Here is a 54,113-nt window from a genome sequence, read left to right as displayed (position 1 = left end):
TGAGGAGGCCGGCCATGACGCTGCGATCCACCGCCAGGCGCTGGACCTACCTGGTGCATCGCTGGCTGGGCATCGGCGGATGCCTGCTGATGCTGCTGTGGTTCGTCAGCGGCATGGTGATGCTGTTCATTGGTTACCCGAAGCTGACGCCCGGCGAGCGGCTGGCGGCGTTGCCGGTGCTGGGTGAGGCCCGCGACCTGCAGGAGCTGTCGGTACTGCCTGCCGCCGTGCAGGCCGAGCCGGAGGCTGTGGCATTGACCACGCTACGCGGCGAGCCGGCGTATGTGGTGCGAAGTGGCAGCAATGTGGGCGCCTGGTCTGCCGTGACCGGCCAGGCGCTGCTGCCGGTGTCGGCACAGCGCGCCGAAGCATCCGCTGCACAGTTCGCCGGAGGCCCGGCCTTTGTGGGTGCGATGCGCGTGGAGGAGGACCGCTGGACGCATTCGCGCGCATTGGATGTGCATCGGCCGCTCTATCGCGTCGAGGTGGGCGGCGCGCAGCCGGGCGACCTGTACGTGTCCTCGCGTACCGGCGAAGTGGTGCTGGACGCCCCTCATGTGCAGCAGCGCTGGAACTATGTGGGCGCCTGGCTGCACTGGCTGTACTTCCTGCGCATGCAGTCGGTGGACCCTGTGTGGACGTGGGTGGTGATCGTGCTGTCCGCGCTGTGCACCGTGGCGGCGATCAGCGGCATCGTGGTGGGAGTGTGGCGCTGGCGTTTCCGTGGGCACTATCGTTCCGGTGCGAAGACGCCGTACGTCGAGCCGTGGATGCGCTGGCACCATCTGATCGGATTGTGTGCCGCGGCCTTCGTGTTCACCTGGATTTTCAGCGGCCTGATGTCGATGAATCCATTGGGCGTCTTCAGCAGCACGCATGAAGCGATTGATGTTGAGCACTATCGTGGCGGCGCGGTGGCGGTGGATGGCACGTTGGCTGAGCCGGCGAGGCTTATGGCTGTGGCCGATGCTGGGCGCTTCCGGCCGGTGGAGATCCAGTGGCGGCGCATCGGTGGTGAGCTGTTCGCGGTGTTGCTGGATGGGAAGGGCGGCACCCGCATCGTGTCCAGCACCCATGGGCGCCTGCAGGTTGCGCGGTTGCTGCCGGCCGCGTGGCTGCAGCAGAAGGTGCGGGCGCTGTCCGATGCGCCGATGCAGGATTTCGTGGTCCGACATGTACCGGATGCCTACTTCTATCCGCGTGCGCCCGAGGCCATGAATGGTGCGGCGGTACGCCGCTTCCCGGTGGCAGTGGTGGACTTTGGCGATGCGGAGGCGACGCGCGTCTATCTCGATCTGGCGACCGGCGATCCGTTGCTGACGATGGGGCATCGCGAGCGGGTGGGGCGCTGGTTGTTCTACTTCCTGCACAGCTGGGACCTGCCGGCGATGCTGCGCCAGGAAGGTGCCCGGCTGGCGGTGTTGCTGCTGCTGAGTGCTGCTGGCACCGCGTTGTGTGCCACGGCGACGGTGATCGGCTATCGGCGGTTGCGGATGAAGCTGCGGCGCAGGCGGCGTTGATGCCTTGGGCTACACCCGCAGCCAACGCGTGGACATCGCCACCAGCAACAAGGCCGTGGCAACGCCGATGAATGCGGCGATCAGGCCGAAATGGTTGGCGGCGAAGCCGATCAGCGCCGGTCCGGCAAGGATGCCGGCGAAGCCGAGCGTGGAAACGGCGGTGATCGCCAGCGCACCCGGCATGCGGGTCTGGTGGCCGGCCAGCGAGAACAGCGCCGGCGCGATGTTGGCGCAGCCAAGGCCGACCAGCACATAGCCCGCCAGCGACGCCTGCCATGGCGTGACCAGGGTCAGCACCAGCACGCCAGCGGCAGCAAGCAGAGCGCCGAGAACGATCGCGCGCTGGCGGCCCACGCGCACCACCAGTGCATCGCCGAACAGGCGGGCGATGGTCATGGTCAGGGTGAAGGTCACATAGCCGACGCCGGCGAGGCTGGCATCGACGCGACGCACATCGCTGAGGAACACCGCGCTCCAATCCAGCATCGCACCTTCGCCGAGGAACGCAACGAACGCCAGTACGCCGATGAACAGCACGATGCCGTGTGGCAGGGCCAGCATCGGTGTGTCGTGCGGCATGCGTTTGCTGTGCCAGTACGCCGCTGACAGCAGCAACGCCAGCAGCATGGCGCCGACGCCGATCAGCACCGATGCCAAGGGCGGCAGCTGTGCGGACAGCAGCACGGTCATGGTGGCCGCGCCGAGGAAACCACCGATGCTGAAGAAGGCATGGAAGCCGGACATCATCACGCGCCGTGCTTCGCGCTCGACGATGACGGCCTGTACGTTCATCGTGCAGTCCATCGCGCCCACGGCGGCACCGAACACAAACAGGACCAGCCCGAGTGTCCAGGCCGAACCGGCCAGCGCCAGGCCGGGCACGGTCAGGCAGATCAGCAGGCTGCTGGCCACCATCACCCGCCGGCAACCCAGGCGCGCGGCCAGCACGCCGGACAACGGCATTGCCAGCAGCGAACCGGCACCGAGGCAGAGCAGCACCAGCCCCAGCGTGGCGTCGTTGATCCCGGTGCGTGCCTTTGCGAACGGCACCAGGGTGGCCCACAGCGCGGTGGCGAAGCCGGGAATGAAGAACGCAGCGCGGGTCGCGTGCTGTTCGGCACGCGCGCGGTTGGCAACGGACATGAGCGGTACGGTCAGGGGGGAGTGGGGTGTACCGCGATGCCGGCGGCGCGGAAGCGTGCCGCCAATGCGGGCGGCGCGGTGGTGGTCAGCACCAGGTCGTCGATCTCGTCGAGGCTGGCGATCTGCCAGTTGCCGCGGGCACCGAGCTTTTCAGTCGTGGCGGCGACGATGACGCGGCTACTGCAGGCCACCATCGCGCGTTTCAGCGTGGCTTCTTCCGCATCCATTGCCCACACGCCGGTGTCGCCGTCCACCGCGCAGGGGCCGGGCAGGTACACGTCGGCACGCAGGCGCTGCACCTGGGCCAATGCCTCGGCGCCGACCGCACCGCCACCGCTGGCCAGGCGTCCGCCGATCAGCTGCACCGAGGTACCTTCGAGCATGCTGGCGGCGGTGGCGATCTGCGGGGCATTGGTGATCACCGTCAGGCCGAGGGCGGCCGGCAATTGCTGGGCGATCGCCAGGTTGGTTGAACCGGCATCGAGCAGTACGACCTGGCCGGGGTGCAGCAACGCGCAGACGCGGGCGGCCAGCTCGGCCTTGTCGCCGCGGTCGCGGGTCAGGCGCTCGCGCAGCGGGCGTTCCTTGGGCGGTGGCAGCACGGCGCCACCGTAAACGCGCTGGCACATGCCCTGTGCGGCCAGTTCGCGCAGATCGCGGCGGATCGAATCTTCGGACACGGCATAGCGGCGCGCCAGTTCGGCGGCGACTACGCGGCCCTGCTGGCGCAGTTCCTCGAGGATCTGCCGGGTGCGCTGGGCGGGGAGGGGGCTGGGATCGGAGCTCATGCTGCAAGTCTGCACGTTCGTGCATTAACGTGCAACAACGTGCATTCGGCATTGGGGGACGCAGGGCGGCTGGACTGCCGGTGAATCCGCCCGCGCCCACGTCTATGGATCGCCCTCGCGGCCCGGCATGATGGCGGGGCACCTGGCATGGAATCCCTGATGTCCCCCACCGTTCACCGCAAGCTGCGCATCGGCGCGGACCAGTACACCGGCCAGAAAGTGGTCGACCAGCAGTTCCATGAGTGCGATTTTTCCGGTGTCGACCTGACCGCCACCGAGTTCATCAACTGCAGCTTCTACGATGCCGACAGCCGCAGTGGCTGCCGCTTCAATGGCACCACATTGAAGGAGGCCAGCTTCCGCAGCTGCGACATCAGCATGTGCCACTTCAACTTCATCAAGGCGCTGGGCCTGGAGATCAGCGAGTGCCGCGCGCAGGGTGCGGATTTCAGCAACGCCAGCTTCATGAACCAGATCACCACGCGCAGTTGGTTCTGCAGCGCCTTCATCAAGAAGTCGAACCTGCGCTATGCCAATTTCTCGCGGGTCACGCTGGAGAAATGCGAACTGTGGGAGAACCGCTGGGACGGTGCGAACGTGAGTGGCGCAAGCTTCGCGGGCTCGGACCTGTCCGGTGGCCAGTTCGAGGGAATCGACTGGAACAGCGCCAACTTCACCGACTGCGACCTGACCAATTCCGATCTGGGCGAGCTGGACCTGCGCAGCACCAACCTGCGCGGCGCCACGCTGGACGTGCAGCAGGTGGCGCTGTTGATGCAGCGGATCGGCATCACCGTGGTGCCGTAGACATCACCCGGCGTACGCCACCCAGCCCTTGAAGCTGAAGCCCGCATAGAACAGCTCCACGCCATCGAAGCCGGCCTCCTGCATCAGCGCGACCTCCTGTTCGGGGGCCAGCAGCGGCAACCGCTCGGCAATGGCGTCGATCGCGCGCTGTGCATCGGCGTGGGCAACCCCCGAGGCTTCGGCGAACGCGGCGTAGCGCTGCAACCAGCGCAGCTTGCCGGCCGGATCCTGCGGCACGCTGTGGTGGGCCACCACCAGCGGTGCGCCGGGCTGCAGGCGCCTGTGCAGCTCGCGCAGCGTGTGCAGGCGCTGCGCGGCGTCGAGGAAGTGCAGGGTCAGCAGGCAGCTGGCACCATCGAAGCGCAGATCGGGTGCATCGTCGATGTAACCTTCCAGCAGCTGCACGCGCGGCATCAGCGGACCCAGTGTCTGCTCGGCCAGGGCCAGCATCGGCGCGGCCGGATCCACACCCAGCAGCTGCCAGCCCGGCTGCGCTTCGGCAAAGGCCTTCAGCTCAAGCCCGCCCCCGGCGCCGAGTACCAGAACGCGCCCCTGTGCGGGAACGTGTTCGGCCAGCAGCAGGCGGGTCATCTGCTGCAACGCGAGGAAACCGGGCACCTGGCGCAGCGGCGCTTCGGCATAGCGGGCCACCGCCTGTGGGTCGGAGAACGTGGACATGCGCGGATTCCTGCAGCAGGGGACATACCACTGTACCGTGGCATGCAAGTGCCTTTGCCGCGGGACACTCCTAGCTGCGTTGACCGGCTTGCATCCAGCTCAGCGCAATGCCCGCGCCAGCACTTGCCAGATCCGTGCGTCCTGGCACTGCGATACGTTGAAGCGCAGATAGTCGGCCGCGCGCTGCGACTGGCTGAACGCGTTGCCCGGTGCCAGCACGATGCCTTCGCGCAGGCACTGCCGGGCCAGCGCGGCGGAATCGCGACCATCGGGAAGTTGGCACCAGAGGAACAGGCCGGCTTCCGGTTGCAGCCACGGCGTGATGCCCAGCGTCTGCAGCTTCCGCAGTGTGTGCTGGCGTGCATCGGCCAGTCGCGAACGTATGGACTGCATGTGGCGGCGGTAACCGCTATCGGTCAGCGCGATGTGCATCAACTGCGCGGCCAGATGGCCGCCGCCAAAGCTGGTGGCCAGCTTCAGGTCGGTCAATGCCTCTATCCAGTCGTGGCGCGCAGCGATGTAGCCGCAGCGCGACGCTGCCGACAGCGTCTTGGAGAAACTGCCGACGTGGATCACCCGTGACAGTCCATCGAGCGCGGCCAGCCGCGGTGCCGGCTGCAGTTCGAAGTCGGCGAAGATGTCGTCCTCGACGATGATCAGCTCGCTGCGTTCGGCCAGGCCCAGCAGGCGGTGCGCGGTGTTGGCTGAAAGCACCGCGCCGGTCGGGTTGTGCAGTCCGGAATTGGTGAGGTACAGCCGCGGCGAATGCGCCTGCAGGGCTTGCGCGAACGCCTCCAGGTCCGGGCCGCTGTGCGTGTACGGCACGCCGATGGCCTGCACCTGGTGCGCCTTGAGCAGTGCGTGGTAATTGAAGTAGCTCGGGTCATCGACCAGCACGCAGTCACCGGGCTTGAGCAGGAAACGGCAGAGCAGATCGACCGCGTGCGTACCGGATTCGGTCAGCAGGATCTGCTCCATCGGTGCATCGATGCCAAGCGAGGCGCTGCGCCTTTGCAGCAGCTGGCGCAACGCGGGCAGCCCGAGCGGGCCGGCGTAGTCCACCAGTTGCATGGCATCGGCACGCGCCAGCCCGCGCAGGCCGCGGCGCACGCCATCGTGATACAGCCAGTCACTGGGCATCCAGCCGCACCCTGGCTTGAGATCGCCCGCGGGCGTTTCCAGCGATTGTCGTGATACCCACAGCGGATCCACCGCGCGATCCAGCCGCGGCTCCATTTCGGCCAGCGCCAGCGGTGCGGCCGGGCCACTGACGTAGAAGCCCGAGCCTGCGCGTGCACTGATCAGGCCCTCGGCCGCCAGGCGCTCGTAGGCCTCGACCACGGTGGAGACTGAAACTCCCATGGTCGCTGCCTGCGCACGTACCGAAGGCAGGCGGGAGCCGGGGCCATCCACCCGTGCACTGATGCGGGTGCGGACGGTCTGGATGACCGATTCGATGCGGGTGAGCGGGCGCGGCATGGTGGAACCGTAGTGGAAGTGTGGGCAGTACAGTTACTTGCGGCTGTACTGGATTGTAGCTGGGGTCGTTCCGCGCTGGATGCTTCCATACAGGTGCAGCCGGGCATCGTCCGGCACCTTCAGGAGTCCAGGCGTGGAACGGTCGGCGAGTGGTTGGATCAATGGCTTCATCGGTGTGGTGATCTTCGCCGGCTCATTACCGGCCACCCGCCTGGCGGTGCTGCAGCTGGATGCCGGGTTCGTCACCGCCGCACGCGCCACCATCGCCGCGGTGCTCGGCCTGGGCCTGTTGTTGATGCTGCGCCAACCGTGGCCGCGGCGCGGCGACCTGCCGGGGCTGGTGGTGGTCAGCCTCGGCGTTGTGGTCGGCTTCCCGCTGCTGACCGCGCTCGCGCTGCGCCATGCTTCGTCGGCACACACCATCGTGTTCCTCGGCCTGCTGCCGTTGAGTACAGCGGTGTTTGGCGTGCTGCGCGGTGGCGATCGGCCGCGCCCGGCGTTCTGGCTGTTCTCGTTGCTGGGCAGTGCCTGCGTGGTCGGCTATGCCGCGCGCAACGGCATCGAAGCCTCCTTGCAGGCCGACCTGCTGATGCTGGCGGCGATCGTGGTGTGCGGGCTGGGCTACGCGGAAGGTGGTCGGCTCGCCCGTCATCTGGGCGGCTGGCAGGTGATCAGCTGGGCATTGCTGCTGGCGTTGCCGGTGATGCTGCCGATGACGGTGCTGATGCGCCCGGCCTCGCTCTCGGCGGTCGGTGCCTCGGCGTGGTGGGCACTGGGCTACGTGGCAGTGTTCAGCATGCTGATCGGCTTCCTTTTCTGGTACCGCGGGCTGGCCCAGGGCGGCATCGCCGCTGTCGGCCAGCTGCAGCTGCTGCAGCCCTTCTTCGGCCTGGCCCTGGCCGCGCTGCTGCTGCACGAATCGGTCAGCCTCAGCATGGTGCTGGTGACTCTGGTCGCAGTGATCTGCGTCGCCGGCGCGCGCCGCTTCAGCCGCCAGGAAAAAGGGGACGGAGGGGGTTAAGTCGTTTCAGGCACAGCAGGACCAATTACGACTTAATCCCCTCCGTCCCCATTTCCGGGGTGCTGCGGAAAAGGTGCGCAACGGCGTAGTCGATGAACACCCGCAGGCGTGCACTGGGATGGCGCCCACCGGGCCACAGCAGCGAGAACTGCCCCTGGTGCGTGGGCAGTGTGGGCAGCACCTGTTGCAGGCGGCCATCGGCCAGCGCGTCGGCTGCGAGGAAGTCAGGCATCCAGGCCAGGCCCATGCATCCGATCGCAGCGGCCAGCACGGCCTCCATGTTGTTGCAGGTCATCGCCGTGGGAAGGCGCGCCCCGGCGTCGCCTTCGATGCCCGGCAGCTGCCACGGATGCAGCTTTCCGGTGGTGGGGTAACGGAAGCGCAGCGCGGTATGCATGCGCAGGTCGCCCACATCGCCGGGCGTTCCATGCATCTGCAGATAGCCCGGCGCCGCACAGAGGATGAAACGAAAACCACCCAGCCGCCGTGCGGTCAGGCTGGAATCGGCCAGTTCGCCACTGCGTATCACTGCATCCAGGCCTTCGCTGACCACATCGACGATGCGGTCGTTGAAGTCCAGTTCCAGCTGCACCTGCGGATAGCGTTGCTGGAAGCCGGGCAGCACCGGCAGCAGGAAGCGGTAGCCGATGGTGGGCAGGCCGATGCGCAGCAGTCCGCTGGGGGCGTGCTGTCGCTGCGCCAGGTCCGCCTGCGCTTCGGAAAGCTCATCCAGCGCACGCCGGCAGCGTTGCAGCAGCAGTTCGCCTTCGTCGGTGAGATGCACGCGGCGGGTGGTGCGCTGGAACAGGCGCGTGCCGAGTTCCTGTTCAAGCCGGGCGATGCGCTTGCCGACGGCCGAGGCTGACAGGCCGAGTACGCGGGCGGCACCGACGATGCTGCCTGCCTCCGCGGTGCGGACGAAGGCGAGCAGGGCGGAGATGGAGTCCATGCTTGGATGATTGCGGAACATCTCGCCGCAATCAACGTCCACCGAGCCTGTTTTTCTGGAATAGCGGCCTGTCCATCATTAATGCCCCTGATGGATGGAGGCCCGCATGGCCCCGGATTCGATGCTCCCTGTACCTGTCCGCGCGCAGCAGCGCTGGGCGCTGCTTGCGGTCTGCCTGGCCGCGCTGGCGTTGCCGTTGTCCTTCTCTGCCGGTGCAGTCGCGGTGCCGGCGCTGGCCCGTTCCGCGGCGGCATCGCCCACCGCGCTGGCCTGGGTGACCAACGCCTTCATGCTCACCTTCGGTAGTCTGTTGCTCGCTGCGGGCGGCTTGGCCGATCAATATGGCCGTCGGCGGCTGTTCCTGCTGGGCACGGCGGGCTTCACCACCGCCACCGCCGCCGTCTGCCTTGCTCGCACGCTGCTATGGCTGGATCTGGCGCGCGGGTTGCAGGGCGTTGCCGCGGCGGCGGCGCTGGCATCCGGCACGGCGCTGCTGGCACAGGCCTGGCAGGGGCCGGCGCGTGCCCGTGTCTTCGCCCTGCTGGGCACCACGTTCGGCATGGGGCTGGCGTTGGGGCCCCTGCTCGCGGGCCTGCTGCTGCAGACATTGGGATGGCGCAGCGTGTTCGCCGCGGGCGGTGTGCTCACGTTGGTGGCCTTCGGCCTGGGGGCACGCGCGTTGCCTGAAAGTCATGGCGAGCGCCGACCACTGGATATCGGCGGCATGCTGAGTTTCAGCCTGACGCTGGCGGCGTTGACCCTGGCGCTGCTGTGGTCGGGCGAGTTCGGCCTGCATGCCGCGCGCGTGCAGCTGGCGCTGCTGGCGACGCTGCTGTCGGGCGGGGTGTTCGTCTTCATCGAACGGCGGCACCCCTCACCGTTGCTGGACCTCTCACTGTTCTCGCAACCGGCGTTCCTTGGTGTCCAGTTGCTGCCGGTGGCGACCTGCTTCGGCTACGTGGTGCTGCTGGTCGTGTTACCTCTGCAACTGCTGGGCGTGCATGGCCAGAGCGCGACGCTGGTGGGACTGCAGATGCTGGCCCTGTCCGCGCCGATGCTGGTGCTGCCGATGCTGGCCGCGCGCTGGGCGGAGCGCGTTGGAAGTGCGCGGCTGTGCACGCTGGGCCTGCTGGTCTGTGCCTCTGGTCTGTACCTGCTGTCGCGCCACGCATCGCATCCGTCGCCGTCGCAGTGGGTGCCGCTGCTGATGCTGGTCGGCGCAGGCACGGCTTTGCCGTGGGGGCTGATGGATGGACTGTCGGTGAGCGTGGTACCGGTGCAGCGTGCCGGCATGGCCGCAGGCATATTCGGAACCGTGCGGGTGGCCGGCGAAGGCATCGCGTTGGCCACAGTCACTGCCTTCCTTGCGCTGCTGATCGGCCATCAGCTGCAGGGCGCGTCGCCGGCATCGCTGGTGCGTGCCGGTGCCTATCTGGCCACGGGGGCGCGGGAACATGCGCAGGCACTGCTACCGACGATAAGCGGCATGCAGCTGCAGCACGCCAGTAGTGAGGCGCTGGCGACACTGCTGCGTGTACTGGCGCTGCTGACCGCCGCCTGTGCCGCCGTGTTGCGCCTGTTGTTGCGGAAAAGGACAGGTGCCTTGGTCGGGAACATGGTGTAGCAGGCTCATCGCCGCCTCCGCCGTCATCCCGTTGTCGTGTCCCGCTCACGCCGCCTATGCCCACCCGGGCCTAGTGTTGATCGTCCCCGTCCCCCACGGAGACCCGCCATGTGGCTGCTCGACCATCTCTGGCCCAGCCGTCGACCGCTTCCTCCCCCGGTCGAGGACGCGCCGCAGGCACCGTCACGCCGGCCCTGGCTGAAACGCCCGGCGCGGGCGGGGCGCAGCGGCATGGCGCCCTGGCAGAAGATCGCCACGCCGCCGCGGCGCACGCGCCACTAGCCGGTGCGGTCTGACGGGTGGTTGACCCCGTCGCTGACCGGAATAACCCCCAGCGCGAACGGATCAATGCCCTCCAGGCAGGCCACGTTGTAGCCGTACTGGTCGGGGTTGGAGCGGCGCCGGTGATGGGTGTAGATGCCGCACACCCCGCAGAAGTAGTGCTCGGCCACATGGGTATTGAACTGGTATTTCTGCAGGTGGTTCTGCCCGCGGAGCACCTGCAGGCCCTGACGGGGGACGCTGGCGGCGATGGCGCCACGGCGGCGGCACATCGAGCAGTCGCAGCGGCGGGGATCGACGATCCCGTCCGGCAGGTCCAGCAGCAGCTCGACCGTGCCGCAGTGGCAGGTCGCGCGGTGCCGGGGTTGGACCGGAACGCCGGCCACGGAAGTGATGCCCATCGTTGCTCCTGTGTGATCCATCTGGCCGTCGGGCCGCAGCAGACGGTGCGCCGGCGTGCCTGAACGGGCCGTAGATGCCACGGTGAACCCGCTTGTGGCTAACTATGCGGCTTCGGGACCGCGACAGGATGCCAGTGAGAGCCGCAGGACGTTGGATGACAGGAAGTGCCATGGCGCTGGCGGCGTTGTGGGTGACCGGGCTGCTGGCCTATCAGGTGCCGGGGCCGGGCTGGCTGTCCACCGGTGCCGCTGCGCTGTGGCTGCTGGTTGCGCTGTGGGCGTCGTGGCGCGTCGCGCGGGGCCATGCTTCGCGCCGCCTGGGCCTGGCGTTCGGGGCATCGCTGGCACTGGCCGGCCTGTGGTGGCTGCTGCTGTCCCCGCGCCAGGACCGCGTATGGGCCGATGACGTGGCCCAGCGCCTGCATGTGGTGTCCTTCGACGGGCGCCACGTGGTGCTCGACAACGTGCGTGATTTCACTTGGCGCAGCGAAACCGACTACGACGCGCACTGGGTGCGCCGCGCGTACGACCTGGACCAGCTGCGTTCGGCCGACCTGGTGCTGTCGTACTGGATGGGCCCGGCGATCGCCCACACCCTCATCTCGTTTGGCTTCGAGGATGGGCGCCACGTGGTGTTCTCGCTGGAGATCCGCAAGGAACGCGGCGAATCGTTCTCGGCGCTGGGCGGCTTCTTCCGCAAATTCGAGATGACCCTGGTGGCCGCGGAGGAGACCGACATCATCCGCACCCGCACCAATGCGCGTGGCGAGGATGTCTACCTGTACCGCCTGCACGGCATGGACCGTGCGCAGCTGAAGGAGCTGTTCGCCGCGTACATCGCGCAGGCGCGCGAACTGGATGCGAAGCCGGGCTTCTACAACACACTCACCAGCAACTGCACCACGATCGTCTTCGACCTGGCCCGCCAGATCGCGCCGCGCCTGCCGCTGGACTACCGCCTGTTGCTGTCCGGCTACCTGGCCGAGTACGCACAGGAGGTCGGTGCACTGACCCCGGGTGTGCCGTACGCCGAGCTGCACGACAAGGGCCGCATCACCCAGCGTGCGTTGGACCTGGGCAGCGGCGAACACTTCTCCACCGTGATCCGCCAGGGCGTACCTGGCACCGAGCAGGACCCGCAGTAATGACTCGACTCCTCCTGACCCGCTGGCAGCGTGCGCTGCCGGTGTTGTTCGCCGCCTTCCTGCTGCTGGGCAGCAGTGGCTGCGCGATGGTCACCGTCAAGCAGGTCAAGTCCAGCGATTCGCTGGTCAACAAGCGTGCCGACGTGCTCAATACCGGCAAGCTCAGCCCCGCCGCGCGCGAGACGCTCAGCGCGGCAGGCCTGGACGAATCGCAGTGCGAGAAGGACTTCCTGGTCTGCCGCAGCACGCTGCTGATGACCGACGATCTCAATGTCGAGCAGCGGCTGTCGGCGCTGTCCGAACTGTGGGTGAAGGCCGCGCTGGCGCTGACGCCGAAGAAGACCGCAGCCGGTGATCCGCCGATGAGCGACGCAGCGCTGGACGCCTGGCTGGAAGCCGCGCGCTACGCCTATGCCTACCTGTTCTACAGCGGCCGCTCACCATCGGATCGCGCCTTCGAAGACCGGCAGACGCAGGTGCGTGACTACTACAACTACGCGGCCGAGAAGGCGGCGGTGGTGCTGTTCGTCCGCGCGCGCGCCGCTGCGTTGGCGGGCGAGGACTACACGAAGCCGATCTCGGTCGGCAGCTGGTCGCTGGCTTCCAACTACCAGCAGCTGAACCTGAAGAGCATTCCCGCGCAGCTGGTGCCAGCCGGCACGGTCAGCTTCGTCGGGCTGCGCAGTACTTATCGCCGTGATGGCTTCGGTGCCGAGCTGGTGATGGTGATGGACCCGCCGAAGCTGGTCGCACCCGTAGTCGCAGCGGATGGCCCGAAGGCCGAAACGGCAGCGGATGAAGGCGGTGACGAGCGCCGTGGCCGTCGCCACCGGCATGACAATTCGGTGCCCGAGTTCAGTGAGATGTCCTCGATCAACGTCACCGCACTGCTGCGCTTCGAAGGCAGCAACCTGGACGATGTGATGCGCACGCGCCGGGTCGAGCTGGACGCTTATTCGCCCGAAGCGACCGAGCGCATCACCCTGCATGGCGAGCAGGTGCCGCTGGCCGGCAACTTCACCGCCGCCTATGGCCTGTGGTTGGCGCAGAGCGGTTTCGCCCGGCAATCACTGCGCACCCTGTTCGGCATGAGCGAGAGCATCGGCGAACCGCACATCTACCTGATGCAGCCGTGGGACCCGAACCGCCGCATCATCTTCATGCTGCACGGCCTGGCCAGCAGCCCGGAAGCCTGGGTGAACCTGGCCAACGAGATCATGGGCGACCCCGAGCTGCGCCAGCAGTTCCAGGTGTGGCAGGTCTACTACCCGACCAACGCGCCGATCGCGCTGAACCGCTACGAGATCGCCAACGCGTTCAATGACACCCTCAAGCACTTCGACCCCAACGGCAGCACGCGCGCATCGAAGGACATGGTCTATATCGGCCACAGCATGGGCGGCGTGCTGGCGCGGCTGCTGGTGAGCGACTCGGGTGATGTGCTGTGGGATGACCTGCTGGCCAACTATGACCTGAAGGGCGAGCGGCTGAAGCGGGTGCAGGCCAAGCTGGGGCCACTGCTGCATTTCAAGGCGCAGCCGAACGTGGAACGCGCGATCTTCATCGCCGCGCCGCACCAGGGCACGGATATCGCCGGCAACAGGGTCGGGCGGCTGATCGGTCGCCTGGTACGCCTGCCGCTGACCATTCTCGGCAAATTCGAGGACGTGTTCATGGCGCTGGCACAGGCCGAGCAGCAGGTCGACGGCACCGCCAAGCCGAAGATCCCCAACAGCATCGACAACCTCAAGGCCAGTGATCCATTCGTGAAGGCCGCAGCGCAGCTGCCGATCGAAGCGCGACTGAAGTACCACTCGATCATCGCCCAGCGCAAGCCGGAGCTGCCGGTGGAAAAGTCCGATGACGGACTGGTGCCGTACTGGAGTGCGCACCTGCCGGGTGCACAGTCGGAGAAGGTCATCATTTCCGGCCACAGCGTGCAGGAGACCCCGCAGGCGGTGCTGGAAGTGCGGCGCATCCTGCACCGGGACATCGATGACGTAGGCACGGGGACCCGGTAGTGCCGGCCGCTGGCCGGCACCATCATGGGATTCCCGCGTGCGCGGAGGTTGCCGGCCAGCGGACGGCACTACCGAAACCCGACGGCGCTACACCCGCCGCGCGATCACCGCAGCCAGCACCGCCAGGCCGAAGGTGATCGCCAGGCACAGCAGGTAGCCGGTGTGCGGCGCGCTTTCCACGAACAGCGCGAACAACGCACCGGAGACCGCCAGCGCGGTGGTCACCGACAGGGCCTCGCTCAGCTGCAGGGCAGAGGTGTTGGCACCCTGCTCATGCGCTGCTGACAGTGACAGCGTCAGCACCGAGAGGCTGGCGTAGATCATGCCCATGCCGAAACCGGTGACCGTCCAGCCCACCAGGGCCACCAGCAATGGCACTGCATTGAACAACACCGCAAGCGTTGCGGCGATGCCGACCGTCATCATCGCCGTGCCGACGCGCAGCAGCTGCTGGCGTGACCAACCGCGCTGCTGGTGACCCTGCAGCCAGGAGCCGGCGAACCAACCGAGTGCGCCGAGGCTGAGCACCGCGCCGGCCCAGCTGGGCGGGAGCCCGCGTTCGCGCTGCAGCAGCAGCGGCAGGTAGGCTTCGCTGGCGAAGAATGCGGCAGCGGCGATGCCGCGCAGTGCGATCACGCTGGGCAGGCCCCTGCGCAGGATCAGCGTTCCGGCCGGCAGCAGGCGATGCAAGCATAGCAGCAGCGCCAGCATCGCCACGCCGATGCAGAGCAGGGCGGTCGGACCATGCTGCTGGCCGCCGAAGTACAGCAGCAGCGCCGCCAGCGATGCACCACTGGCCCAACGCACGAGGTTGCCGCGCCCCTCGTCGTCGTTGCTGTCGGCGGAGGGCTGCATGCGCGCCAGCGCAGGCCGCAGCAACAGGGCAGCAGGGACTGCCAGCAGCGGCACCGCCAGGAACACCCAGCGCCAGCCGAGATGCTGGACGATCAGGCCGCTCAGCGCCGGGCCGACCATCGAGGGCACCACCCAGCCCGCCGAGAATGCCGCGAACACCTTCGGCCGCAGGTGCTCGGGGTAGCTGCGGCCGACCATCACGTACAGCGAGACCGAAATCGCGCCCGCGCCCAGGCCCTGCATCAGGCGCCCGGCCACCAGCATGCCCATGCGCACGGCGAAGCCGGCCAGCAGCAGGCCCAGCACGAAGCAGGCCAGGCCGTACCACAGCGGCCGTGCCGGGCCCTGGCGGTCGGCCCAGCGTCCGGCCAGGGTCATGCCGATCACGCTGGTGGCCAGGGTGCCGCCAAAGGCCAGCGCGTACAGGCGCAGTCCATCGAGTGCTTCGGCCACGGTGGGCATCGCGGCCGCGACGGCCAGTGCTTCGAAGGCGTGCAGCGCGACCAGTGCGACCATGCCGATGGTCGTGGCGCGGTAGCGCGCGGACAGGATCGAGCTGTCAGCCGGCAGGTGGGTGTCGGCGGGAGAGAGGGTCGGGGTCATACGGGTCAGGTGCGGGCCGCGCTTGTCAACGGGCGGCGAAGATAGCAGCATGCCACCTCAACTATAGTTGAGGTCAAGCAATGGCATCCCAGGAACTCAGCGTTGGCGAGGTCTCCCAGCGCAGTGGCGTGGCCGTTTCCGCACTGCATTTCTACGAGCGCAAGGGGCTGATCAGCAGCCTGCGCACCTCGGGCAACCAACGCCGTTACAGCCGCGACGTGCTGCGCCGATTGGCGGTGATCCGCGTGGCGCAGCGGGTGGGCATGCCGCTGGAAGCAGTCGGCCGTGCCTTCGAAAGCCTGCCTGACGGCCGCGCACCAACCAAGGCGGATTGGGCCAGGTTGTCCGCGCGCTGGCGCACCGAGCTGGAAGTGCGAATCCACATGCTGCAGCTGCTGCGCGATGAACTGACCGGCTGCATCGGCTGTGGCTGCCTGTCACTGCAGCATTGCCGCCTGGCCAACCCCGGCGACGTCCTCGGCGAACGCGGCGACGGCCCGATGCGCTGGGAGTGAGCGACAAAAAGGGAACGCGCTCCCGGTAGCGCCGGGCCATGCCCGGCGGACGAAAACGACTTAATCCCCTCCGTCCCCTTTTTCTTACCAGACCGTGATCGTCTCGCCGCTCTGGATGCCTTCCACTGCACGCTGGAAGGCCAGTGCGGCGCGTTGTGCGCTTACCGCTTCGAAGCCCGGGAAGTAGGGGCCGTAGGCCGCCATCGATTCGATCAGCACGTTCGGGCTGACCACGTTGATGCGCAGGCCGCGCGGCAGCAGCTCCAGTGCGGCGGCGCGCACGAAGCCTTCCAGTGCGGCATTCACTGCGGTGGCGTTGACGCCGTCGCGGATCGGCTGCGCGCTGATGATGCCGCTGGTCAGGGTGATCGAGCCACCGGCATTGAGGTGGTGCTGCGCGGCCAGTGCCAGCCGCACCTGTCCCAGCAGCTTGTCCTGCAGGCCGATAGTGAACTGCTCGGGCGTCATCTCCTGCAGCGGTCCGAAATGCACCGAGCCGGCGGTGGAGATCACCGCATCGACTGCGCCGGTACGCGAGAACAGTTCGGCGACGCTGGCGTCATCGGTCAGGTCCACGCGCAGTTCGCCGCTGCTGCGGCCGGCGGCGAGAATCTGATGCTGTTGGCCGAGCTGACGGGCGACTGCCTGGCCGAGGGTGCCGCTGGCACCGACGAGGAGGATCTTCATGGCGGTTCCTTGCGTGAGGGTGTGAGCGCAGTCTGCGCCGTCATATTGGGGTTAGGTAAGCGGCGTATGATTCGCAGATTCCTAACTCTGGATTAGCAATGGATACCCTTCGCTGCATGCAGGCCTTCGTCGCCGTGGCCGAGCGCGGCAGCTTTGCCGGGGCCGCCGAACAGCTGCAGGTGTCGGCGGTGATGGTCGGCAAGTACATCCAGCAGCTGGAGGCGCATCTGGGCACCGCGCTGCTGCAACGGAACACCCGCCGCCAGCGCCTGACCGAAGCCGGCAGCGCCTATCTGGCCGGATGCCGGCAGGTGCTGGAGCAGGTGCAGCAGGCCGAGGCCGATGTGGCCGGTCTGCAGGTACAGCCACGTGGCCTGCTGCGGGTCAGTGCGCCGACCACCTGGGGCAGCTGCGTGCTGGCGCCACAACTGGCCGGCCTGCTGCGCGCGCAGCCGCAGTTGAACATCGAACTGGACCTGAGCAACCGCCGTGTGGATCTGATCGAGGACGGCTTCGACGTGGCGATCCGGGTCGGGCCGTTGCCATCGCAGGAGGTGGTGGCGCGGCCGCTGCCGCCGTATGCGATGAGCCTGTGCGCGGCGCCGTCTTACCTGCGCCGGCGCGGCACGCCGCGTACGCCCGCCGATCTGGCAGGGCATGACTGCCTGAGCCATCTGGCCTGGCGCGGTGGCCACGGCTGGCAGTTGGCCAATGGCGAACAGGTGGATTGGGAGGCGCGTCTGACCTGCAATGATGGGTTTGCGTTGCGCGAAGCGGCGGTCGCCGGCGCGGGGCTGGTGCTGCAGCCGACCGCATTGCTGGCCGGCGAGATCGCGGCAGGGCGGTTGAAGCCGCTGCTGCGCGACTATCTGCCTGAACCACGGCCGATGCACCTGATCTACCTGCCCGACCGCAGGCCGCGCCCGCGGTTGCAGTGCTTCGTCGATTTCGTCATGACCACGTTGGGGCAATGAGCATCCACGCCAGACGTGGATGACGGTGGGTGCCGACAGTTGGTCGGCACGCATCGGGATCAATCATTCGCCGCAGACAGTTCCTGCCCACGCACCTGCGCGGCGCGCAGTGCGGTGTCCACCAGCGCCTCGAAGCCACCGGCCTGGAAGCTCTCGATCGCGGCCTGGGTGGTTCCGTTCGGCGAGGTCACGCGGCGGCGAAGCTCGGCCGGGCTCTCACCGGCTTCATCAAGCATGCGCGAGGCACCCAGCAGGGTCTGCACCACCAGCGTGCGCGCGGCGTCGGCTGGCAGGCCCTGGGCAATACCCGCCGCTTCCATCGCTTCGGCCAGCAGGAACACATAGGCCGGGCCACTGCCGGATACGGCAGTCACTGAATCCATCAGCGCCTCGCTGTCGATCCAGACGGTGCGGCCTGCGCTGGCCAGCACCTTCTCGGCCTGTGCGTGCTGCTGCGTGTCCACCGACGGTGTGGCGAACAGGCCGGTCACACCTGCGCCGAGCAGGGCAGGGGTGTTCGGCATCGCGCGCACCACTGCCTGGTCGCCTCCCAGCCAGCGCTGCAGCTGCGCACTGGTGATGCCGGCGGCAATCGACACCACCAACGGCTGGTTTGCCTGGGCCAGCGTCTGCAGCGACTGGCAGACCTCACGCAGCACCTGCGGCTTCACCGCCAGCAGCCAGGTGCTGCCCTGCGCAGCGGCATCAATCGCGTTGTCATGCACCTGCACACCGAAGTCGGCGGCCAGCGCCTGGCGCAGTGCGGCCACCGGTTCGGCGACGTGGATGTGCGCGGCGGGTGTGCCCTGACGGATCAGGCCGGCGATCAGGCTGCGCGCCATGTTGCCGCCGCCGATGAAAGTGATGGAATCAGCTGCCATGGAAAGCTCCTTGGAAAGTCAGGCTGGGCGCGGGCGCGCGCCGAACAGGGCGGTACCGATGCGAACCAGGGTGGCGCCCTCGGCGATGGCTTCGGCGTAGTCGCTGCTCATGCCCATCGACAGCGTGTCGATCTGCACGTGCTGGGCAGCCAGCGACTCGAAAAGTGTGCGCATGCGCACGAATGCATCCCGACGGCGCTCGGCCTCGGGCCACGGCGCGGGAATCGCCATCAGTCCGCGCAGGCGCAGGGTGGGTTCGGCGGCAATTGCGGCGGCGAGTGCGTCCACTTCCTCCGGTGCACAGCCGTGCTTGCTGGATTCATCGTCGATGTTGACCTGGATCAGCACATTCAGCGGGCCGCATGCGGCCGGGCGATGGCGCGCCAGCGCCGTTACCAGCTTGGGCCGGTCCACGCTCTGCACCCAGTCGAAGTGGGTGGCCACGGCATCGGCCTTGTTCGACTGCAGGTGGCCGATCAGGTGCCACTCCAGCGCCAGGTGCTGCAGCGCCTGCATCTTGGCCAGCGCTTCCTGCACATAGTTTTCGCCGAAGGCCTGCTGGCCCTGTGCGGCCAGCGCAGCCACGGCCTCGGCCGGTTGGGTCTTGGACACGGCCAGCAGGCGCGGATCGGGCCGGCCGGCCGCCTCGGCGGCGGCATGCAGGTTGCTCAGGATCTGGGGCAGGGGAGTGGCCACGTAACGCGTTCCATTGAATCAGGAGGCTATACTGCCGCCCGGGGAAAGATCCTTCCAGTCGAAGCCGTTATTGGGGAGTAGCCGCTCATGGATATCGCCGAACTGCTGGCGTTTTCCGTAAAGAACAAAGCGTCCGACCTGCACCTGTCTGCAGGCCTGCCGCCGATGATCCGCGTGGACGGCGATGTTCGCCGGATCAACATCCCGGCCCTGGACCACAAGCAGGTCCACGCGCTGGTGTACGACATCATGTCCGACAAGCAGCGCCGCGATTACGAGGAATTCCTCGAAGTGGACTTCTCCTTCGAGATCCCGTCGCTGGCGCGCTTCCGTGTGAACGCGTTCAACCAGAACCGCGGTGCCGGTGCGGTGTTCCGTACCATTCCGTCCGAGGTGCTCACCCTCGAGGACCTGGCCTGCCCGCCGCTGTTCCGTGAAGTGATCCAGCAGCCGCAGGGCCTGATCCTGGTGACCGGCCCGACCGGCTCGGGCAAGTCGACCACGCTGGCGGCGATGATCGACTACATCAACAAGAACGAATACGGCCACATCCTCACCGTCGAGGATCCGATCGAATTCGTGCACACCTCGCAGAAGTGCCTGATCAACCAGCGCGAAGTGCACCGCGACACGCATGGCTTCAATGAAGCGTTGCGCTCGGCACTGCGCGAGGACCCGGACATCATCCTGGTCGGCGAACTCCGCGACCTGGAAACCATCCGCCTGGCACTGACCGCTGCGGAGACCGGCCACCTGGTGTTCGGCACCCTGCACACCAGCTCGGCGGCCAAGACCATCGACCGCATCATCGACGTGTTCCCGGCCGGCGAAAAGCCGATGGTGCGCTCGATGCTGTCCGAGTCGCTGCGTGCGGTGATCTCGCAGGCGCTGCTGAAGAAGGTCGGCGGTGGCCGCACCGCAGCGTGGGAAATCATGGTCGGCACGCCGGCCATCCGCAACCTGATCCGCGAGGACAAGGTGGCGCAGATGTACTCGGCCATCCAGACCGGCCAGCAGTACGGCATGATGACCCTGGACCAGCACCTGCAGGACCTGGTCAAGCGCAGCCTGATCACCCGCAACCAGGCCCGCGACTACGCCAAGGACAAGCGCCTGTTCGAGTAAGGCAGGGCAGCCACGGGCGGCGCGTGCAATGGCGCCGCCGCTCCGTGTTGTTTCCTCCACCGACCGTTACCTGGTAAACCGCTTTTCCGGGAGCCTGCCGTGAACACCACCGCGACCACCATCGATTTCACTTCGTTCCTCAAGCTGATGGCGCACCAGCGCGCCTCGGACCTGTTCATCACTGCGGGCATGCCGCCGGCGATGAAGGTCAACGGCAAGATCTCGCCGATCACGCAGACTCCGCTCACGCCGCAGCAGAGCCGCGACCTGGTGCTCAACGTGATGACCCCTGCGCAGCGCGAGGAGTTCGAGAAGACGCATGAATGCAACTTCGCCATCGGCCTGTCCGGTGTCGGCCGCTTCCGCGTCAGCTGCTTCTACCAGCGCAACCAGGTGGGCATGGTGCTGCGTCGCATCGAGACGCGCATTCCGACCGTGGAAGAGCTGAGCCTGCCGCCGATCATCAAGACGCTGGCGATGACCAAGCGCGGCATCATCCTGTTCGTTGGTGCCACCGGTACCGGCAAATCGACATCGCTGGCGGCGATGATCGGCTACCGCAACCAGAACTCGACCGGCCACATCATCACCATCGAAGATCCGATCGAGTTCGTGCACAAGCACGAGGGCTGCATCATCACCCAGCGCGAGGTCGGCATCGATACCGACAGCTGGGAAGCGGCCCTGAAGAACACCCTGCGCCAGGCGCCGGACGTGATCATGATCGGCGAGGTGCGTACCCGCGAAGGCATGGACCACGCCATCGCGTTCGCCGAAACCGGCCACCTGGTGCTAGCCACACTGCATGCCAACAATGCCAACCAGGCGATGGATCGCATCATCAACTTCTTCCCGGAAGACCGCCGCAACCAGCTGCTGATGGACCTGTCGCTGAACCTCAAGGGCGTGGTCGCGCAGCAGCTGGTGCCGTCGCCCGACGGCCGCTCGCGCAAGGTGGCGATGGAGATCCTGCTGGGCACGCCGCTGGTGCAGGACTACATCCGCGACGGCGAGATCCACAAGCTGAAGGAAGTGATGAAGGACTCGGTCCAGCTGGGCATGAAGACCTTCGACCAGAGCCTGTTCGAGCTGTACCAGGCCGGCGAGATCAGCTACGAGGACGCACTGCGCTACGCCGACTCGCAGAACGAAGTGCGCCTGCGCATCAAGCTCAGCCAGGGCGGCGACGCGCGCACGCTGTCGCAGGGCCTGGATGGGGTGGAGATCTCCGAGATCCGGTGACCTGGCGATGTGTGGAGTCGACTGTCAGGAAGCGCAGTCGACTAACAGTCGACTCTACCCGTCGACTCTACTGGGCGCGCAGGCGATTGATGAATTCCAGTCATGACCGACTGTCGTCCAACCGGCTCAATCCATCGCCGCTGCAGGCGTATCGTCAGCACTCCCCCTCTGGAGTACGACGATGCAGACACGTGAACTCGGCCGCAGCGGCCTGAAGGTTTCCGCCCTGGGCCTGGGTTGCATGGGCCTGACCCATGCCTACGGCCAGCCGGTCGAACCGAGCCAGGGCATCGCCCTGCTGCACGCTGCCGTCGAGCGCGGCGTGACCTTCTTCGATACCGCCGAAGTGTACGGCCCGTACACCAACGAAGACCTGCTCGGCCAGGCCCTGGCACCCTACCGCGACAGGCTGGTGATCGCCACGAAGTTTGGTTTCAGGGACGCGCGCACCGATGCCGGCCTGGACAGCCGCCCGGAGAACATCCGTGCCGTGGCCGAAGCCAGCCTCAAGCGCCTGCGTACCGACCATATCGACCTGTTCTACCAGCACCGCGTCGACCCGAACGTGCCGATCGAGGACGTGGCCGGTACCGTGCGCGACCTGATCGCCGAGGGCAAGGTCGGCCACTTCGGCCTGTCCGAGGCCAGTGCTGCCACCGTGCGTCGCGCGCATGCGGTGCAGCCGGTGGCTGCGGTGCAGAGCGAGTACTCGCTGTGGTGGCGCGAACCGGAGCGTGAACTGCTGCCGACGCTGCAGGAGCTGGGCATCGGCTTCGTGCCGTTCAGCCCGCTGGGCCGCGGCTTCCTGACCGGTGCGATCAACGCCGACACCACCTTCGACGCCAACGATTTCCGCAACAGCGTGCCGCGTTTCGAAGTGGAAGCGCGTCGCGCCAACCAGGCGCTGGTGGATCGCATCAGCACGATCGCGGCGGCGCGGGGTGCGACCCCGGCGCAGGTGGCGCTGGCCTGGCTGCTGGCACAGGCGCCGTGGATCGTGCCGATCCCAGGCACCACCAAGGTCCATCGTCTGGAGGAAAACCTGGGCGCGGCCGACCTGCAGCTGGCACCGGAGGAGCTGCAACGCATCGCACAGGCGCTGGACGAAGTGTCGATCGTCGGCGAGCGCTACAACGCGCAGCGCGCCGCTCAGGCCAAGGGCTGATCAACAGCTGGGTGCGGACCGTTGGTGGTGGGGGCGGACCGTTGGTCCGCACTCCTTGATCCTCACCCGATCGGCCCACGCAGCGCATCAAGCACCGTCCGCATCGCCACGGTCACGTGGCGGCGCGAGGGGTAGTACGCGTAATAGCCATCGAAGTGCGGGCACCAGTCGTCCAGCACCGAAAGCAGGCGGCCGTCGTCCAGCATCGGCTGTACCTGGTCCTCCGGCAGCCAGGCCAACCCGCTGCCTGCCAGTGCGGCGGCGCGGGTCATGCCCATGCTGTTGAAGATCCACTGGCCGCTCACACGCACGCTCAGTTCATTGCCGTCCTGGCCGAAATCCCACGGCATCAGCCCGCCATGCGTGGGCAGGCGCAGGGTGACGCAGTTGTGCCCGGCCAGGTCGTCCGGGTGCCGCGGCACCAGGTGCTGGCGGAAGTAGCTGGGCGCCCCGACCACGCGCATGCGCAGCGGCGGGCTGATCGGTACGGCGATCATGTCGCGCGCCAGCCGCTCGCCCAGGCGGATGCCGATGTCGTAGCGCTCGGCCACGATGTCGGCCAACCCGTAGTCGGCCGCCAGTTCCACCTTCAAGTCCGGATACTGCTGCAGCAGCGGCGCCAGCCTGGGCCAGGCGATGTACTCGGCGGCGTGGCCGGTGGCATTGATGCGGATGGTGCCGGCCGGGCGTTCACGGTACTCGGCCAGCGCGGCCAGCCCGTCCTCGATCTCGGCCAGGCGCGGGGCCAGGGTATCGAGCAGGCGGGCACCGGCTTCGGTGGTCGAGACGCTGCGGGTGGTGCGGGTCAGCAGGCGCACGCCCAGGCGCTGCTCCAGTCCGCGCATGGCATGGCTGAGCGCGGACTGGGACACGCCCAGCTGGGCGGCAGCCTTGGTGAAGCTGCCCTCGCGGGCAACGTGGACGAAGGCCTGCAGGTCGTTGAGGTTTTCGCGGGGCATGAGAGGATGATACGGCCGCGCTGCGCCCGGCAGCTGCCGAATCAACGTCAACGGCAACGTCAAAAGCTGGCTTCCCGTGGGAGGCGGGGTGGCTCAGGTTGCAGGGGACGGCGCAAGTCCCCCTCCGGGGCCCGGCCCAGCCGCTGGCGGCTGTGCGTTCGGGCGCTTGCGAAGCAGTGCTTCGCAAGCAAAGCGCCCTCACCCATGTAGCCTCGGTCGCGCTTGCTCGTGTGCGCTGTCCTGCGCACACGGCAAGACCGGGGTTGGGCGTCCTGCCCAACCCGTCCGAGGCATGCCTCGGGACCATGGCGCTCACGCCCCCGCAACCTGAGCCACCCCGCCTTCGACAATTTCCCGCGAGCTGTTGGAACGGCATTCTGCTTTGGTGGGTGCCGACCGTTGGTCGGCACTGGGTCGGACGTGTGGGTATGTCGATTTCTGCGTCTGTGGTTCGTCGAATGAATGACTTCAACGGGAGCTGCACATGAGCACTGACACCAAGCCCAAGGGCCCGGCCTCGTACTTCCCCTCCATCGAGAAGACCTATGGGCAGCCGGTCGCCCAGTGGCTCGGGCTGCTGGCAGGGAAGAAGGGCCTGAAACACATGGAACTGGTCAGCTTCCTGAAAAGTGAGCATGGGCTGGGCCATGGCCATGCCAACGCGCTGGTGGCGCACCATCTGGCCGGCAAGGGCTGAGCAGCGGCGGGCCCGGGGCAGGGCGGGGCGCATTCAGCTGAACGATTTCATCTGCAACTGTCATGCAGATCGTGTCTAATACCGCTCCCCACCTGCTGTTCCCCACCCGTATGTCCCTTCCCTCCCATGGCCCCGCGCCGTGCGACGACGCTGACGGCCACCTGGTCACCGCCGGTCCGCTGACCCCGCCGCCCGACAGCGCCGGTACCACCGCCGACGAAAAAGCGCTGCGTCACTCGATCGCCGAGGACGTGCAGGGCATGGTGCTGGCCACGATGGTGGCCTCGCTGGGCCTGGCCATCTTCGCCAAGAGTGGACTGATGATCGGCGGCATGGCCGGCATGGCGTTCCTGCTGCATTACGCGCTGGACTGGAACTTCGGCGTGGTGTTCGTGCTGGTCAATCTGCCGTTCTACTGGGTGGCGGTGCGGCGCATGGGCTGGGAATTCACCCTGAAGACCTTCGCCGCGGTCACCGCCTGTGGCGTGCTGACCGACCTGCTGCCGCGCTGGATCGACTTCTCGCACATCCACCCGCTGTATTCGGCGATCGTCGGTGGCGCATTGTCCGGCCTGGGCATCCTGTTCTTCATCCGGCACCGTGCCAGCCTCGGCGGTATCGGCATCCTGGCGGTGTACCTGCAGCGCACCCGTGGCTGGAGCGCGGGCAAGGTGCAGATGTCCTACGACGCCTGCCTGATGGTGGCCGCGTTCTTCGTGCTGTCGCCGTCGAAGGTGCTGTATTCGGCCATCGGCGCGGTGGTGCTCAGCCTGGTGCTGATGTTCAACCACCGCCCTGGCCGCTACATGGGTGTGTGATCGCGCTCTCCGCGTTCGCCGGGCATGGCCCGGCGCTACTACGTGGCGGTTCCGGTAGCGCCGGGCCATGCCCGGCGGCCGTCCTTCAACGTACGGCGGCCTGCAGCCACGGCGGTGACAGCATCAGCAGCCGCGCATGCACCGGGCAATCCTCGGCGTGCGCACCGGGCAGGTAGCCCAGGCTCATCAGGAATTCGCCGGTGATCTCGCCGCCGGTGAAGCGGAACGTCTTCTTGAACAGCTTCACCCAGTCGGCCTTGTTGCGTGGGTGGTGCGCATCCAGCCACGCCGCGAAGCTGCCATGGCTGGCCCGCAGCTGCTGGATCACCTGCGCGTTGTGGATCGCCGCCAGCACCTTCAGGCGGTTGCGGATGATGCCCGGGTCCGACAGCAGGCGCGCGATGTCCTGCTCGGCGTAGGCCGCCACGCGGTCCACATCGAAGCCGTCATAGGCTGCGCGGAAGCCCTCGCGCTTCTTCAGGATCGTTTCCCAGCTCAAACCGGCCTGGTTGATTTCCAGTACCAATCGCTCGAACAGTTCACGCTCGTCCCGCTGCGGGAAGCCGTACTCGTTGGCGTGGTAGTAGTCGTGCACCGGATGGCCGGGGGCAATCAGGCAGTAACCGCTCATGGGGAAGGCTCGTTGGATTCGGATTCGGATTCGGGTTCGGGATCGATGGCCACTGCAGGGTGCCCGCCGATGGACAGCATCGGCCAGCGCGGTGGCACGAGCGTGAGTTTGCCGTTACGCAGGGCCTGGTTGATCGCCTCGGCCGGCCCGCTGACGGTGCCGAACAGCGCACCGGCCCGGCGCCACTGGGAATCGCTGCCACGTGCGTACAGCACGCAGTCCGGTCCACGGTGGGTGTACAGCTCGCACAGCAGCACTTCGCCGGTACCATCACCGTCCAGGTCGCGATGCACGATCAGGCAGTCGCGCTCGCTCTGTGCGCAGGATTCGCCATTGATCGATCGGGTGGCCAGAGCTTTCCACCAGTCGTCCGGTGGCGAACTGGATCCGGCGGCCAGCTTCAGTGCGCGCCGCAGGGCGGCGACGTCCTGCGGCCCCTTGTCGAGGCGGTGGCCGTCGTCCCAGCGGGAGGTACGCGCCAGTGCTGCCGCGACCACCTGTGGCGCGTTGGCATCGGCGATGATGGCCGGATCACGCTGCAACTCGCGCAGCGCCTGCACGCCACGGCGGCCAAGATCGAAGCGCAGCACGTTGACGTCACTGCTGGTGATCGCCGGCGGGTCCGCGCGCAGGCGCTCCAGCTGGCTGGACAGGGTCAGCCGCACCGGGTCCAGCAGGGGCGAGTTGCCCAGCAGGGCCAGTGCGAGCACCACCCAGCACATCCAGCGGTTGACCGGTTCCAGCGCCTGCAGCCAGCGGCCCTGGCGACGCAGTACCGCCAGCGCATAGCCCAGGGCATAGCCGGCCACGGCCAGCGCGATCAGCAGTGCCCAGAACCGGTCCACTGTCCACCCGTACTGCACCACGCGCAGGCCCAGCGCATACAGCGCCAGCGCGGCGTAGACCGGCAGCGCCAGCAGGCTGGCCTCGACCAGACGGCGCAGCACGAGAGGGTACGGCGCGGAGTCTTCCCCCTGCTGGTAGACCGCATTGGTGAACGTCACCAGCAGCAGTGACACCACCACCAGCAGGCTGGCGGCCGAACGGGTCTTCCACAGTGGTTCCAGCCCGGCAAGCGGCAGGCTCAGCACGAACAACACGGCGATGAACGAGAGCAGTGGCAGCAGCCCGCGGCAGATCGCGAACAGCACCTGGCGGGTGATCTGGATCGCCCGATGCTGGGTGCGCCCGATCAGCACGCCAAACCCGGCCAGGCTGCCGGTGGCCAGTGCGATGAAAGCATCTTGGCGGAACAGATCGCGGAAGAAGGTGACCTCCAGCAGCTGGAACAGCGCCGCCCACAGCCACAGCAGCAGCCAGGTCAGCCCGGTGAACAGCGCCGCCAGGGCCAGGGTCAAGCCGTTCTGCCAGGCGCGCTCGAACAGCTCGGGGTAGCTGGCGCGCCACTGACCGTGCTGCAGCTGGAACTGCCACCAGGGCAGGGCCACGAACACCGCCACGCCCATGCCCAGGGTCAACGGAAACTGCAGCGCGCCCGATTCCAGTGCGGCCTCGCCATTGAGGTTCCAGCCGATCCAGGCGGCCAGTGCCAGCACCACCACCGAGCCGAGCGCCGCCTGCAGCCACAGGCGGCGTTGGCCCAGCTCGACCAGGCTCAGCGCCACCGCGCTGGGAATGGCCAGCACCCAGGCGTACCAGCAGTAGCGCCAGCCGATATCGCGGAACGGCCACGCATCGGACAATTCCTGCGCGGCATACAGCATCAGACCCTGCAGCAGGGCGATCAGGACGATGGCGCTGCGTGCCGGCAGGGTCAGGGGCGATGAAGACTGCATCGATGACCTTCCATGGCAAAGCACCATCCTAGCCCATCGCGGTTCGGCGCCATCGCGCGACCATCCCGCCCCCAGCAGGTAGAATGGACCCATGCCTGTAATGCCGACCTCCCTTGCCGATCACCTGCTCGTCGCGCTGCCGTCGCTGCTCGACGCGACCTTTGCCCGCAGCGTCGCGCTGATCTGCCAGCACGACGAGAACGGGGCGATGGGCGTACTGGTCAACCAGCCTTCCGAATACACGCTGGGTGAAGTGCTTGCGCAGATGGACATCACCACCGGTGATGGCGAGCTGCAGGCGCGCATGGTGCTCAATGGCGGTCCGGTGCATCCCGAACGCGGCTTCGTCATCCACGACGACGCGCGCGCATGGGATTCCAGCCTGACCGTGGGCGACGGCCTGTACCTGACCACCTCGCGCGACATCCTCGAAGCGATGGCGCGTGGCGAAGGCCCGGCCAATGCGGTGGTCACCCTCGGCTGTGCCGGTTGGGGCGCAGGGCAGCTGGAAAGCGAGCTGTCCGAGAACAGCTGGCTGACAGTGCCGGCCGATGCCGAGCTGGTGTTCCAGCTGCCGCTGGAGCAGCGCTGGCAGGGGGCGGCTTCCCGCATCGGCGTGGACCTGTTCCGGCTGACCGACTACAGCGGCCATGTCTGAGCCGGCCGCGCCCGCACCGGTTCCTGCTGCCCCGGCGATCCGCCGTGACGGCACCGTTCTGGGTTTCGATGTTGGCTCGCGACGCATCGGCGTGGCCATCGGCAGTGCTTTCGCCGCCCATGCGCGCGCGGTGGCCGTGGTCGATGTGCACGGCAACGGCCCGGACTGGACCGCGATCGAGCGCCTGCTCAAGGAATGGAAGCCCGACGGCCTGGTGGTCGGCGATCCGCTTACGCTGGACGGCCAGGACCAGCCCAACCGCAAGCGCGCGCAGGGCTTCGCCCGCCAGCTGCGGGAACGTTTCAAGCTGCCCGTGGTGATGATCGACGAGCGTTCCAGCTCGGTCGAGGCCGCACGCCGCTTCGCCGTCGAGCGCGCCGAAGGACGCAAGCGCCGCCGCGATGCGGCCGCCCTCGATGCTGTGGCCGCGGCGGTGATCATCGACCGCTGGCTGTCGTCCCCCGACGACGCCACCCCCATTCCCTGACTGCACGACTCCCGCCATGACTGCCCAGCAAATCGATGCCTCCGGACGCCTGCGCCACCTGCTGACCCTGGAGGGCCTGCCGCGCGAAACACTGCTGCAGTTGCTGGACCGGGCAGGGCAGATCCGTGACGCCGCAGTCGGCCGTGTCGGCAACAAGCGCCACGTGCTGGCCGGTTCTGCGGTATGCACGCTGTTCTTCGAACCGTCCACGCGCACCCGCAGCTCGTTCCAGCTGGCCGCGCAGCGCCTGGGCGCCGATGTGCTGAACTTCGACGCGTCGACCTCGTCCACGCGCAAGGGCGAAACGGCCTGCGACACGTTGCGCAACCTGGAAGCAATGGGCGTGCGCGGCTTCGTGGTGCGTCACCCCGATGACGGCGCCGTGGCCGCGCTGGCCGAGGCGGCGGGCGAGGGCACCGCACTGATCAACGCCGGCGACGGCCGCAGCGCGCACCCGACCCAGGGCCTGCTGGACATGCTGACCCTGCGCCAGGCCAAGGGCCCGGATTTCTCGAAGCTGAAGGTGGTGATCGTCGGCGACGTGAAGCACTCGCGCGTGGCGCGCACCGACCTGCATGCGCTGCGCACGCTGGGGGTGGGCGAGATCCGCGTGTGCGGCCCGCAGTCACTGCTGCCGGACGACGAGACCCTGAAGGGCTGCGTGGTCGGCGATGATTTCGATGCGATGCTGGAAGGCGCCGACGCGCTGATGATGCTGCGCCTGCAGCGCGAGCGCATGGAAGAAGGCCTGGTGCCGTCGCTGGAGCAGTACCACGCCCAGTACGGCCTGACCAACGAACGCCTGGCCCGTGCCGGCAAGGACGCTGCGGTGCTGCATCCGGGCCCGATCAACCGTGGCGTGGAAGTCACCGATGACGTGGCCGACGGCCCGCAGTCGTGGGTGCTGCGCCAGGTCGCCAACGGCGTCGCCGTGCGCATGGCCGTGCTGGAAACCCTGCTGGGCTGACCACTTTGGTGGGTGCCGACCGTTGGTCGGCGCGGTTGATCTGTCCTCATCCGACCCGGTGGGGGCCGACCGTTGGTCGGCACGGCAGATCTGTCCTCATCCGACCCGGTGGGTGCCGACCGTTGGTCGGCACCGAACCATCAGTGCGGTGAAGTGCGGGCCTGGCCATTGAATGGTTCCGGGCCTACCTGTACTGACGTGGTTGCCCGATAGAAGAGGGATACCGGCAGGCGCACGCTTGGGCCCATGAACCGCGCACGCCTACGCCTTGGCCGTCATTCCCGGATCGGGCAATCCTACATCCTGACCACCGTCACCCAGGAACGTCGACGCTACTTTGATGATGCCACTGCGGCACAGGAGGTGATGGATGTGTTCCGTCGCATTGATGATGATGGCCTGACGCACTCACTTGCCTATGTGGTCATGCCGGACCACATCCATTGGCTTGTGGAGATCCGTGCGTTCTCGCTGGACTACATCATGCAACGCTTCAAATCGAGCAGTGCATTGCGGATCAACCGCATGCTGGGTAAGACAGGACCATTTTGGCAATCGAGCTATCACGATCACGCCATGCGTTCTGAAGAATCACTGTTTCGCCATGCGATGTACATCGTCGCCAACCCGGTCAGGGCGAACTTGGCGAGCTGCGTGGGAGAGTATCCGTATGCCTGGTGCCAATGGGAGATCGATGGGAGGTACCAAGCAATGGATTACCCCGAAGCGGAGAGATAGTGCCGACCAACGGTCGGCACCCACCAATACCCAAGCCGACCAACGGTCGGCACCCACCAATACCCAAGCCGACCAACGGTTGGCATCCACCAATACCCAAGCCGACCAACGGTCGGCACCCACCAATACCCAAGCCGACCAACGGTTGGCATCCACCAATACCCAAGCCGACCAACGGTTGGCATCCACCCACAGATGTTTCCCAGCAGAAGCTATGGCTCAGCGCTTCTGCGCGAACATCCATTCCCACATCGCCGGGTCGGCGTAGGTGGCGTCCCAGGCATTGTGGTTGCCTTCCGGGTATTCGGTGTAGCGCACGTCACGCGCGTTGGCGTTCTGGAATGCGGCGTGCAGCCGGCGGTCGTCATCCGGCGGCACCACGTCATCCAGCGCGCCATGGAAGATCCAGATCGGCGTCTGCCGCAGGCGCTGGGCAATGGCCGCATACGGGTCGGTTTCACCGGCCACCTGTTCGACGAACAGGGTCGGACGTACCGCGCGCGGCGCCAGCACCGCGCCGCATACCGGCACGATCGCAGCAAATCGGTGCGGGTTGTCCAAGGCGATATTCCAGCTGCCGTAGCCACCCATCGACATGCCGGTCAGGTATTGCCGCGCCGGATCGGCACCGAACTCGGCGATCGCTGCATCCAGCGCGGCCAGGGCCACACGGTTGTTGCGCCCGCTCCATTCCCCGCGTCCCGGCGCCTGCGGAAATACGGCCAACGCAGGGAAATCGGCGGCCTGCTCGCGCAGGTACGGTCCCAGCCCCGCGTGGGTCTGCTTCACGCCATCGGCGCCGCGCTCGCCCGAACCGTGCAGGAACAGCACGACCGGCAGTGAGCCCGGTGTACGCGCCGATGCGGCCGGAATGAATACCTGGTAGTAGGCCGTCTCGCCATCCACCTTCACGGCGCGGGCTTCGAAGCGACCCCGCGCGCCATCCGGCAGCGACGTGCAGCCGCTCATCAACAGAAGGGCCAGCAGTGGCAGCCAGCGCGACAGCAAACGGACCATGGGGTTTCCCGAAGTGGCGAGATCGCCTGCATCGTAGTCCGCTGTCGCCAGCGCGGCATCGTGCGCCGCGTCACTGCGGGCGCGGGAAGCTGGCAATGATGTCCAGTTGTTCCTGCGCTTCGGCATTGCCTGCCGCCGCCGCAGCCTGCACCTGCGCCATATCCGGGTGCAGGACCACCAGCAGCGGGTTCTCGCAGACCGGGCAGTCATACTCGGTGGCGTCCTCGTCCAGTTCCATCTCCATGGCGCGCGAGCTGCCCTTCCACTCGCAGGCCGGGCAGGTGTGCTGCTGGTCGCGCCAGCCGGGCTGGAAATAGTTTTCGATCGTTGTTGCCATGGGTGTTCCGGTTGGGTGGAGTCAACGACCCGCGTGGCGGGGGCCGATCCTCGATGCGGTCAGTGCAGCAGCACCAGCGTGGCCAGGCCGAGGAAAGTGAAGAAGCCCATCGAGTCGGTCACTGCGGTCAGGAAGATACCGCTGGCCAGCGCTGGATCGAAGCCGAAGCGTTTCAGTGTGAGCGGCACCAGCACGCCGGCCAGCGCTGCGAACAGCAGGTTGCAGGTCAGTGCGATGGCGATCACCGCAGACAGCCCGGGTGAATGGAACCAGGCCAATACGATCAGGCCCAGCACCGAGCCGAGCATCACGCCGTTCAGCAGCGCAACACGCACTTCCTTCCACAGCAGGGTGCGCGCGTTGGAGGCGCCCACCTGGCCCAGCGCCAGGCCGCGCACCATCAGCGCCAGCACCTGGGTGCCGGCGTTGCCACCGAGGCCGGCCACGATCGGCATCAACACCGCCAGCGCCACCAGCTTGTCGATGGTGCCCTCGAAGTGACCGACCACGCTGGAGGCCAGGAAGGCCGTGCACAGGTTGATCGACAGCCACATCAGGCGGCGGCGCATGGCGCGCCAGACCGGGCTGAACAGATCCTCGTCCTCGTCCAGGCCGGCGGCGCCCAGCGCCTGGTGCTCGGCCTGGCCACGGATGATGTCGACCACGTCATCGATGGTGATGCGACCAACGAGGATGTTGTTCTCGTCCACCACCGGTGCGGAGATCCAGTCATGGTCGGAGAACTGCCGCGCGACTTCCTGGTCGCTCTCGCCGACGTCGATGGCCGGCTGCTCGTCGTCGATCAGGCGGTTGATCGGGGTGGTGTCCTCGTGGGTCACCAGTGCCGCCAGCGACACCCGGCCAAGGTACTGATGGCGCCGGCTGACCACGAACAGGTGGTCGGTGTGGTCCGGCAGTTCGCCGCGCAGGCGCAGGTAGCGCAGCACCACGTCCACGTTGACGTCGGCGCGCACGGTCACCACGTCCGGGTTCATCAGGCGGCCGGCACTGTCCTCGGGATAGGACAGCACCTGTTCCAGGCGCTCGCGGTTCTCGCGGTCCATCGACTTGAGGACTTCGTCGATGACCGTATCGGGCAGGTCTTCGACCAGGTCGGCCAGGTCGTCGATGTCCAGGTCTTCGACCGCGGCGATGATTTCGTCCGGGTCCATGTCCGCGAGCAGGCTCTCGCGCACGTCGTCGCCGACGTGGACCAGCACCTCGCCGTCATCTTCCGGATCGACCAGGCCCCACACCACCTCACGCTTGCCCGGCGGCAGCGATTCAAGCAGGTTGCCGATCTCGGCCGGGGCCAGGGTGTTGACCAGGCGACGCACCGGGCCCAGCCGACCGCTGTCCAGTGCGTCGGACAGCATCCGCAGTTGGCGCGCAGTCTTGTCGTGGCGTACGGCTTCAGCCATCGCAGCTCCCGCGGGATAAGAAAAGCCGCGATCCCGGCAAGGATGCGGCAACAGGGGTGTTCAGCGCGTCATTATCGCAAGGGGATGTTTCAACGCATAGCCGAGGGGCGGTGGTTGCGCCGGCCGCTGGCCCGCAATCGTCCCCATCGAAGTCCACGAGATTGCCGGCCAGCGACCAGCACTACCCTCGGCAGTCAGGCCGTTTCGGCCACCAGCGCCAGCCAGCGCTCGATCGCGCGGCGGTCGCGTGCGGCCAGCAGCTTGGGCGCGCGCGCGCGCAATGCGGCCAGATCGGCATCGCGGATCGCACGGCGCACTTCCAGCAGCGTGCCGGGGTGCAGGCTGAACTCGGTCAGGCCCAGCGCCAGCAGCAGCGGGGTCATCCGTGCGTCGCCGGCCATCTCGCCGCAGACCGCCACCGGGATGCGGTGACGCGCGCCCGTCTCGATCACCATCTGCAGCAGTCGCAGCACGGCCGGATGCAGTGGCGAATACAGTTCGCCCAGTGCCTCGTTGTTGCGGTCGGCGGCCAGCAGGTACTGCACCAGGTCATTGGTGCCGATCGACAGGAAATCGACCAGGTCGATGAAGCTCTCCAGCGCCAGTGCTGCCGCAGGAACTTCGATCATCGCGCCCAGCGGCACGTGGTCGGACACCATGTGGCCCTCGCCGCGCAGCTGTTCGGTCAGCTTGAGCATGCGCCGGCGCACCGCCAGCAGCTCCTCGCGGGTGCTGACCATCGGCACCAGCACGCGCAGCTTGCCGTAGGCGGAGGCGCGCAGGATCGCGCGCAGCTGGGTATCGGCCACCTTCGGGCGTGCCAGCGACAGGCGTACGCCGCGCAGACCCAGGGCGGGGTTCTCTTCATTGCTGAGGGTCAGGCCGGTGCGGTCGGCCTTGTCCGCGCCCAGATCGAGCGTGCGGATGGTGACCGGTCGCCCGCTCATGCCCAACGCGGCATCCCGGTAGGTCTGGAACTGTTCTTCTTCATCCGGCAGCTCGTTGCGCTGCAGGAACAGGAACTCGGTGCGGTACAGGCCCAGTCCCTGCGCGCCCAGCGCGTGCGCCTGGGTGACGTCTTCCAGCGATTCGGCATTGGCCAGCAGGGCGATGTCGACCTGGTCGCGGGTGCGGCTGGGCTTGCTGCGCAGGCGGCCGAGCTCGCGCTGCTCGCGCGCATGCTCCTTCAGGCGCGCGCGATAGTCACGCAGGTTGTCGGCCTGCGGGTTGGCGGTGATGCTGCCGTCGGCGCCATCGATGATCAGCACGTCGCCATCGGCGATGCGGCTGAGCAGCTGCGGAACGTTCACGATCAACGGCAGATGCAGGCTGCGCGCCAGGATCGCACTGTGCGACAGCGCGCTGCCGGCGGCGGTGACGATGCCAACCACGCCCTGGGCCTGCAGCTGGGCCAGTTCGGACGGGGCGATGTTGTCGCAGACCAGGATCTCGCCGGCCAGGCCCTTCATCACCGGCGCGCGTTCAGGCTGCAGGAACGCGTGGATGCGGCCGATGACATGGTCCAGGTCGTCCATGCGGCTCTTCAGGTAGGCATCGTCCATGCCATCGAAGACCTTGGCCAGGCGGTCACGCTGCAGGCGCAATGCGTAGCCGGCACTGTAGGGACCGCTGCGGATCAGCTCGTCCAGCCCGAACAACAGCTCGGGATCGTCCAGCAGCAGCGCGTGCAGGTCCAGGAACTCGCCCACTTCCTGGTTCAATGCGCCATGCAGGCGCTGGCGCAGTTCGTGCATTTCCGTGCGCGCGGCATCCACCGCACGATGCAGGCGGGCCAGCTCGGCCTCGACCTGGTGGGCGCCGATGCGTTGCTCGGCCACCTCCAGCGCATGCGGCAGGCGTACCCGTGCGCGGCCCATCGCCGCGCCACGGGCAGCACCGTGCCCAGCCAGCAGCTGGACCGGCCGCTGGCCGGAAGGAACCTGGCCGGCGCGCGCGCGGCACGCTCAGCTGTCCTCGTCGAAGCGGCGCTCGAACAGACCGACCACCGCTTCCATCGCGGCGGCTTCGTCCTCGCCGTTGATGCGCACCGTGACCGGAGTGCCCTGGCCGGCGGCCAGCAGCATCACGCCCATGATGCTCTTGGCGTTGATCTCACGGCCCTTGGCGGCCATGGTCACGTTGCAGCGGAACGGCGCCAGGGTCTGCACCAGCTTGGCGGTGGCCCGGGCGTGCAGGCCCAGGCGGTTGCTTACGGTGAGTTCTCGTTCAAGCATCGTCGACTATCGCTCCATTACGGGTGCCCGCCGCGGCTGTGGCGGGCAGTAGATCCAGTCCCTGTTCCGGATAATTCATCACCCGCAGCAACATCGGCAGGCTCAGCGCCGATACCCGGCGAACCGGGGTCCCCAACCGGGCCAGCTGCCCGGCTAGGTTGGCGGGGCTGGCGCCGTACAGGTCGGTCAGGATCAGCACGCCATCCCCTGCATCGACCCGCCGCAGGGCGGCCGAGGCGAGCGGGAGCAGGGCGTCCAGGTCTGCGTCGAACGGTACTTCGAAAGCTTCGGTTTTCAGCGGCAATTGCCGCAGGAGCCGGGTCGCCACCTCAAGCAGGGCGGGCCCGACCCCCGGATGTGTTACGAGGAGAATGCCACAGGTCATTACTGCACGTTAACAGGTCAAGGTGAATTGGCGATAGCAGCAGGAGAGGGGCACTGTGTCCCGTATTCAGTGTTGCTCGCGTGGGAGCCCTTTTCCGTTGGAGAAGAGATTCGACCCCATCCGTTTTTCGATGCCTGGCAGAGATTCATCCACGCATGGCGTGGATCGTGTCGACCAAGGTCGACACCCACCAACAGCACACGGAATCTGTCAGAGGCGGGGCGGTGTGGGCAGGAAGGACCGTTGGCGCCATGGATGGCGCCATCGAGCCCCCAGGGGTGAGGGCGCTTTGCTTGCGAAGCACTGCTTCGCAAGCGCCCGAACGCCCAGCCGCCAGCGGCTGGGCCGGACCGCGGAGCGGGGTTTACGGCGTGTCCTGCAGATCCACACCGCCCCGCCATCCCACGGAATGCCGCTTCTGCTGTTGCTGTTGCTGTTGCCGGCCAGCGGCCGGCACTACCGGCGGGTGCCGGGCGCAGCCCGGCCGACTCTCTCAATCCTGTTCGCGGTGATACGTGGCCACATCTTCCCAGCCCATCTCGCGGGCATGCCGGGCCAGGCGCTCGGCCAGGAACACCGAGCGGTGCTTGCCGCCGGTGCAGCCGAACGCCACCGTCACATAGCTGCGCGTGCCATCACCCAGCTTCGGCAGCCACGTATCGAGGAAATCCATCAGCTGGCCCAGATAGCGCTGCACATCCGGCTGCGCTTCAAGGTAGTCGCGTACGCCCGGTTCGCGGCCGCTCAGCGCACGCAGATCGGGGTCCCAGTGTGGATTGGGCAGCACCCGCGCATCGAATACGAAGTCCGCCTCGGCCGGCACGCCGCGCTTGTACGCGAACGATTCGAACAGCAGGGACAGTCCGGTGGCATGGTCCAGCGTGAACTCGGTGATGATCCGCCGCCGCAGCTGATGCACGTTGAGGTTGCTGGTATCGATCACCGCATCGGCCTCGCGGCGCAGCGGTGCCGTCAATTCACGTTCGCGTGCGATCGCTTCGGGCAGCGACAGGCCCAGCTGGCTCAGCGGATGACGGCGCCGGGTGTCGGCGTAGCGCTTGAGCACAGCCTCATCGCTGGCCTCGAAGAACAGTACCTTCACTTCCACGCCGGCGTCAGTGGCCAGCTGCCGCCAGTTGCCCAGCTGGCTCAGATCGGCCTGTCCGCGAACGTCGATGCCCACGGCCAGGCGGCGCGGCGCGCTGCCGTCATGGTTGGCCAGCAGGCTGCGCACGAAGTCGGGCAGCAGATTGATCGGCAGGTTGTCCGAGCAGTAGTAGTCCTGGTCCTCGAAGGTCTTCAGGGCGACGGATTTACCCGAGCCGGACAGGCCGCTGACGATGATCAGGGTCGGGGCGGAGGGGGTGACGGTGCTCATGGACAGGCTCTTCGAGGGGCAGGGAAATCAGGGTGTTCGCCGTTCCAGCAGGTTGCTGTGGCGGGCGATGAACATAGCCGCCGGGTCGATGCCCTTGGTGCGCAGGATGTGCAGGCGGGTCGCGGCTTCGGTCAGTACGGCCAGGTTGCGGCCGGGCATCACCGGCAGGGTGATCAGCGGAACGTCCAGGTCCAGCACATGGCGGGTGCCCGAATCGCCGGTCAGGCGTTCGTAGCCATGTGGGGTGGGTTCGGTCATCGGCTTGGTCAGGTGGACGATCAGCCGAAGGTACTTGTTCTTCTTTACAGCCGTGTCGCCGAACATCTCGCGCACGTTGAGCACGCCCAGGCCGCGCACTTCCAGCAGGTCCTGCAGCAGTTCGGGGCAGGTGCCGTCGAGTACGTCCGGGGCGATCTGGGTGAACTCGGGGGCATCGTCGGCGACCAGGCGATGGCCGCGGGTGAGCAGCTCCAGCGCCAGCTCGCTCTTGCCCGATCCGGCCTCGCCGGTGATCAGCACGCCGATGGAATAGATCTCCATGAACACGCCGTGCAGGATCACCCGCGGCGCCAGCGTACGCGCCAGATGGTAGGACAGGTGGTTGAGCAGTTCGTGGCCGCGCTTGGGCGAGAGCCACAGCGGCGTGCCGGATTCGTCAGCAGCGGCGCGGAGGTCTTCCGGGCAGGGCTGGTTGCGGGTCAGCACCAGCGCCAGCGGGTGCGACTGCATGATCTTTTCGATGGTCTCCCAGCGCTGGCGTGGTTCCAGTGCATCCAGCCAGGACAGTTCCTCGGTGCCCAGGATCTGCACCTTGTTGGGATAGATCGCGTTGAGGTAGCCGGCCAGCGAGGGACGCCGCGAGACGGTATTGCCGGCCTCCAGCTCGCGCTTCTCACCGGACTTGCCGGCGGCCCAGCGCAACCCCAGCCGCTCGCGCTGCTGTTCGAACAGTTCACGGGCGGTGATGCTGGTATTCATGCGGCACTCGCAGGAGGGGTCATGTCCAGCGCCTCGCGCAGCGCCCGGGCATCGCCCGCTTCGCGCAGGGCCTGGCGGATGTCCGGCGCGGAAAACAGTTCGGCCAGCTCGGACAACAGCATCAGGTGCTGGTGGGTGTAGTGGGCGGGGACGGCCATGGCGAACACCAGGTCCACCGGTTCGTCGCCGCCGAAATCGACCGGGGCGGCCAATCGCAGCAGGGCGCCACGGGGGCGATCAAGGGTAGGCGCGCGGCCGTGGGGGATGGCGATGCCGTGGCCGATCGCGGTGCTGCCCAGGGCTTCGCGCTGGCACAGGTTCAGGTAGATCTGTTCGGCATTGGCCTGGCGGCAGGCCAGCAACCCGGCGGCGGCCTGCAGGACGCTGTCACGGTCGGTGGCCGTGCAGAGCTGGGTCTGCACGGCCGCCAGGAGGTCAGTCAGGGGCATGTCTGCGGGGAACGGTGGCGATCAGCCACCATTGTCGCCCACCGGCAGCGGCGCGTGCTGCTGTTTTTTCTCCTTGTGCTTGATCACCAGGCGGTCAAGCTTGTCCGCAAGCAGGTCGATCGCGGCATACATGGTCTGGGCATTGGCCTCCGCGTGCAGGGTCTGGCCCGGGATGTTGAGGCTGGCGTCGACATGGTGTTCGGTCTTCTGCAGCTTGAGGGTCACCCGCGCTTCGCAGTGCTGGTCGAAGTGCTTTCCGATCCGGGCCAGCTTTTCCTCCACATAGGACTGCAGGGCCGGGGTGACTTCGACATCTTTGCCAAACGTTTCGATGCGCATCGGGTTTCTCCTGTGTTCGGATGTGCCAATGAACCTCTCCGCCGGGCGCGGCGGCGCGTCAAGCGATTCTGACCCTTTCGTGCGAGGCGGAAATGTTCATGGCTTCACGATACTTCGCCACGGTGCGCCGCGCTACTGGGATTCCCGACGATTTGAGCAGGTCAGCCAGCTTGGCGTCAGAAAGCGGCTTGCGCGGATTCTCATCGTCGATCAGGCGCCGGATCATCGCCTGGATGGCGGTGCTGGACGCCTCGCCGCCGCCTTCGGTATCGATGCCGGAGGCGAAGAAGGCCCGCAGTGGCAGGGTGCCGCGCGGGGTGCGCACGTGCTTGCGGGCGATCGCACGCGACACCGTGGATTCGTGCAGGCCCAGTTCGGTGGCAATCTCGCGCAGGGTCAGTGGGCGCAGCGCCTGCTCGCCGAATTCAAGGAAGCCGGCCTGCTGCAGGATCAGGCTGCGCACGACGCGCAACAGGGTTTCGCCGCGCTGCTGCAGGCCTTTCAGCAGCCAGCGTGCTTCCTGCAGCTGGGCACGCAGGTAGCCGGCATCGGCATCGCCGCAACGCCGGATAAGCTGTTCGTAGCCGCGGTGGATCACCACCTTCGGCCCGGCATGGGCGGCCAGTGCAGCGCGCCACACGCCGTTCTGCCGCCATACCACCACGTCCGGCACCACGTAAGTGTCCTGCGACAGCGGTGCGATCTGCGTGCCCGGGCGCGGGTCCAGCGAGCGCAGCAGCGCGACGGCAGTCTCGACCTCGTCCATCGGCTGCTTCAACTCATGAGCAAGCCCGGCGACGCCACTGCGTGGCAGCCGTTCCAGCGGGCCTGCGGCAATCTGTCGCGCCAGCGCCAGCCCGGGCGTTTCGCCGGGCAGCACATCCAGCTGCAGCAGCAGGCATTCGCCCAGCGTGCGTGCAGCCACACCCACCGGATCGAAGCGCTGGATGCGATGCAGCACGGCGAGGATCTCGTCCTCGCCGGCGTGGATCGCCGGCAACAGGGTGTCGGCGATGGTGCCCAGCGGTTCGCGCAGATAACCGTCATCGTCCAGTGCATCGATGAGCGCGGCACCGATGCTGCGATCACGTGGGGACAGATGCGACAGATGCAGCTGCCACAGCAGATGGTCGGCCAGCGTTTCGGTTTCGGCTACGCGCTCGGCGGCGCTGCCATTGTCGTCGTCATCGTCGAAGCTGCCGCCGCTGCCGGACGCGTTCCAGTCCAGTTCCGCCGGCGCCCAGTCGTCGCCGGCATCGGCGCGTTCTGCGGGCGCATCGTTGTCGTTGTCGTCGCCTTCGCCGGCAGGACTGCTGCTGTCACTGCTGTCGGCCCAGTCCAGCAGCGGATTGCTTTCCACCGCCTGGGCAATTTCCAGCTCCAGCTCGGTGGTGGACATCTGCAGCAGCTTGATCGCCTGCTGCAACTGGGGCGTAAGCACCAGTTGCTGTCCCAACGATGTCTGCAGCCGAGTCTTCATGCCTGTGCCGAAAGGAAGGAAAGGGACCCGGCGACTGCTTCACAGCTTGAAGGAATCCCCGAGGTAGACGCGGCGTACATCGGCGTTGTCCAGGATCGCTTCCGGCGAACCCTGGGCCAGCACGCTGCCCTCGGCGAGGATATACGCGCGGTCGCAGATACCCAAGGTCTCGCGCACGTTGTGGTCGGTGATCAGCACGCCGATGCCACGCTGCTTGAGATGGGTGACGATGCGCTGGATCTCGCCGACCGAAATCGGATCGACACCGGCGAACGGCTCGTCAAGCAGGATCAGGCGCGGCTGCGCTGCCAGGGCGCGGGCAATCTCGCAGCGGCGGCGTTCGCCACCGGACAGGCTGGCGCCAAGCTGGTCGGCAACATGGCCCAGCTGCAGTTCGTCGAGCAGGCTGTTCAATTCGCGCTCGCGGCCGGCCGCATCCAGGTCTTCGCGCAGCTCCAGCACCAGGCGGATGTTGTCGGCCACGGTCAGCTTGCGGAATACCGACGGTTCCTGCGGCAGATAGCCCACGCCCTGCTTGGCGCGGGTATACATCGGGTCGCCGGTGATGTCCTTGCCGTCGAGCACGATGCTGCCAGCGTCAGCCGCAACCAGGCCGACGATCATGTAGAAGCAGGTGGTCTTGCCGGCACCGTTGGGGCCCAGCAGGCCGACCACTTCGCCGGCGTCGAGGGTCAGCCCGAAATCCTTGACGACTTCGCGCTGCTTGTACTTCTTGCGCAGGCCCTTGGCGACGAGCATTACTTCCTGCTCCCGGCCGGCTGCGCCGGCGTGGTGGCCTTGGGCTGTGCCGCAGGCGCGGCCGGGGTCTTGTTCTTCGGCGGGATGACGGTGCGCACACGGCTGCCGTCACCACCGGAGTTCATTTCGCCGGTGCGGGTGTTGTAGACCATGCGCTGGCCGGCATTGGTGCCGCGCGCGCTGGTGACCTTGTAGTTGCCGGTCAGGGTGATGATCTCGGTCTTGATGTCGTAGTCGATGCGGTCGGCAACGGCATCCATCCAGGTGCCGTCATCGAGCTGCTGCTTCATCTTGGCCTGCTTGCCAGTGAACACCGCGCGCACGGCTTCGCCATCCTTGAGGTAGATCTCGGCCTCGGACGAGCGCAGGTCCAGCGTGCCCTGGGTGATGATCACGCCCTGCGACAGCACGGTCTTGCCGTCGCCGGTGAGCGTGCCGGACTGGGCGCCGGAATCGATGTGCATGTCTTCGTTGCGGTCGGTGGACTTGGCGAAGGCGGCGCTGGGGACAAGAAGACCGAGCGCGAGTACGGCGGCAAAGGAAATCTTCATCGGGGTCCGTTCTACCGGTGGGGGCCTCCCGGGCGGGCCGGGGGCGGAGGGTGGGGCTGCCGGCCCTGCGCCTGTCCGGAGACGTCGCGGGCTGGCGGCGGAATCAGCGTTTGGGCGTGTAACGGCCCTTGGACTGGCTGAGGAAATGATACGTGTTGTTCTTCGAATCCACTTCGAAGCCGACGCCGGACTGTTCCATGCCCGGGCGGGTCATGGTCACCAGGGCGTCGGTGCGGGCGCGGTTCTCCTTCGGGAACACGTCCAGATGGTCGGTGCGGAAGGTGGTCGGCACCACGCCCGGATCGGCCGGGCTGTCGCCGGCCACATTGCCGCGCAGCTTCATCTGGTCGCCCTTGGCGCTGAGCCAGCCGGTCTCGGCACGCAGGGTCCAGTGCTTGCCATCCTTGTCCGGCATCTCGAACAGCGGCGTGGCGATGTTGATGGTCTGGTCGCCACGCTGGCGCTCCAGCCGCGGCGCACGCAGGGTGGTCGACTCCTTGCCGTGCTCATCCAGGGCCACGATCTGGAAGTCGTGCAGAACGTAGTCCACACCCGGCTCCTGGCTGTCGTTGGCCGGGCCCTTGTCGCGGTTGCGCAGGGCGGCCCAGCTGCTGAGCAGCGCCGCCAGCAGCAGGCCGACGCCCAGCAGGGTGCGCCAGTTCAGTGTCGGCAGGCTCATGCGCCGAACCTCGCCAGCACCGCATCCACGTGGCCCTGTGCGGCCAGCAGGATGTCGCACAGTTCGCGGGCGGCGCCACGTCCGCCGTCGGCGCGGGTCTGCCAGTGCACGCGCTCGGCGATCCACGGGTGGGCGTTGGCCGGGGCCACTGCCAGGCCGACCGCGCCCAGCGGCGCCAGGTCCGGCAGGTCGTCGCCCATGAAGGCCACCTGCTCCAGGCCGACGCCGTGCTGCGCGCACAGCGCCTGCACGCTGGCCAGCTTGTCGCCCACGGCGATCTGGGTGTCGATGCCGAGGTCGGCGCCGCGCTTGAGCGCGGACTGGCTGTTGCGCGCGGTGATCAGCACGGGGTGGATGCCGTGCTGCTGCAGCAGTTTCAGGCCCAGACCGTCCTGCACGAAGTACGCCTTGCTCTCGTTGCCGTCCTTGTCGTAGTACAGCCGACCGTCGGTGAGGGTACCGTCCACGTCGAAGCAGGCCAGGCGGACGCGGGCCGCAGCGGCATGCAGGTGGGCGGGGAACGCGGGCAGCGGGGACCAGGGCATCAGGCGATCAGGCTCGGTGGGGGCGTGTGGGGCATTACAGACTGAATGGGGTCTACGGACTGTCGGTTAAACCACCCGGGCCCGCAACAGGTCATGAATGTTCAGGGCGCCGACCGCACGGCCCTGGCCATCAACCACGATCAGGCCGTTGATTTTCTGGGTCTCCATCTGCCGCGCGGCCTCTACGGCCAGCTGGTCGGCACCGATGGTGCGCGGGTTGCGGGTCATCACATCGGCGATCTTCGCGGTGCGCACGTCCAGCGCGCTGTCCAGCGCGCGGCGCAGGTCGCCGTCGGTGAACAGGCCGATCAGCACGCCATCGGCGTCGACCACGGCGGTCATGCCGAGCCGCTTGCGGCTCATTTCCACCAGCGCCTCGCTGAGGCTGGCATCGGCGCTCACGCTGGGCAGGTCCTCGCCGGTGTGCATGACATCGGTGATGTGCAGCAGCAGGCGACGGCCGAGGCTGCCGGCCGGGTGCGAGCGGGCGAAGTCGTCGGCGGTGAAGCCGCGTGCGTCAAGCAGGGCCACGGCCAGCGCATCGCCCATCGCCAGCGAGGCGGTGGTGCTGGAGGTCGGCGCCAGCGCCAGCGGGCAGGCCTCGGCCGGCACGCTGACGTCCAGGTGGATATCGGCGGCGGTGGCCAGGCTGGACTGCGGGCGGCCGGTCATGGAGATCAGCAGGTTGCCCTGGCGCTTGAGCACCGGCAACAGCATGAGCAGCTCGTCCGACTCCCCCGAATAGGAAAGCGCCAGCACCACATCGTCCTCGGTGATCATGCCCAGGTCACCGTGTCCGGCCTCGCCAGGGTGCACGTAGAACGCCGGGGTGCCGGTGGAGGCGAGGGTGGCGGCGATCTTGCGGGCGATGTGCCCGGATTTGCCCATGCCGGTGGCGACCACACGCCCGCGGCTGGCCAGGATCGCCTGGCAGGCCTGCTGGAAGGCCTCGCCGAGGCGGTCAGCCACGGCCTCCAGCGCCTGCCGCTCGATCTCGAACACGCGGCGGCCACTGGCGATCAGGCCGGCAGGGTCGGCAGAACGGGGGGGCAACAGGGATTCGGCCATGCGGACGCCACGCAGCGGAAGTAGAATGGATGCACATTTTATTAGGAAAGCCCGTTGGACGCCGACACCATCCGCAATCTGATCGAAACCGGCCTGCCTGGCGCCCGCGCCGATGTGCGTGGCGACGATGGCGTGCATTTCGAAGCGACCGTGGTCTGCGAGGCCTTTGCCGGCAAGATGCCGCTGGCCCGCCACCGGATGGTCTATGCCACCCTCGGCGACCTGATGGGCGGCGCGATCCACGCGCTGGCGCTGAAAACCGTGACCCCGGCCGAAGCCGGCTGAACCGCAGAAGATTCCCAATACATGGCCAAGATCGTTGTGACCGGCGGCGCTGCGCTGCACGGTGAAGTGAGCATCTCCGGCGCCAAGAACGCCGTCCTTCCCATCCTCTGCGCGACCCTGCTGGCCGATGCGCCGGTGGAGATCACCAACGTGCCGCACCTGCACGACGTGGTCACCACGGTGAAGCTGCTGGGCGAACTGGGTGCCAAGGTCACCATCGACCAGGGCACGCTGTCGCGCGGCAGCGCGATCGTGGTCGACCCGCGTTCGGTCAACCAGCACGTGGCACCTTACGAGCTGGTCAAGACCATGCGCGCCTCGATCCTGGTGCTGGGCCCGCTGCTGGCCCGCTTCGGCGCGGCCGAAGTGTCGCTGCCGGGCGGCTGCGCGATCGGTTCGCGTCCGGTCGACCAGCACATCAAGGGCCTGCAGGCACTTGGTGCCGAGATCGTGGTCGAGAACGGCTTCATCAAGGCCAGCGCCAAGCGCCTGAAGGGCGGCCACTTCACCTTCGACATGGTCAGTGTCACCGGCACCGAGAACGTGCTGATGGGCGCGGTGCTGGCCGAAGGCACCACCATCCTCGACAACTGTGCGATGGAGCCGGAAGTGACCGATCTGGCGCATTGCCTGATCGCGCTGGGCGCGAAGATCGAAGGACTGGGCACCGCCCGCCTGGTGATCGAAGGCGTCGAGCGCCTGTCCGGTGGCCGCCACGAAGTGCTGCCCGACCGCATCGAGACCGGCACCTTCCTGGTCGCTGCGGCGATGACTGGCGGCAAGGTCACGGTCAACCGTGCGCGCCCGAACACCATGGACGCGGTGCTGTCCAAGCTGGTCGAGGCCGGTGCGAAGATCGAGACCACCGACGACACCATCACCCTGGACATGCAGGGCAAGCGGCCGAAGGCGGTCAACCTGACCACCGCGCCGTACCCGGCATTCCCGACCGACATGCAGGCCCAGTTCATGGCGCTCAACTGCGTGGCTGACGGCGTGGGCGTGATCAACGAAACGATCTTCGAGAACCGTTTCATGCACGTCAACGAACTGCTGCGCCTGGGCGCGGACATCCAGGTTGAAGGCCACACCGCCATCGTGCGTGGCAGCGAGCACCTGAGCGGTGCGCCGGTGATGGCTACCGACCTGCGTGCGTCGGCCTCGCTGATCCTGGCCGGCCTGATGGCCAGCGGCGAGACCACCATCGACCGCATCTACCACCTTGATCGTGGCTACGAGAACATCGAAGAGAAGCTGTCTTCGCTCGGCGCCACCATCCGGCGCGTGCCATGATCCTGCGTGGCAAGTTCAGCCCGCGTCGCAAGGCACTGCTGGCCCTGGTGCTGATCGTGCTGGCGTGGCTGGGCTATGCCTGGTACGCCAACATCGCCATTACCCAGGGCATCGAGCAGAGGGACATGGACTGGAACGGCGATGGCACGGTCTCGCGCGACGAGATCATCGAGTCGTTCTACGCGGTCGCGGTGAACGACAGCCAGGACGGCAACCGTCATTGCCGCACCTTCGTCTGGCGCAGCACCGGCGAGCAGATCCGCGTGGACTGCCGCACCGAGTTCAAGCCCGCTGCGGCCGAGGAAAAGAAGTAAGAAAAACGCCCGCGCAAGCGGGCGTTTTTCCCGGGGCGTCCATCCACGCATGGCGTGGATCTACTCCAGGTTTCCAGTAGATCCACGCCATGCGTGGATGACGTGGATCTCCGGTCAGTTCAGCGCCTTGATGGTCAGGTCCAGCGCATCGCGTCCGCCCTCACGCTGCAGCATGCGCGCCGGCACCGGGAACTCCGGCACGATCCAGGCGATCAGCTCCTTGTTGCCGTCGGCGCGCGAGACCTTGGTGGCCTCGTAGCTCTTGCCGCCCACGTTGATCGATTCCTTGCCGACCACGCGGTAGGTCATGTTCTTGATGCGGCCTTCGTCAACCATGCGATAGGTCAGCGGCTTGCCGGCGGCCAGGTCACGGGTGATCGCCAGGTTGATCAGCAGCGCATCCATGTCACCGGCCTTCAGCGCGATGGGGCCGGCACGGTCCGGCTTGATGTCGCCGGTCCAGGTGGCCTGGTTGCTGGTCCAGTTGTAATTGGCCTGCACGTTGCGCTTCTTCACCAGCAGCGCCGAGCGGTCCTGGCTGCTCAGCGGGCGCAGTTGCCCACGTACTTCCTCGAACACGGTGCTCTGGCTCAGGTCGGCCAGCTGGTTCTTCACCTGCAGGCTGTAGCGCCACTTGTTGCTGCCTTCGTTGGACAGGGTCATCGTGCCGTTGGCCTGCATGCCCATGTAGCTGGCCAGGTAATCCGCCTTGAAAGGTTGCAGGGCCATGGCCGGCAGGCTGGCCACGGACAGGGCAGCGGCCGCGATCCAGGCGAGGGGGCGGGTCGGGATGCTCATGCTCAGACTCCTTGGTATTCGATCAGGCGCAGATCGACGCGGTCTTCGCCGTCTTCGCGTTGCAGGATGCGCACCGGGGTGGGGACCCCGTTGGCGATCCAGAGGATGGTTTCATTTTTGCCGCCGTTGGTCCGGTAGACCCGCAGCGCGTTGTAGGACAGGTCGCCGACCTCGACGTTCTCGGTCTGCGGCGCGGCCTGGTAGTCATGCTGGCGGACCTTGCCCATGTCCACGTAGCGGTAGTGCATCGCGGCGCCTGGGCGGGCGTCGCGCATGATTGCCAGATTGATCAGCAGCGCACTCTGGTCGCCCGGCTGCAGCGGAATCGGCTGTGCGCGCTTCTTCTCGACATCGCCGCTCCACTGCGCGGTACCGGCCTGCCAGTTGTACGTGCCGACCGCCTTCTTGCCGAGAAACAGGCCCTTGCGCACCGTGCTCTGGCTCAGCGGTGCATAGGTGCCAGCGCGCTCCTCGAAGACCGTGCTCTGCTCGATGTTCAGTCCCAGCACGCTGGCGAACCCGCGGCGGCCGACCACCTGCATGTCCACCCGCCACTGGTTGCCGCCGGTGTGGGTGACCTGCATGCTGGCGTCGCCGGCCTCCGTGCCCTTGTAGAAGGCCTGGTAGGTCGCGGTGAACGGCTGCAGCGGCGGCGGCTCCCAGGTCAGCGCCGGCGGCATCGGCACGGCCGGTTCCGCAGGCGGTTGGACTGCAGGCGCCGGCTGCGCAGGGGCCGCAGGCGCTTGCACTTGGCCCCAACCCACGCCGGGAAGCACGACAAGCGACAGCAGCAATGAAGTGGACAGCAGGGTCGTGGTCTTCATGGAGGACAGGAGCTGCAGGAGGGGGGCAGGATGCCAGCCCCGCAGTCAGCGGGGCGTGTGCGTGGGCGTTACCGGTTCAGGTTCCCGGCGGAATCTAGGACCAGTGGGCTAAACAGGGGGTGACCGTCCAGGTGCGGCTGCCCCTCCCGTTCAGCCAGGCGGCCGGCGCACAGCAGCTGCAGGGTGGCGATCAGCAGCGGATGCTCCACCGCCAGCACACGCGCCGCCAGGCTGTCGGCGTCATCGCCGGGCATCACCGGCACCCGCGCCTGGGCCAGCACGGCGCCGGCATCCAGCTCGGGCACTACCAGGTGCACGCTGGCCCCATGCTCCGCATCGCCGGCGTGCAGCGCCCGCGCATGCGTGTCCAGCCCCTTGTGCAGCGGTAGCAGGGAGGGGTGGATGTTGACCAGCCGGCCATTGAAGCGCTGCACGAAGTCGGCGCCGAGAATGCGCATGTAGCCGGCGCAGACGATCAGATCCGGCGCGACCGCGGCCAGTGCATCGCCCAAGGCCTGCTCGTAGGCGGCGCGGTCACCGAATTCTTTCGGTGCATGCGCCCAGCGCAGGCTGTCGCCGACCCGTTGCAGCGCGGCTGCGGCTGGGCGGTCGGAGAACACGCCGACAACCTCGGCGGGCAGGCGGCCGTCAGCAATTGCGTCAAGGATGGCCTGCAGGTTGCTGCCGCGGCCGGAGGCGAGCACGGCAATGCGGGTGGGCGTGCTCATTGCCGGGCACTCCGGCGGATCAACGGCCAGGTCAGCAGACTGCCCAGGGTCGCCAGCAGCATGTCGGCATGAGCGTCCCACATGTCGCCCTGCTGCCCGTTGTAGGCCTCGGCGGCGTCGGGCGACAGGGCAAGCGCGATGGCCCACTCGAACCACTCGTAGACCAGGCTGGCGCACATCACCGTCATCACCGCCAGGCTGAAGGCCTGGCCCAGGCGCAGCGCCGGCCAGGCATGCCGGGCCAGCTGCAGCAGCGCGGGGGTGAAGCAGACGCCGAACAACAAGTGGATGAGACGGTCGAAGTGGTTGCGCTGCCAGCCGAAGGCGGCATTCGGCGACCAGCCGGCCAGCGCCTGTGCCCAAGCGTCGTAGGGCACGTTGGAGTACAGCCAGCGCGCGCCCACGCAATGCAGTGCGATGAAGCCACAGATCGCGATGAAGGCGCCATTGCCCAGCCAGCCACGCCGGTCCACCCAGAGCAGGGCAGCCAGGCCGACGACGGTCAGCGAGCTGTGCAGGGCCTGTTCGACGGGCCACAGCGGATCGATCCAGCTGACCAGGAACACGGCCAGTACGGCGGTGAAGGCCAGCTTCTTGGGCAGTGAAACACGATAGCCGCGGGCAGTGGCGTTTGCGGCGGTGGCGGGCGCGGACATGTCGGATCGGTCAGGAGGGAGCGATGGGTTGCCTGCGGGCTCAGGCACTGAGGTGGTCGCCGCGGTCGAACAATGCGGCCATGTCAGGCTTGGACAGGAACACCCGGGCATAGGCCGTCAGCGCCATGCCCAACGGGCCGGCAAGCACTGCCAGCCATGCCGCGCGCTGGCACCAGGCCAGCCCGGTGCGGCGCGACAGCAGGCGCGCGGTGTGCAGCTGTACGAAGCCAAGCGCCGCCGCCAACAACGAAATGACCCCGTAGACCGTGCCCAGCGCCGCGCCTTCGTCCAACCCCCGGGAACTGGCGACCAGGCCGATGAAACCGAGGAAGGCCAACGCGGCCAGCCAGTGGAAACCTGCCAGCGCGTAGAACAGCACCTTCAGCGTCTGCAGGTGGCTGGCCAACTGCAGCTGCGCCAGGGTCTGCTGTGGCAATGGCGGAGGCGCGCCCGGCATCGTCATGCAGCCGTGCCAGCTGCATCGAAGGCGGCCTTCACCTGCGGGCGCAGCAGTGTGACCAGGGTGAACACCCCTAGAACAGTGCCCAGCGGCGCGAACAGGCAGAGCAGGCCGGCCACGATCAGGCACAGCAGGTAACGACGCCGCCGGGCCACGCAGCGGCCGGCATGGATGACGAATGCGGCCATGCCCAGGCCGCCGGCGACGAACACGGTCCCCAGGACCGTGAACACCCAGCCGAACAGGCGCTGTTCGGCCGGCGACGAGGGCTGGCCCCCGGAGTTCATCGGCAGATGGCCGCTCAGCGCACTGATGCCGAGCACGATGTACAGAATGAAAAACAGCGAGAGCAGCGCAATCAGGCCACCGAACACATAGTGGGCGATGGACAGCGCGCGCAGGTGGTCAGCGTCCTGCCTGCTGAAGACCGGCACCGCCGCCAACGGCGGTGGTACCGGGGTGGGTGCCAGGGGGGGCGTTGCGTCCATGCGGGCTCCTGGTTGCCGGGCTCAGCCGATGTGGACGCGCTCGGCGCCTTCGGCGGTGACCACCTGGCCGATGGTCCAGTGCTCCAGGCCCTGCGCCCTGACCGCCTCGGACACGGCAGCCTCTTGGTCCGGCGCGACGATCAGCACGAAGCCGATGCCGCAGTTGAAGGTGCGCCACATCTCGCTGTCGGCCACGGCGCCTTCCTTCTGCAGCCACTGGAATACCGGTGGCAGGGTCCAGGACGAGGCCTGGATGTCCAGGCCGAGGCCGTCGGGCACCACGCGGATGATGTTCTCGGTCAGCCCGCCACCGGTGATGTGGGCCATGCCGTGAATGGCCTCGCCGTGTGACTTCAGCAGCGCCAGGATCGGCTTGACGTACAGGCGGGTCGGCGCCATCAGCGCATCGACCAGCTTCACGCCGCCTTCCAGCTCCAGATCGGCCGGGCGGCCGGCACGGTCGTAGATGCGGCGCACCAGCGAGTAGCCGTTGGAGTGCGGGCCGGACGAGGCGATGCCGATCAGCACGTCGCCGGCAGCCACGCTGGCGCCGTCCTTCAGCTCGCTCTTCTCGACCGCGGCCACCGTGAAGCCGGCCAGGTCGTATTCGCCCGGGGCATACATGTCGGGCATTTCAGCGGTTTCACCACCGATCAGCGCGCAGCCGGCCTCGGTGCAGCCGTTGGCGATGCCGCCCACGACCGCCGCGGCGGTGTCGATGTCCAGCTTGCCGGTCGCGAAGTAGTCCAGGAAGAACAGCGGCTCGGCACCCTGTACCAGCACGTCGTTCACGCACATGGCGACCAGGTCGATGCCGATCGTATCGTGGCGGTTCAGCTGGTGCGCCAGCTTCAGCTTGGTGCCCACGCCGTCGGTACCCGACACCAGCACCGGCTCGCGGTACTTGTTGGACAGGTCGAACAGGGCGCCGAAGCCGCCCAGGCCGCCCATCACTTCCGGCCGGAAGCTGCGCTTGACCAGGGGCTTGATCCGCTCGACCAGCTCGTTGCCGGCGTCGATGTCGACACCCGCGTCACGATAGGTAAGGGGGGAGGGGGCGGAAGACGGGGTGTTGGTCACGGGCGTCGGCGCTGGCAGGGGTTGAACGGGCGATTTTAACAGGCCGCATTGGCGCAAAGGCCGTATTCGGGCAACAATTCCCCCGGATACGTCGAGCCAATGGATGTCCTGATGCGCCGCAGCCTGATTCTGACCCTGCTCCTTGCGCTGAGCCTGCCGGTGGCCACGATGGCCCAGAGCGGCCTTCGCACCGAGGGTGATGTCGCCACCGCCAGTGGCGCGTACGAGGCCGAAGTGCCCGTCAACAGCCAAGCCGAAGCCGATCGCAACGGCGCCCTGGCCCGCGCCCTGAGCGTGGTACTGGGCAAGCTGTCCGGTGATCGCAACGTGATGTCGCGCCCCGGTGTGGTGCAGGCACTGCGCAATGCCAAGGACTACGTGGCCAGCTACGACTACAAGCAGGACCAGAGCGTAGGCGCCAGCGGCGCGCCGAGCTTCCGGACCCTGCTGGTGGCCCGTTTCCGCGAGGACGACGTCGATTCGCTGGTCTCGGCGCTGGGCCTGCCGCTGTGGCCGCAGCCGCGACCAAAGCCGGTGGTGTGGCTGGCCGTGGATGACGGCAGCGGACCGCGCCTGGTCAGCGTGCAGCAGGCCAATGCCGCCCGCCCACTGCTGAACCGCGCCATCGAGCGCGGCTACAAGCTCGGCCTGCCCAGCGGCGGTGCCGCCGAGCAGGCGCTGGCCGGTGCCATCTGGCGCCAGGACAGTGCCGCCGTGGCCCGCGCTTCCTCGCGCTACTCACCGCCGATGCAGCTGATCGGCAAGCTCTACCGCGCCAACGGCGGCTGGCAGGCGGACTGGGTGTTCGTCGACAACGGCCGTGAGCTGAACAAGTGGACCAGCAAGGACGCCAACGCCATGCGGGCGATGGCGGCCGGCGCCGATGGCGCCGCCGATGCGCTGGTCAGGCGCTATGCGAAGGCCGGCGCCGCCGTCGGCCAGGCCGGAACCTACCGCGTGGTGGTCACCGGCATCAACAGTGCCGACGACTACCTGCGCCTTGCCGCCGGCCTGCGCGAGGTGCCGGTGGTGCGCAACGTCACCCCGCTGCATGCTTCGGCCGGCCAGCTGGAGCTGAGCCTGGAGATGACCACCGGCCTGGCCGGCTTCAACCGCATGCTGGGCGACAACGGTGTACTGGTGCCGAGCGCGCCGCTGCCGGCCCTGCCGACGCCGATCGACGACACCACCGGTGCCCCGGTCGCAGCACCGGTCAGCAATGAGTACCGCCTGCGATGACCCTGACCCCGGAAGCGGAAATCGCGCAGTTCCTGCGCCGGCTGAAGTACATCCTGTTCGCCGGCCTGGTCGGCTGGGTGGTGTGGCTGCTGGCCCCGATCCTGACCCCGTTCGTGCTGGCGCTGGCACTGGCCTGGCTGGGCGACCCGCTGGTGGACCGCATCGAGGCCACCGGCCGCTCGCGCATGACCGGCGTGGTGCTGGTGTTCGCGGCGATGGTGCTGGTGATCGTGGCGCTGCTGCTGGTGCTGGTGCCGATGATCGAGCGCCAGATCACCACCCTGATCGCGGTCGCGCCGCAGGCGCAGGCGTGGCTGATGGAAAAGGGGATTCCCTGGTTCGAGCAGAAGACCGGCCTGGAAGTGATGCAGTGGCTGGATCCGGACCGCCTGATCGAGTGGGTGCGCAGCCACTGGCAGCAGGCCGGCGGCGTCGCCACCACGTTCATGGGCTACGTCTCGCGTTCGGGTTTTGCGATGGTGACCTGGGTGGTCAACATCCTGCTGCTGCCGATCCTGGCGTTCTACTTCCTGCGCGACTGGGACAAGCTGGTCGAGCGGGTGGCCTCGGTGATTCCGCGCAACCACATCGGCACCATCACTGCGCTGGCGCGTGAGTCCAACGAGGTGTTGGGGGCGTTCATCCGCGGCCAGTTCCTGGTGATGCTGGCATTGGGCGTGATCTACGCCGGCGGCCTGTCGCTGGTAGGCCTCAAGCTGGGCCTGCTGATTGGCCTGATTGCCGGCCTGATCAGCTTCATCCCCTACCTGGGCGCGACCACCGGCGTGCTGATGGCGGTGATTGCCGCGCTGGTGCAGGCACAGGGCTTCGACCTGAAGCTGCTGATCCTGGTCGGCGTGGTGTTCACCGTGGGCCAGCTGCTGGAGAGCTACGTACTGACCCCGCGCATTGTCGGCGACAAGATCGGCCTGCATCCGGTGGCGGTGATCTTCGCGGTGATGGCCGGCGGCCAGCTGTTCGGCTTCCTCGGCATGCTGCTGGCGCTGCCGGTGGCGGCGGTGACCAACGTGCTGCTGCGCTATGCCCACCAGCGTTACCGCCAGAGCGAGCTGTACGTGGGCGAGAAGCCGGCGATCGTGCTTGATGGCGTGGTCGACGCCCCCCATATCATCGTTCCGACCGACAAGGGCCCCGACCTGAAGTGATGGGCGTGCCGCAACTGCCGCTGGCCCTGCATTACCCGCGGGACCAGCGCCTGGAGACCTTCATCGGTGCGCCGGATGGCGCGCTGGCGCAGCTGCGTGCGATCGCGGTCGGCGCCAGCCACGATTGGGTCTACCTGGAAGGCGCGGCGGGCACCGGCAAGACCCACCAGGCGCTGGCGACGTGCTCCAGCGCCGAGCAGGCCGGGCGCCTGCCGACGTACGTGCCACTGGCCAGCGCCGCCGGCCGCGTTCGTGCAGCGCTCGACGGGCTGGACGCACGCGAACTGGTGGCGCTGGACGGGCTGGACGAAGTTGCCGGCAACCGCGAGGACGAGATCGCGCTGTTTGATTTCCACAACCGCGCGCGTGCAGCAGGCGTGACCGTGCTGTACACGGCGCAGAAGGCGCCGGAAGAACTGGGCCTGGTACTGCCGGACCTGCGTTCGCGGCTGGGCCAGTGCGTGCGCGTGCTGCTGCAGCCGCTGGATGAGGAAGGTCGTGCTGCGGTGCTGCGCGAGCGCGCGCTGCGACGCGGCCTGGCCATCGACGAAGCGGCCATCGATTGGCTGCTGTCGCACACCGGGCGCGAGCTGGGTGGGTTGATCACGCTGCTGGACTGGCTGGACCGCGAATCGCTGGCGGCGAAGCGGCGGATCACCGTGCCGTTCCTGCGCCAGGTGCTGGAAGAAGGCCGGCCTCGTTACTGAGGGTGGGGTTTGTTTGCAGGGCTGCGCCCTGCACCCGCAGAAGCAACGTCAACGTCAACGTCAAAAGCTGGCTATCCGTGGGATGGCGGGTGGGTCCGGTTGC

At 67.5% G+C, this 54,113-nt stretch carries 59 protein-coding genes and 1 pseudogene (1 of these 60 running past the window's edge); 24 read left to right on the top strand and 36 right to left on the bottom strand.

Going from position 1 to position 54,113, the window contains the following annotated elements:
- Together ACTXG9_RS10095 and ACTXG9_RS10090 are read left to right on the top strand one after the other, a co-directional pair.
- A protein-coding gene (locus ACTXG9_RS10095; protein ID WP_456115752.1) for a TonB-dependent receptor crosses the window boundary here: on the top strand, positions 1–3 show its 3' portion. Its footprint begins 2,136 nt before the window's first position; the window shows 3 of its 2,139 coding nt (coding positions 2,137–2,139); its start codon lies off the left edge, out of view; its stop codon occupies positions 1–3.
- 11 nt (positions 4–14) lie between these two features.
- Positions 15–1,520, top strand: a complete 1,506-nt coding sequence (locus ACTXG9_RS10090) for a PepSY domain-containing protein (RefSeq protein ID WP_111098576.1) — start codon at positions 15–17, stop codon at positions 1,518–1,520.
- A 9-nt stretch (positions 1,521–1,529) separates the two neighbouring features.
- Here the strand turns inward: ACTXG9_RS10090 and ACTXG9_RS10085 are convergent, their stop codons facing one another.
- Both ACTXG9_RS10085 and ACTXG9_RS10080 read right to left on the bottom strand, forming a co-directional pair.
- A complete protein-coding gene (locus ACTXG9_RS10085) occupies positions 1,530–2,663 on the bottom strand; it encodes an MFS transporter (RefSeq protein ID WP_021202614.1) in 1,134 nt (377 codons plus the stop codon).
- Between the two features lie 11 nt (positions 2,664–2,674).
- Entirely contained in the window at positions 2,675–3,451 is a 777-nt protein-coding gene (locus ACTXG9_RS10080) for a DeoR/GlpR family DNA-binding transcription regulator (RefSeq protein WP_021202613.1), read from the bottom strand.
- 159 nt (positions 3,452–3,610) lie between these two features.
- On the opposite strand from ACTXG9_RS10080, the gene smqnr reads away from it, so the two are divergent.
- Positions 3,611–4,258, top strand: a complete 648-nt coding sequence (gene smqnr, locus ACTXG9_RS10075; RefSeq protein ID WP_111098575.1) for a SmQnr family pentapeptide repeat protein — start codon at positions 3,611–3,613, stop codon at positions 4,256–4,258.
- A gap of 3 nt (positions 4,259–4,261) precedes the next feature.
- On the opposite strand, the gene ACTXG9_RS10070 is transcribed toward smqnr, so the two are convergent.
- The gene (locus tag ACTXG9_RS10070) at positions 4,262–4,936 is read right to left on the bottom strand and encodes a class I SAM-dependent methyltransferase (RefSeq protein WP_111098574.1); all 675 of its coding nucleotides are present in this window, start codon (positions 4,934–4,936) and stop codon (positions 4,262–4,264) included.
- A 99-nt stretch (positions 4,937–5,035) separates the two neighbouring features.
- Complete coding sequence (locus ACTXG9_RS10065) at positions 5,036–6,415, bottom strand: aminotransferase-like domain-containing protein (protein WP_456115751.1); 1,380 nt, start codon at positions 6,413–6,415, stop codon at positions 5,036–5,038.
- A 133-nt stretch (positions 6,416–6,548) separates the two neighbouring features.
- Between ACTXG9_RS10065 and ACTXG9_RS10060 the strand changes: the two genes are divergently transcribed.
- Positions 6,549–7,436: a DMT family transporter gene (locus ACTXG9_RS10060; RefSeq protein ID WP_021202609.1), complete on the top strand. Its 888-nt coding sequence runs from the start codon at positions 6,549–6,551 to the stop codon at positions 7,434–7,436.
- 25 nt (positions 7,437–7,461) lie between these two features.
- On the opposite strand, the gene ACTXG9_RS10055 is transcribed toward ACTXG9_RS10060, so the two are convergent.
- On the bottom strand, positions 7,462–8,385 hold the full coding sequence (locus tag ACTXG9_RS10055) for a LysR substrate-binding domain-containing protein (RefSeq protein WP_111098573.1): 924 nt from the start codon (positions 8,383–8,385) through the stop codon (positions 7,462–7,464).
- A gap of 106 nt (positions 8,386–8,491) precedes the next feature.
- Between ACTXG9_RS10055 and ACTXG9_RS10050 the strand changes: the two genes are divergently transcribed.
- Complete coding sequence (locus ACTXG9_RS10050) at positions 8,492–10,009, top strand: MFS transporter (protein WP_288041376.1); 1,518 nt, start codon at positions 8,492–8,494, stop codon at positions 10,007–10,009.
- 278 nt (positions 10,010–10,287) lie between these two features.
- On the opposite strand, the gene ACTXG9_RS10045 is transcribed toward ACTXG9_RS10050, so the two are convergent.
- Positions 10,288–10,692, bottom strand: a complete 405-nt coding sequence (locus ACTXG9_RS10045; protein ID WP_058979411.1) for a GFA family protein — start codon at positions 10,690–10,692, stop codon at positions 10,288–10,290.
- A gap of 170 nt (positions 10,693–10,862) precedes the next feature.
- Here ACTXG9_RS10045 and ACTXG9_RS10040 point away from each other — a divergent pair, with 170 nt between their 5' ends.
- Positions 10,863–11,837 (top strand): Lnb N-terminal periplasmic domain-containing protein, encoded by a 975-nt coding sequence (locus tag ACTXG9_RS10040; protein WP_197574903.1) that lies wholly within the window; start codon positions 10,863–10,865, stop codon positions 11,835–11,837.
- A complete protein-coding gene (locus ACTXG9_RS10035; RefSeq protein ID WP_456115750.1) occupies positions 11,837–13,858 on the top strand; it encodes an esterase/lipase family protein in 2,022 nt (673 codons plus the stop codon). The genes ACTXG9_RS10040 and ACTXG9_RS10035 overlap by 1 nt, the downstream gene beginning before the upstream one ends.
- Before the next feature lie 87 nt (positions 13,859–13,945).
- On the opposite strand, the gene ACTXG9_RS10030 is transcribed toward ACTXG9_RS10035, so the two are convergent.
- Entirely contained in the window at positions 13,946–15,367 is a 1,422-nt protein-coding gene (locus ACTXG9_RS10030) for an MFS transporter (RefSeq protein ID WP_456115749.1), read from the bottom strand.
- A gap of 29 nt (positions 15,368–15,396) precedes the next feature.
- Here ACTXG9_RS10030 and soxR point away from each other — a divergent pair, with 29 nt between their 5' ends.
- On the top strand, positions 15,397–15,831 hold the full coding sequence (gene soxR / locus ACTXG9_RS10025) for a redox-sensitive transcriptional activator SoxR (RefSeq protein WP_111098569.1): 435 nt from the start codon (positions 15,397–15,399) through the stop codon (positions 15,829–15,831).
- 84 nt (positions 15,832–15,915) lie between these two features.
- Here the strand turns inward: soxR and ACTXG9_RS10020 are convergent.
- A pseudogene (locus tag ACTXG9_RS10020) lies at positions 15,916–16,545 on the bottom strand (short chain dehydrogenase); the annotation flags it as partial.
- Between the two features lie 71 nt (positions 16,546–16,616).
- Between ACTXG9_RS10020 and ACTXG9_RS10015 the strand changes: the two are divergent.
- Positions 16,617–17,492: a LysR family transcriptional regulator gene (locus ACTXG9_RS10015; protein WP_021202602.1), complete on the top strand. Its 876-nt coding sequence runs from the start codon at positions 16,617–16,619 to the stop codon at positions 17,490–17,492.
- A 59-nt stretch (positions 17,493–17,551) separates the two neighbouring features.
- Here ACTXG9_RS10015 and proC read toward each other — a convergent pair whose 3' ends face one another.
- Entirely contained in the window at positions 17,552–18,373 is an 822-nt protein-coding gene (proC, locus tag ACTXG9_RS10010) for a pyrroline-5-carboxylate reductase (RefSeq protein ID WP_021202601.1), read from the bottom strand.
- Between the two features lie 18 nt (positions 18,374–18,391).
- Positions 18,392–19,069 carry a YggS family pyridoxal phosphate-dependent enzyme gene (locus ACTXG9_RS10005; RefSeq protein WP_111098568.1) on the bottom strand — a complete coding sequence of 226 codons (678 nt, stop codon included), beginning with the start codon at positions 19,067–19,069 and terminating at the stop codon, positions 18,392–18,394.
- A gap of 87 nt (positions 19,070–19,156) precedes the next feature.
- On the opposite strand from ACTXG9_RS10005, the gene ACTXG9_RS10000 reads away from it, so the two are divergent.
- The 3 genes from ACTXG9_RS10000 to ACTXG9_RS09990 all read left to right on the top strand — a co-directional run bounded on the left by ACTXG9_RS10000 (position 19,157) and on the right by ACTXG9_RS09990 (position 22,601).
- Positions 19,157–20,194, top strand: a complete 1,038-nt coding sequence (locus tag ACTXG9_RS10000) for a type IV pilus twitching motility protein PilT (protein ID WP_006422551.1) — start codon at positions 19,157–19,159, stop codon at positions 20,192–20,194.
- A 99-nt stretch (positions 20,195–20,293) separates the two neighbouring features.
- A complete protein-coding gene (locus ACTXG9_RS09995; RefSeq protein ID WP_019659468.1) occupies positions 20,294–21,436 on the top strand; it encodes a PilT/PilU family type 4a pilus ATPase in 1,143 nt (380 codons plus the stop codon).
- Between the two features lie 181 nt (positions 21,437–21,617).
- The gene (locus tag ACTXG9_RS09990; RefSeq protein WP_019659467.1) at positions 21,618–22,601 is read left to right on the top strand and encodes an aldo/keto reductase; all 984 of its coding nucleotides are present in this window, start codon (positions 21,618–21,620) and stop codon (positions 22,599–22,601) included.
- 62 nt (positions 22,602–22,663) lie between these two features.
- Here ACTXG9_RS09990 and ACTXG9_RS09985 read toward each other — a convergent pair whose 3' ends face one another.
- Positions 22,664–23,560 carry a LysR family transcriptional regulator gene (locus tag ACTXG9_RS09985; protein ID WP_188250357.1) on the bottom strand — a complete coding sequence of 299 codons (897 nt, stop codon included), beginning with the start codon at positions 23,558–23,560 and terminating at the stop codon, positions 22,664–22,666.
- A 484-nt stretch (positions 23,561–24,044) separates the two neighbouring features.
- Between ACTXG9_RS09985 and ACTXG9_RS09980 the strand changes: the two genes are divergently transcribed.
- Both ACTXG9_RS09980 and ACTXG9_RS09975 read left to right on the top strand, forming a co-directional pair.
- Positions 24,045–24,257, top strand: a complete 213-nt coding sequence (locus ACTXG9_RS09980) for a DUF4287 domain-containing protein (RefSeq protein WP_111098566.1) — start codon at positions 24,045–24,047, stop codon at positions 24,255–24,257.
- Positions 24,258–24,367: 110 nt separating this feature from the next.
- Positions 24,368–25,075, top strand: coding sequence for a YitT family protein (locus tag ACTXG9_RS09975; RefSeq protein ID WP_029379885.1), 708 nt, complete (start codon positions 24,368–24,370; stop codon positions 25,073–25,075).
- A gap of 85 nt (positions 25,076–25,160) precedes the next feature.
- Here the strand turns inward: ACTXG9_RS09975 and ACTXG9_RS09970 are convergent, their stop codons facing one another.
- Both ACTXG9_RS09970 and ACTXG9_RS09965 read right to left on the bottom strand, forming a co-directional pair.
- Positions 25,161–25,706, bottom strand: coding sequence for a DNA-3-methyladenine glycosylase I (locus tag ACTXG9_RS09970; RefSeq protein ID WP_312545898.1), 546 nt, complete (start codon positions 25,704–25,706; stop codon positions 25,161–25,163).
- Entirely contained in the window at positions 25,703–27,502 is a 1,800-nt protein-coding gene (locus ACTXG9_RS09965; RefSeq protein ID WP_456115748.1) for a DUF4153 domain-containing protein, read from the bottom strand. Before ACTXG9_RS09965 ends, ACTXG9_RS09970 begins: the two co-directional genes overlap by 4 nt.
- A 91-nt stretch (positions 27,503–27,593) precedes the next feature.
- Between ACTXG9_RS09965 and ACTXG9_RS09960 the strand changes: the two genes are divergently transcribed.
- From ACTXG9_RS09960 to ACTXG9_RS09945, 4 genes are all read left to right on the top strand, one after another.
- Positions 27,594–28,160 carry a YqgE/AlgH family protein gene (locus ACTXG9_RS09960; RefSeq protein ID WP_058979385.1) on the top strand — a complete coding sequence of 189 codons (567 nt, stop codon included), beginning with the start codon at positions 27,594–27,596 and terminating at the stop codon, positions 28,158–28,160.
- A complete protein-coding gene (gene ruvX, locus ACTXG9_RS09955) occupies positions 28,153–28,647 on the top strand; it encodes a Holliday junction resolvase RuvX (protein WP_005415547.1) in 495 nt (164 codons plus the stop codon). Before ACTXG9_RS09960 ends, ruvX begins: the two co-directional genes overlap by 8 nt.
- 16 nt (positions 28,648–28,663) lie before the next feature.
- Complete coding sequence (locus ACTXG9_RS09950; protein ID WP_021202595.1) at positions 28,664–29,614, top strand: aspartate carbamoyltransferase catalytic subunit; 951 nt, start codon at positions 28,664–28,666, stop codon at positions 29,612–29,614.
- 246 nt (positions 29,615–29,860) lie between these two features.
- Positions 29,861–30,352 (top strand): REP-associated tyrosine transposase, encoded by a 492-nt coding sequence (locus ACTXG9_RS09945; RefSeq protein ID WP_197574796.1) that lies wholly within the window; start codon positions 29,861–29,863, stop codon positions 30,350–30,352.
- A gap of 219 nt (positions 30,353–30,571) precedes the next feature.
- Here ACTXG9_RS09945 and ACTXG9_RS09940 read toward each other — a convergent pair whose 3' ends face one another.
- The 16 genes from ACTXG9_RS09940 to ACTXG9_RS09865 all read right to left on the bottom strand — a co-directional run bounded on the left by ACTXG9_RS09940 (position 30,572) and on the right by ACTXG9_RS09865 (position 43,972).
- A complete protein-coding gene (locus ACTXG9_RS09940) occupies positions 30,572–31,369 on the bottom strand; it encodes a carboxylesterase family protein (protein ID WP_111103434.1) in 798 nt (265 codons plus the stop codon).
- Between the two features lie 70 nt (positions 31,370–31,439).
- Entirely contained in the window at positions 31,440–31,706 is a 267-nt protein-coding gene (locus ACTXG9_RS09935; protein WP_019659457.1) for a hypothetical protein, read from the bottom strand.
- 59 nt (positions 31,707–31,765) lie between these two features.
- Positions 31,766–33,127, bottom strand: coding sequence for a magnesium transporter (gene mgtE, locus ACTXG9_RS09930; RefSeq protein ID WP_019659456.1), 1,362 nt, complete (start codon positions 33,125–33,127; stop codon positions 31,766–31,768).
- Positions 33,128–33,321: 194 nt separating this feature from the next.
- Positions 33,322–35,040: a phosphoenolpyruvate--protein phosphotransferase gene (ptsP, locus tag ACTXG9_RS09925; RefSeq protein ID WP_277817696.1), complete on the bottom strand. Its 1,719-nt coding sequence runs from the start codon at positions 35,038–35,040 to the stop codon at positions 33,322–33,324.
- A gap of 51 nt (positions 35,041–35,091) precedes the next feature.
- On the bottom strand, positions 35,092–35,361 hold the full coding sequence (locus ACTXG9_RS09920) for an HPr family phosphocarrier protein (protein WP_005408385.1): 270 nt from the start codon (positions 35,359–35,361) through the stop codon (positions 35,092–35,094).
- Positions 35,354–35,746 carry a PTS sugar transporter subunit IIA gene (locus tag ACTXG9_RS09915; RefSeq protein ID WP_111103436.1) on the bottom strand — a complete coding sequence of 131 codons (393 nt, stop codon included), beginning with the start codon at positions 35,744–35,746 and terminating at the stop codon, positions 35,354–35,356. Before ACTXG9_RS09915 ends, ACTXG9_RS09920 begins: the two co-directional genes overlap by 8 nt.
- Before the next feature lie 493 nt (positions 35,747–36,239).
- Positions 36,240–37,124 (bottom strand): RNase adapter RapZ, encoded by an 885-nt coding sequence (gene rapZ / locus ACTXG9_RS09910; RefSeq protein ID WP_188250360.1) that lies wholly within the window; start codon positions 37,122–37,124, stop codon positions 36,240–36,242.
- A gap of 27 nt (positions 37,125–37,151) precedes the next feature.
- Entirely contained in the window at positions 37,152–38,102 is a 951-nt protein-coding gene (hprK, locus tag ACTXG9_RS09905; RefSeq protein ID WP_019659452.1) for an HPr(Ser) kinase/phosphatase, read from the bottom strand.
- Positions 38,099–38,551, bottom strand: coding sequence for a PTS sugar transporter subunit IIA (locus ACTXG9_RS09900; protein ID WP_019659451.1), 453 nt, complete (start codon positions 38,549–38,551; stop codon positions 38,099–38,101). Before ACTXG9_RS09900 ends, hprK begins: the two co-directional genes overlap by 4 nt.
- Before the next feature lie 21 nt (positions 38,552–38,572).
- The gene (hpf, locus tag ACTXG9_RS09895; protein ID WP_004147311.1) at positions 38,573–38,890 is read right to left on the bottom strand and encodes a ribosome hibernation-promoting factor, HPF/YfiA family; all 318 of its coding nucleotides are present in this window, start codon (positions 38,888–38,890) and stop codon (positions 38,573–38,575) included.
- Between the two features lie 58 nt (positions 38,891–38,948).
- Positions 38,949–40,370, bottom strand: coding sequence for an RNA polymerase factor sigma-54 (locus ACTXG9_RS09890; RefSeq protein WP_329859221.1), 1,422 nt, complete (start codon positions 40,368–40,370; stop codon positions 38,949–38,951).
- Between the two features lie 39 nt (positions 40,371–40,409).
- Positions 40,410–41,129 carry an LPS export ABC transporter ATP-binding protein gene (lptB, locus tag ACTXG9_RS09885; protein ID WP_019659449.1) on the bottom strand — a complete coding sequence of 240 codons (720 nt, stop codon included), beginning with the start codon at positions 41,127–41,129 and terminating at the stop codon, positions 40,410–40,412.
- The gene (lptA, locus tag ACTXG9_RS09880; RefSeq protein WP_019659448.1) at positions 41,129–41,680 is read right to left on the bottom strand and encodes a lipopolysaccharide transport periplasmic protein LptA; all 552 of its coding nucleotides are present in this window, start codon (positions 41,678–41,680) and stop codon (positions 41,129–41,131) included. Before lptA ends, lptB begins: the two co-directional genes overlap by 1 nt.
- Positions 41,681–41,783: 103 nt before the next feature.
- Positions 41,784–42,359 carry an LPS export ABC transporter periplasmic protein LptC gene (gene lptC / locus ACTXG9_RS09875; RefSeq protein ID WP_019659447.1) on the bottom strand — a complete coding sequence of 192 codons (576 nt, stop codon included), beginning with the start codon at positions 42,357–42,359 and terminating at the stop codon, positions 41,784–41,786.
- A complete protein-coding gene (locus ACTXG9_RS09870) occupies positions 42,356–42,904 on the bottom strand; it encodes a KdsC family phosphatase (RefSeq protein ID WP_111102948.1) in 549 nt (182 codons plus the stop codon). The genes lptC and ACTXG9_RS09870 overlap by 4 nt, the downstream gene beginning before the upstream one ends.
- Positions 42,905–42,970: 66 nt before the next feature.
- Entirely contained in the window at positions 42,971–43,972 is a 1,002-nt protein-coding gene (locus ACTXG9_RS09865) for a KpsF/GutQ family sugar-phosphate isomerase (RefSeq protein ID WP_111102956.1), read from the bottom strand.
- 54 nt (positions 43,973–44,026) lie between these two features.
- Between ACTXG9_RS09865 and ACTXG9_RS09860 the strand changes: the two genes are divergently transcribed.
- From ACTXG9_RS09860 to ACTXG9_RS09850, 3 genes are read left to right on the top strand one after another with little or no spacing between them, the layout of a single operon-like run.
- Positions 44,027–44,257, top strand: a complete 231-nt coding sequence (locus ACTXG9_RS09860) for a BolA family protein (RefSeq protein WP_021202589.1) — start codon at positions 44,027–44,029, stop codon at positions 44,255–44,257.
- A gap of 21 nt (positions 44,258–44,278) precedes the next feature.
- On the top strand, positions 44,279–45,550 hold the full coding sequence (gene murA / locus ACTXG9_RS09855; protein ID WP_019659444.1) for a UDP-N-acetylglucosamine 1-carboxyvinyltransferase: 1,272 nt from the start codon (positions 44,279–44,281) through the stop codon (positions 45,548–45,550).
- Complete coding sequence (locus ACTXG9_RS09850; protein WP_019659443.1) at positions 45,547–45,864, top strand: hypothetical protein; 318 nt, start codon at positions 45,547–45,549, stop codon at positions 45,862–45,864. The genes murA and ACTXG9_RS09850 overlap by 4 nt, the downstream gene beginning before the upstream one ends.
- A 114-nt stretch (positions 45,865–45,978) precedes the next feature.
- Here ACTXG9_RS09850 and ACTXG9_RS09845 read toward each other — a convergent pair whose 3' ends face one another.
- From ACTXG9_RS09845 to purM, 7 genes are all read right to left on the bottom strand, one after another.
- The gene (locus tag ACTXG9_RS09845) at positions 45,979–46,662 is read right to left on the bottom strand and encodes a DUF3108 domain-containing protein (RefSeq protein ID WP_021202588.1); all 684 of its coding nucleotides are present in this window, start codon (positions 46,660–46,662) and stop codon (positions 45,979–45,981) included.
- A 2-nt stretch (positions 46,663–46,664) separates the two neighbouring features.
- Positions 46,665–47,486, bottom strand: a complete 822-nt coding sequence (locus ACTXG9_RS09840; protein ID WP_111102963.1) for a DUF3108 domain-containing protein — start codon at positions 47,484–47,486, stop codon at positions 46,665–46,667.
- Between the two features lie 68 nt (positions 47,487–47,554).
- The gene (purN, locus tag ACTXG9_RS09835) at positions 47,555–48,214 is read right to left on the bottom strand and encodes a phosphoribosylglycinamide formyltransferase (protein ID WP_111102970.1); all 660 of its coding nucleotides are present in this window, start codon (positions 48,212–48,214) and stop codon (positions 47,555–47,557) included.
- The gene (locus tag ACTXG9_RS09830) at positions 48,211–48,870 is read right to left on the bottom strand and encodes a DUF2238 domain-containing protein (protein ID WP_111102977.1); all 660 of its coding nucleotides are present in this window, start codon (positions 48,868–48,870) and stop codon (positions 48,211–48,213) included. The genes purN and ACTXG9_RS09830 overlap by 4 nt, the downstream gene beginning before the upstream one ends.
- A gap of 40 nt (positions 48,871–48,910) precedes the next feature.
- Complete coding sequence (locus ACTXG9_RS09825) at positions 48,911–49,333, bottom strand: hypothetical protein (RefSeq protein WP_111102984.1); 423 nt, start codon at positions 49,331–49,333, stop codon at positions 48,911–48,913.
- The gene (locus tag ACTXG9_RS09820) at positions 49,330–49,818 is read right to left on the bottom strand and encodes a hypothetical protein (RefSeq protein ID WP_019659437.1); all 489 of its coding nucleotides are present in this window, start codon (positions 49,816–49,818) and stop codon (positions 49,330–49,332) included. The genes ACTXG9_RS09825 and ACTXG9_RS09820 overlap by 4 nt, the downstream gene beginning before the upstream one ends.
- Positions 49,819–49,839: 21 nt before the next feature.
- The gene (gene purM / locus ACTXG9_RS09815; protein ID WP_188250362.1) at positions 49,840–50,898 is read right to left on the bottom strand and encodes a phosphoribosylformylglycinamidine cyclo-ligase; all 1,059 of its coding nucleotides are present in this window, start codon (positions 50,896–50,898) and stop codon (positions 49,840–49,842) included.
- A gap of 99 nt (positions 50,899–50,997) precedes the next feature.
- On the opposite strand from purM, the gene ACTXG9_RS09810 reads away from it, so the two are divergent.
- From ACTXG9_RS09810 to hda, 3 genes are read left to right on the top strand one after another with little or no spacing between them, the layout of a single operon-like run.
- Positions 50,998–52,137: a DUF2066 domain-containing protein gene (locus ACTXG9_RS09810; RefSeq protein ID WP_019659435.1), complete on the top strand. Its 1,140-nt coding sequence runs from the start codon at positions 50,998–51,000 to the stop codon at positions 52,135–52,137.
- Positions 52,134–53,303 carry an AI-2E family transporter gene (locus ACTXG9_RS09805; RefSeq protein WP_111099197.1) on the top strand — a complete coding sequence of 390 codons (1,170 nt, stop codon included), beginning with the start codon at positions 52,134–52,136 and terminating at the stop codon, positions 53,301–53,303. The genes ACTXG9_RS09810 and ACTXG9_RS09805 overlap by 4 nt, the downstream gene beginning before the upstream one ends.
- Complete coding sequence (hda, locus tag ACTXG9_RS09800) at positions 53,303–54,010, top strand: DnaA regulatory inactivator Hda (protein ID WP_456115747.1); 708 nt, start codon at positions 53,303–53,305, stop codon at positions 54,008–54,010. The genes ACTXG9_RS09805 and hda overlap by 1 nt, the downstream gene beginning before the upstream one ends.
- The last annotated feature ends 103 nt before the right edge of the window (positions 54,011–54,113 follow it).

The organism is Stenotrophomonas maltophilia group sp. LNF247, from assembly GCF_054083135.1.
This window is presented reverse-complemented; position numbering and strand designations above follow the sequence as displayed.

Coding starts and splice junctions, on each gene's coding strand:
- ACTXG9_RS10090 (WP_111098576.1), top strand. CDS start 15: ATGACGCTGCGATCCACCGCCAGGCGCTGGACCTACCTGGTGCATCGC.
- ACTXG9_RS10085 (WP_021202614.1), bottom strand. CDS start 2,663: ATGTCCGTTGCCAACCGCGCGCGTGCCGAACAGCACGCGACCCGCGCT.
- ACTXG9_RS10080 (WP_021202613.1), bottom strand. CDS start 3,451: ATGAGCTCCGATCCCAGCCCCCTCCCCGCCCAGCGCACCCGGCAGATC.
- smqnr (WP_111098575.1), top strand. CDS start 3,611: ATGTCCCCCACCGTTCACCGCAAGCTGCGCATCGGCGCGGACCAGTAC.
- ACTXG9_RS10070 (WP_111098574.1), bottom strand. CDS start 4,936: ATGTCCACGTTCTCCGACCCACAGGCGGTGGCCCGCTATGCCGAAGCG.
- ACTXG9_RS10065 (WP_456115751.1), bottom strand. CDS start 6,415: ATGCCGCGCCCGCTCACCCGCATCGAATCGGTCATCCAGACCGTCCGC.
- ACTXG9_RS10055 (WP_111098573.1), bottom strand. CDS start 8,385: ATGGACTCCATCTCCGCCCTGCTCGCCTTCGTCCGCACCGCGGAGGCA.
- ACTXG9_RS10050 (WP_288041376.1), top strand. CDS start 8,492: ATGGCCCCGGATTCGATGCTCCCTGTACCTGTCCGCGCGCAGCAGCGC.
- ACTXG9_RS10045 (WP_058979411.1), bottom strand. CDS start 10,692: ATGGGCATCACTTCCGTGGCCGGCGTTCCGGTCCAACCCCGGCACCGC.
- ACTXG9_RS10040 (WP_197574903.1), top strand. CDS start 10,863: ATGGCGCTGGCGGCGTTGTGGGTGACCGGGCTGCTGGCCTATCAGGTG.
- ACTXG9_RS10035 (WP_456115750.1), top strand. CDS start 11,837: ATGACTCGACTCCTCCTGACCCGCTGGCAGCGTGCGCTGCCGGTGTTG.
- ACTXG9_RS10030 (WP_456115749.1), bottom strand. CDS start 15,367: ATGCTGCTATCTTCGCCGCCCGTTGACAAGCGCGGCCCGCACCTGACC.
- soxR (WP_111098569.1), top strand. CDS start 15,397: ATGGCATCCCAGGAACTCAGCGTTGGCGAGGTCTCCCAGCGCAGTGGC.
- ACTXG9_RS10015 (WP_021202602.1), top strand. CDS start 16,617: ATGGATACCCTTCGCTGCATGCAGGCCTTCGTCGCCGTGGCCGAGCGC.
- proC (WP_021202601.1), bottom strand. CDS start 18,373: ATGGCAGCTGATTCCATCACTTTCATCGGCGGCGGCAACATGGCGCGC.
- ACTXG9_RS10000 (WP_006422551.1), top strand. CDS start 19,157: ATGGATATCGCCGAACTGCTGGCGTTTTCCGTAAAGAACAAAGCGTCC.
- ACTXG9_RS09990 (WP_019659467.1), top strand. CDS start 21,618: ATGCAGACACGTGAACTCGGCCGCAGCGGCCTGAAGGTTTCCGCCCTG.
- ACTXG9_RS09985 (WP_188250357.1), bottom strand. CDS start 23,560: ATGCCCCGCGAAAACCTCAACGACCTGCAGGCCTTCGTCCACGTTGCC.
- ACTXG9_RS09980 (WP_111098566.1), top strand. CDS start 24,045: ATGAGCACTGACACCAAGCCCAAGGGCCCGGCCTCGTACTTCCCCTCC.
- ACTXG9_RS09975 (WP_029379885.1), top strand. CDS start 24,368: ATGTCCCTTCCCTCCCATGGCCCCGCGCCGTGCGACGACGCTGACGGC.
- ACTXG9_RS09970 (WP_312545898.1), bottom strand. CDS start 25,706: ATGAGCGGTTACTGCCTGATTGCCCCCGGCCATCCGGTGCACGACTAC.
- ACTXG9_RS09965 (WP_456115748.1), bottom strand. CDS start 27,502: ATGCAGTCTTCATCGCCCCTGACCCTGCCGGCACGCAGCGCCATCGTC.
- ACTXG9_RS09960 (WP_058979385.1), top strand. CDS start 27,594: ATGCCTGTAATGCCGACCTCCCTTGCCGATCACCTGCTCGTCGCGCTG.
- ruvX (WP_005415547.1), top strand. CDS start 28,153: ATGTCTGAGCCGGCCGCGCCCGCACCGGTTCCTGCTGCCCCGGCGATC.
- ACTXG9_RS09950 (WP_021202595.1), top strand. CDS start 28,664: ATGACTGCCCAGCAAATCGATGCCTCCGGACGCCTGCGCCACCTGCTG.
- ACTXG9_RS09945 (WP_197574796.1), top strand. CDS start 29,861: ATGAACCGCGCACGCCTACGCCTTGGCCGTCATTCCCGGATCGGGCAA.
- ACTXG9_RS09940 (WP_111103434.1), bottom strand. CDS start 31,369: ATGGTCCGTTTGCTGTCGCGCTGGCTGCCACTGCTGGCCCTTCTGTTG.
- ACTXG9_RS09935 (WP_019659457.1), bottom strand. CDS start 31,706: ATGGCAACAACGATCGAAAACTATTTCCAGCCCGGCTGGCGCGACCAG.
- mgtE (WP_019659456.1), bottom strand. CDS start 33,127: ATGGCTGAAGCCGTACGCCACGACAAGACTGCGCGCCAACTGCGGATG.
- ACTXG9_RS09920 (WP_005408385.1), bottom strand. CDS start 35,361: ATGCTTGAACGAGAACTCACCGTAAGCAACCGCCTGGGCCTGCACGCC.
- ACTXG9_RS09915 (WP_111103436.1), bottom strand. CDS start 35,746: ATGACCTGTGGCATTCTCCTCGTAACACATCCGGGGGTCGGGCCCGCC.
- rapZ (WP_188250360.1), bottom strand. CDS start 37,124: ATGAGCACCGTCACCCCCTCCGCCCCGACCCTGATCATCGTCAGCGGC.
- hprK (WP_019659452.1), bottom strand. CDS start 38,102: ATGAATACCAGCATCACCGCCCGTGAACTGTTCGAACAGCAGCGCGAG.
- ACTXG9_RS09900 (WP_019659451.1), bottom strand. CDS start 38,551: ATGCCCCTGACTGACCTCCTGGCGGCCGTGCAGACCCAGCTCTGCACG.
- hpf (WP_004147311.1), bottom strand. CDS start 38,890: ATGCGCATCGAAACGTTTGGCAAAGATGTCGAAGTCACCCCGGCCCTG.
- ACTXG9_RS09890 (WP_329859221.1), bottom strand. CDS start 40,370: ATGAAGACTCGGCTGCAGACATCGTTGGGACAGCAACTGGTGCTTACG.
- lptB (WP_019659449.1), bottom strand. CDS start 41,129: ATGCTCGTCGCCAAGGGCCTGCGCAAGAAGTACAAGCAGCGCGAAGTC.
- lptA (WP_019659448.1), bottom strand. CDS start 41,680: ATGAAGATTTCCTTTGCCGCCGTACTCGCGCTCGGTCTTCTTGTCCCC.
- lptC (WP_019659447.1), bottom strand. CDS start 42,359: ATGAGCCTGCCGACACTGAACTGGCGCACCCTGCTGGGCGTCGGCCTG.
- ACTXG9_RS09870 (WP_111102948.1), bottom strand. CDS start 42,904: ATGCCCTGGTCCCCGCTGCCCGCGTTCCCCGCCCACCTGCATGCCGCT.
- ACTXG9_RS09865 (WP_111102956.1), bottom strand. CDS start 43,972: ATGGCCGAATCCCTGTTGCCCCCCCGTTCTGCCGACCCTGCCGGCCTG.
- murA (WP_019659444.1), top strand. CDS start 44,279: ATGGCCAAGATCGTTGTGACCGGCGGCGCTGCGCTGCACGGTGAAGTG.
- ACTXG9_RS09850 (WP_019659443.1), top strand. CDS start 45,547: ATGATCCTGCGTGGCAAGTTCAGCCCGCGTCGCAAGGCACTGCTGGCC.
- ACTXG9_RS09845 (WP_021202588.1), bottom strand. CDS start 46,662: ATGAGCATCCCGACCCGCCCCCTCGCCTGGATCGCGGCCGCTGCCCTG.
- ACTXG9_RS09840 (WP_111102963.1), bottom strand. CDS start 47,486: ATGAAGACCACGACCCTGCTGTCCACTTCATTGCTGCTGTCGCTTGTC.
- purN (WP_111102970.1), bottom strand. CDS start 48,214: ATGAGCACGCCCACCCGCATTGCCGTGCTCGCCTCCGGCCGCGGCAGC.
- ACTXG9_RS09830 (WP_111102977.1), bottom strand. CDS start 48,870: ATGTCCGCGCCCGCCACCGCCGCAAACGCCACTGCCCGCGGCTATCGT.
- ACTXG9_RS09825 (WP_111102984.1), bottom strand. CDS start 49,333: ATGACGATGCCGGGCGCGCCTCCGCCATTGCCACAGCAGACCCTGGCG.
- ACTXG9_RS09820 (WP_019659437.1), bottom strand. CDS start 49,818: ATGGACGCAACGCCCCCCCTGGCACCCACCCCGGTACCACCGCCGTTG.
- ACTXG9_RS09810 (WP_019659435.1), top strand. CDS start 50,998: ATGGATGTCCTGATGCGCCGCAGCCTGATTCTGACCCTGCTCCTTGCG.
- ACTXG9_RS09805 (WP_111099197.1), top strand. CDS start 52,134: ATGACCCTGACCCCGGAAGCGGAAATCGCGCAGTTCCTGCGCCGGCTG.
- hda (WP_456115747.1), top strand. CDS start 53,303: ATGGGCGTGCCGCAACTGCCGCTGGCCCTGCATTACCCGCGGGACCAG.